Here is a 57,671-nt window from a genome sequence, read left to right as displayed (position 1 = left end):
GCCTGCTTCAGGCCGCCGGGATCCTGCTGCTGACCGGCGTCACGCCGCAAAGCTCAATGGCGTCGCTGGTTTTCGCCTTTATCCTGATGGGCGCCGGCGGCAGCCTGTGCAGCAGCACCGCCCAAAGCTGTGCATTTCTCAACATCGCCAATGGCGACATGCCGGATGCCAGCGCACTGTGGAACATCAACCGTCAGCTCAGCTTTTTGGCCGGAGCCGCATTGCTGTCCGCATTGCTGGCGGTCCTGCAGGTTTATTATCCGGCAACACAGGCCTGGCACGGGGTGTTTATCATCGCCGCGTGCCTGACGCTTATCCCGCTTCTGGGCTGCCTGTACCTTAATAACCAGGCGATAGTCACGCGCCTGCATCAAAAAATGGAGATCCCATGAACCCGTATATTCAGGAAACGATCGACGCCCATGTGGCTATTGAACACTGGCTGAGTCACAAACAAGGTGCGGTAGAGGCCTTAATGGCACGCTTTTCCCCTGATTTTTCAATGGTTGGTATCGGTGGAAACGTCATGGACCACCGGGCACTCAGCGCTTTCTTTACGACCGCGGGCGGCAGTCGTCCAGGCTTGAGCATCATCATTGATAGCACGACCACGCTCGCCGAATGGCACGATGGCGCGGTGATATGCTATCGGGAAAGGCAGCGTGTACCCGAACAGAGCGAGACTTTCCGCTGGTCAACGGTCCTGTTCAGGAAAAGTGGAGGGCGCATTTTGTGGCGTCATTTACATGAGACCCGACAGGCCTAGCATGCAAAGAAAAAGGCCCGATCGGACGATCGGGCCTTTTTGAGAGGAAAATTGCTTATTCGCGGAATAGCGCTTCGATGTTCAGCCCTTGTCCTTGCAGGATTTCCCGCAGGCGGCGCAGGCCTTCGACCTGGATCTGACGTACGCGTTCGCGGGTCAGACCAATTTCACGGCCAACATCTTCAAGCGTAGCGGCTTCGTAGCCCAACAGGCCAAAACGACGCGCCAGGACTTCACGCTGCTTGGCGTTCAGTTCGAACAGCCATTTAACGATGCTTTGTTTCATATCATCGTCCTGCGTGGTGTCTTCCGGACCGTTGTCTTTCTCATCGGCCAGAATATCCAGCAGCGCTTTTTCCGAGTCGCCGCCCAGCGGCGTGTCCACTGAGGTAATGCGCTCATTGAGACGCAGCATACGGCTCACGTCATCAACCGGCTTATCCAGCTGCTCGGCAATCTCTTCCGCACTCGGCTCGTGGTCCAGCTTATGGGACAACTCACGTGCGGTACGCAGATAGACGTTCAGCTCTTTGACAATATGGATAGGTAAACGGATGGTACGGGTTTGGTTCATGATCGCCCGTTCAATCGTTTGACGAATCCACCAGGTGGCATAAGTCGAAAAACGGAACCCACGTTCCGGGTCAAACTTCTCAACCGCGCGGATCAGTCCCAGATTGCCCTCTTCAATCAGATCCAGCAGCGCCAGACCACGATTGCTATAACGACGAGCAATTTTCACCACCAGACGCAGGTTACTTTCAATCATCCGGCGGCGTGAAGCCACATCACCACGCAATGCGCGACGGGCGAAATAGACCTCTTCTTCGGCCGTCAGCAGTGGGGAATAACCAATCTCTCCCAGGTAGAGTTGCGTCGCATCAAGCACACGTTGTGTTGCGCCTTGCGACAGAAGATCTTCCTCGGCCAGATCGCTATCACTGGGTTCCTCTTCTACTAAGGCTTTCTCATCGAAAACCTCGACTCCGTTCTCATCAAATTCCGCGTCTTCATTTAAATCATGAACTTTCAGCGTATTCTGACTCATAAAGATGGCTCCTACCCGTGATCCCTGAGCAAAGCACCTTCGCTATACATCATTCAACGACGCCGGACGGAGACTTTTTGCCCCGGTTAAGGGGCTGTTGCGACCGGCCTGGCGTCTGCTAACTGATGTGACGCTTATCCGTACTTCGCCAAATTATCGCTGCGGTAAATACTGCAGCGGGTTGACGGATTTCCCCTTGTAACGAATTTCAAAATGCAATCTTGTAGAGCTGGTGCCGGTGCTACCCATGGTAGCGATTTTCTGCCCCGCTTTGACTTCCTGTTGCTCCCGGACCAGCATTGTATCGTTATGAGCGTAGGCACTCAGGTAATCATCGTTGTGTTTGATGATAATAAGATTACCGTAACCGCGCAGCGCGTTACCGGCATAGACGACGCGTCCGTCAGCGGTCGCGACAATAGCCTGTCCCTTACTGCCTGCAATATCAATACCTTTATTGCCGCCTTCTGCGCCACTAAAGTTCTCAATAACCTTGCCATCAGTCGGCCAGCGCCATGTGGAGATAGGCGAACTGGTTGACGTACTGCTTGCAGTCGGTTGGTTTGTGCTAACAGCGGGAGCCGTCACTGGCGCGACGGTAGTCGTCGTCGCTGGCTTATTGTTCGGCAACATCTTATTAGCATTCTGTTCACCTGAGGATTCAGAATACGTAATAGTTGGTTGTGACGCAACCACTGCGGTCGATTTTTGTGCAGTATTTGAGGCCGCCGTCGCACCTCCGCTTGCCCGTACGCTTGCCGCAGCAACGGCGTTATCACCGGTGATTGGCTGGCCAGCAGAGTTGCCAACCTGCAGCGTCTGACCAACGTTCAGACCGTATGGCGCAGGGATGTTGTTGCGTTGCGCGAGGTCACGGAAATCGTTACCCGTTACCCATGCAATATAGAACAGCGTATCGCCGCGTTTCACGGTATAGGTGCTGCCACCCGTATAGCTGCCTTTCGGAATATCGCCATATTTACGGTTATAGACTATCTTGCCGTTCACGGTCTGCACCGGCTGCTGAGCCATCGGCTGAATCTGCGTCGCAGGGGTCTGAACCGGCTGTACCTGAGGTGTATGCGGAACAATGGCGGATCCTGTTGTCGACGGCGGAGTGATCAGCATCCCGGAATTCGTACCCGAGGATGAGGCTCCACCCGCCGAGCTAACCGGCGCAGGCGGATTATTGGTATTGGTACAACCTGCCAGCCAGAGTGAAACCAGTGATAACGCCGCAATACGGCTTAAGGTAAATTTTGGGCTTCCCGCGCTCATTTATCCCCCAGGAATATGTTAACTGCCAATATCTTGCTTACCGGACAACACCCGGCCAGGACACTGAAAATGTGTCCACCCTACGCCTAAAGTCAGGCAAAAAAAACCTGGATAAATCCGGGTCTCACGCCAGCTCCCCTTGCACCAGGGGAACAAAGCGCACGGCTTCGACGGTATCCATCACAAACTCATTACCGCGACGACGGATCCGTTTCAGAAACTGATGCTCCTCGCCCACCGGTAATACCAGCACACCTCCCTCATCCAGCTGCGCCAGCAGCGCTGGCGGCACTTCCGGCGGCGCGGCGGTGACGATAATCGCATCAAAGGGAGCGCGTGCCTTCCAACCCTGCCATCCATCGCCATGACGGGTTGAAACATTATGTAAATCAAGTTGTTTCAGGCGACGACGCGCCTGCCACTGTAAACTCTTAATCCGTTCGACCGAACACACATGATGAACGAGGTGCGCCAGTATCGCCGTCTGGTAGCCTGAGCCGGTGCCAATCTCCAGCACCCGCGATTCCGGCGTCAGCGTCAGCAGCTCCGTCATCCGCGCCACCATGTAGGGTTGCGAGATGGTTTGCCCCTGGCCGATAGGGAGTGCGGTGTTCTCCCACGCCTTGTGTTCGAAGGCTTCATCAACGAATTTTTCACGCGGTACCAGGGTTATCGCCTCGAGCACGCGCTCGTCAACAATGCCCTGAGTACGCAGCTGATTCAGCAGGCTTTCAACACGTTTGCTTACCATTGTGTTTCCACTCCGACGCGATCCAGCCAGTCGGCCACCATCCCGTGAGCCTGGTGGGCGGTTAAATCAACGTGCAGCGGCGTCACGGAGACATAGCCTTCATCGACGGCCGCAAAATCGGTATCCGGCCCGGCATCGTGCTTCTCTCCCGGCGGGCCAATCCAGTACAGCGTATTGCCGCGCGGATCTTTTTGCGGAATAACCTGATCGGCGGGATGTCTGCTGCCGCAGCGGGTCACGCGAATGCCTTTAATCTGCTCAAGGGGCAGATCGGGCACATTGATATTGAGGATGCGACCGGTACGCAGCGGCTCGCGGCCTAAAGCACGCAGGATAGAGCAGGTAATTGCCGCCGCGGTGTCGTAGTGCTGATGGCCATTCAAGGAGACGGCCAAGGCCGGAAAGCCGAGATGACGGCCTTCCATTGCGGCAGCGACGGTGCCGGAGTAGATGACGTCATCGCCGAGATTGGGGCCGGCGTTAATGCCGGAAACCACGATATCCGGACGGGGACGCATCAGGGCGTTGACGCCGAGATAGACACAGTCCGTTGGCGTCCCCATCTGGACAGCAATATCGCCGTTATCGAAAGTGAAAGTGCGTAGCGAAGATTCAAGAGTCAGGGAGTTCGATGCGCCGCTGCGGTTACGATCGGGTGCAACTACCTGGACCTCAGCAAACTCCCGTAAGGCCTTCGCCAGGGTCTGAATACCCGGCGCATGAATCCCGTCATCGTTACTCAGCAATATTCGCATAGTCACCCGTTGTATTGATAAGTTCCCTTACCACGCTGGTGGCGAAGCTGCCCGCCGGCAGCCAGAAACGCAGTTCAACGGTTACGTCATCCCACCAGTTCCAGCTCATCTGCTGCGGATAGAGCAGCATCGCCCGGCGCGCCGCTTCCACTTTTTCCCGCACCAGCAGAGCCTGGAGCTGCGTCTCTTCTGCAACGGCCGCCTGCTCGGCGGCCAGCGCCTCGCGTTGGCTGCCCCACTCACCGCTTCCCGGTAACGCCGCCGTAATCATCAGTTCACGGTTATCAACCCGCTCCTGCAGCTGCGCACGTTCCTCAGGCGTGGCGACAAACCAGCTCCCGCGCCCCGCTAATTGTAGCGCATCGCCATCAACAACCTGATTAAATTCCGGTTTTTTTAATCTAATACTGACCTGTTGATTAAACAAGCCGCTACGCGCCGCCGACAGCCAAAAACTGCGTTTATTGCGATCGCGAACCGGTGCGCCGCTCTCCGCCCAGCGCAGCGCGCCCAGCAGATTGCTGCCGCCGATACCAAAGCGCTGGGCGCCGAAATAGTTCGGCACACCCTGCGCGGCAATGGCCTGCAGACGCCGCTCGACATCCTCGCGATCGCTAATCTCCCGCAGGATCAGGGTAAACTGGTTGCCCTTCAGCGCGCCGAGGCGCAGCTTGCGTTTATGCCGCGCGTACTCCAGCACCTGGCAACCTTCCAGCTGAAACTGGCTCAGATCGGGCATCTCTTTGCCCGGAAGCCGGGCACACAGCCACTGCTCGGTCACGGCATGTTTATCTTTCTGCCCGGCAAAACTCACTTCACGCGCATGGATTTTAAGGAACTTAGCCAGCGCATCAGCCACAAACCGCGTATTGCAGTCCGTTTTCAGAATCCGTACCAGCAGATGCTCGCCTTCGCCATCCGGCGCAAAGCCAAGATCTTCGACCACCACGAAATCTTCCGGGTTGGCTTTCAGTATCCCCTGCCCCTGCGGTTTACCGTGCAGCCAGGTGAGGTCATTGAAAGCGATCATGGCTGCACCTTATGCAGCAGCGCTACCGCTTCGCAGGCGATGCCTTCACCGCGGCCGGTGAAACCCAGCTTCTCGGTAGTGGTGGCTTTCACGTTGACGTCATCCATATGGCAGCCGAGGTCTTCGGCGATAAAGACACGCATCTGCGGAATATGCGGCAGCATTTTCGGCGCCTGAGCGATGATGGTGACATCCACGTTTCCGAGGGCATAGCCTTTGGCCTGGATCCGCCGCCAGGCTTCGCGCAGCAGCTCACGGCTGTCGGCTCCCTTGAAGGCCGGGTCGGTATCCGGGAACAGCTTGCCGATATCCCCCAGCGCCGCCGCCCCAAGCAGGGCATCGGTCAGCGCATGCAGCGCCACATCGCCGTCGGAGTGGGCCAGCAGCCCTTTTTCATAGGGAACGCGTACCCCGCCAATGATGATTGGGCCTTCACCGCCAAAAGCGTGTACGTCAAAACCGTGTCCAATTCGCATTAAGCCTTCTCCTGGTGTCGGGAACGGGTAAGGTAAAATTCTGCCAGCGCCAGGTCTTCCGGGCGCGTCACTTTAATATTATCAGCTCGGCCAGCGACCAGTTCGGGATGGAAGCCACAGTACTCCAGCGCCGAGGCTTCATCGGTAATGATCGCGCTTTCATTGAGCGCGCGCGTCAGGCAGTCGAGGAGGAGCTCACGAGGGAAAAATTGCGGCGTCAGCGCATGCCACAGATCGTTACGGTCGACCGTGTGCGCAATGGCTACCTTGCCGGGTTCCGCGCGTTTCATGGTGTCGCGTACCGGCGCGGCGAGAATGCCCCCCACGCGGCTGGTTTCGCGTAGCGCCAACAGGCGCTGAAGGTCGTCCTGGTGCAGGCACGGGCGCGCGGCATCGTGCACCAGCACCCATTCGGCTTCAGGCAGCGCCTGCAGACCAGCCAGTACGGAGTCAGCGCGCTCGGCTCCGCCGTCGACGACGGTAATCTGCGGATGAGTGGCCAGCGGCAGCTGGCTAAAGCGGATATCGCCGGGACTGACGGCAATCACCACGCGCTGCACGCACGCGTTCGCCAACAGCGCGGCGACCGCGTGTTCGAGAATCGTTTTGTTACCGATTGAGAGATATTGTTTCGGGCATTCCGTTTGCATGCGGCGGCCAAAACCGGCTGCCGGTACCACGGCGCAAACACCCGGAAAAGTGGCTGCCATGTCGTAATCCTGGGCTTGTTTATCGATTGTTCTGCGCCGACCCCTGGTTGCGCTTAGACGCATCCGGGACCAGACGATAAAATGTTTCGCCCGGGCGGGTCATGCTTAGTTCATTGCGTGCGCGCTCTTCGATCGCTTCCTGACCGCCGTTAAGGTCATCGATTTCCGCAAAGAGTTGATCGTTGCGCGCCTTTAATTTGCTGTTAGTGGCTTGCTGCGCGGTGACGTCGTCATTCACCCGGCTATAGTCATGCAGACCATTTTTACCGAACCACAGCGAGTACTGTAGCCAGACCAGCAAAGCCAATAGTAGCAGCGTTAATTTACCCATTCTGCCCCCTGAAAAACGGCATCATCATCCCATAACTCGCCCGAGTATTTCACTCCGACGCGCGGACGACGCCGCGTAACGCGGGGACTGTAACACATTTCTGTCGCCGATACCCAGGCTTGATTCATACGCAGAAAGGACTATCCCAACAACCAGAGGAACAGCAGACCAAACATCAGCCCCACGGTCAAAATCGTCGCGCAGACGCTGTACAGGAGCTTACCGTTCAACAGCGAGTGCAGCGCAATCCCAACAACCACGGCAACCGGCATTAAGGCGAGAAAAAAGGGCCAGGTATAGAGGAGGAAAAAAAGCGTATTACTGCCATACATGAGGAAGGGAATACCCAGCGCCAGCAGCCATGAAATAAAGCCCACGGCAGCGCCTGACAAAGACCAGGTGGTCTCGTCATGGGCCACCGGTGGTGGTTCTGAGCGAATAATACTGATGTTCTGGGTATTGCGCATATCGAATCCTGTTGACCGGGCGACCGGCATCTCAATGCCGCCGCCGTTTCAGGATCTGATAATATCGCTCTGTCTGAGGAGGTCTAATAGTTGGTGCACCAAATTTGTTACCAATTGTTCACCATCCAGATGAATTTCCGCCTTTTCCGGCGATTCATACACTGAATCAATCCCGGTAAAATTACGCAATTCACCCGCACGCGCCTTCTTGTATAACCCCTTTGGATCCCGCGCCTCACAGATAGCCAGCGGCGTATCGACAAACACTTCGATAAAGCGCCCTTCGCCTAAGCGCTCGCGCACCATCTGCCGTTCGGCACGGTGCGGAGAGATAAACGCCGTCAATACCACCAGCCCGGCATCCACCATCAGTTTCGCCACTTCCCCGACGCGACGAATATTCTCTTTACGATCGCTATCGCTAAAACCGAGATCGCTACACAGACCGTGCCGCACGTTATCGCCATCCAGCAGATAGGTGCTGACGCCCAGCTGATGCAGCGCCTCTTCCAGCGCGCCAGCAACGGTGGATTTACCGGAGCCGGAGAGCCCGGTAAACCACAGCACCACGCCGCGATGGCCGTGGTGCTGTTCGCGCTGCTGCTGGGTAACCGGATGGGCGTGCCAGACGACGTTTTCGTCATGCAGGGCCATTACTTGCCTCCCAGCAGGTCACGCGCGTCCCAGTGCGGGAAGTGTTTACGGATCAGCTGATTCAGCTCCAGCTCAAACGCGCTGAACGCTGATGCTGACGCCTGGCGCTGTTCCAGCGGTTCGCGCACCATACCGGCGCCTACCGTGACGTTGGTCAACCGGTCGATGAAGATCAACCCGCCGGTTACCGGGTTATGCTGATATTTGTCCAGCACCAGCGGCTCGTCGAAGGTCAAATCGACAAGGCCAATCCCGTTCAGCGGCAGCGACTCGACTTCACGCTGGGTCAAATTGTTGATATCAACCTGATAGCGAATGCCGTCGACGCGAGCGCGGGTTTTCTTGCCGGCAATTTTAATGTCATAGCTCTGGCCCGGGGCTAACGCCTGTTCGGCCATCCAGACCACGTCCACGCTGGCGCTCTGTACCGCAGGCAGCGTCACCTGAGCATCCACCAACAGATCGCCGCGGCTGATATCAATTTCGTCTTTCAGTACGATGGTAATCGCTTCACCGGCGCCAGCTTCCTGCAGGTCGCCGTCAAAGGTCACGATCCGCGCCACGCTGGATTCCACGCCCGACGGCAGCACCTTCAGACGCTGTCCGACCTTGACGCTACCGGAGGCCACGGTCCCGGAGAAACCGCGGAAGTCGAGGTTGGGCCGGTTAACGAACTGGACCGGGAAGCGCAGCGGCTGATTTTCCACCACGCGACGAATTTCAACAGTTTCCAGCACTTCCAGCAGCGTCGGGCCGCTGTACCACGGCATGCTGGCACTCTGGGTCGCGACGTTGTCCCCCTCGAGGGCAGAAAGCGGAACAAAGCGAATATCGACATCGCCCGGCAGCTGCTCAGCAAACGAGAGGTACTCTTCGCGAATGCGATTAAACGTCTCTTCGCTAAAATCCACCAGGTCCATTTTGTTCACCGCCACCACCAGGTTTTTAATCCCCAGCAGCGTCGAGATAAAGCTGTGACGACGGGTCTGATCGAGCACGCCTTTGCGCGCATCCATCAGCAGAATCGCCAGATCGCAGGTGGAAGCGCCGGTGGCCATATTACGGGTGTACTGCTCGTGCCCCGGGGTGTCGGCGATAATAAATTTGCGTTTCTCGGTAGAGAAATAGCGATAGGCGACATCGATGGTGATGCCCTGCTCGCGCTCAGCCTGCAGGCCATCCACCAGCAGCGCCAGATCCAGTTTCTCACCCTGCGTACCGTGACGCTTACTGTCGTTATGCAGCGATGAGAGCTGATCTTCGTAAATCTGCCGGGTATCGTGCAGCAGGCGGCCAATCAGGGTACTTTTCCCGTCATCGACGCTGCCGCAGGTCAGGAAGCGCAGCAGGCTTTTGTGCTGTTGCGCGTGCAGATAAGCTTCTACGCCGCCTTCATTAGCAATTTGTTGGGCAATGGTCGTGTTCATGGCGGCTCCTTAGAAATACCCCTGACGTTTCTTCAGCTCCATGGAGCCGGCCTGGTCGCGGTCAATCATACGACCCTGACGCTCGCTGGTGGTGGAAACCAGCATCTCTTCAATAATCTCCGGCAGCGTTTGCGCATTGGATTCCACCGCGCCGGTCAGCGGCCAGCAGCCTAAAGTACGGAAGCGCACCATCTGCTTTTTGATCATCTCGCCCGGTTGCAGATCGATACGATCGTCATCAATCATCATCAGCATACCGTCGCGCTCAAGCACCGGACGTTCGGCCGCCAGATACAGCGGAACGATTTCGATATTTTCCAGATAGATATACTGCCAGATATCCAGCTCGGTCCAGTTGGAGAGCGGGAAGACGCGGATGCTTTCGCCCTTGTTAATCTGGCCGTTGTAGTTGTGCCACAGCTCCGGACGCTGGTTTTTCGGATCCCAGCGGTGGAAACGGTCGCGGAAAGAGTAGATACGCTCTTTGGCGCGGGATTTTTCTTCGTCGCGACGGGCGCCGCCAAACGCAGCATCAAAGCCGTATTTGTCCAGCGCCTGCTTCAGACCTTCGGTCTTCATGATGTCGGTGTGCTTGGCGCTGCCGTGAACAAACGGGTTAATCCCCATCGCCACCCCTTCCGGGTTTTTGTGCACCAGCAGCTCGCAGCCGTAGGCTTTGGCAGTACGGTCGCGGAATTCATACATCTCGCGGAATTTCCAGCCGGTATCAACGTGCAGCAGCGGAAAAGGCAGGGTTCCCGGATAAAACGCTTTACGCGCCAGATGCAGCATGACGCTGGAATCTTTACCGATGGAGTACATCATCACCGGGTTAGAGAATTCGGCGGCCACCTCGCGAATAATGTGGATGCTTTCAGCCTCCAGTTGCCGCAGGTGAGTGAGTCGTTTTTGGTCCATAACCGTTCCTTAAGCCAGATTCACCACAGAGGCGTTAAACGCATCTGCTTGAGTTGTTTGTTGAAACCAGGCGAGCTGATGGTGTAATTGCACCACTTCGCCCACGACCAGCAGAGCGGGCATCGGGGCATCTTTCGCCAGCTCTTCGAGCTGCTGTAATGTGCCCGTTATCGTTTGCTGATCGGCGCGGGTACCGCGAGAAATCACCGCCACCGGCGTATTACTATCCCGACCGTGGGCGATCAGCTGTGCGCTGATTTCCGCCGCTTTCATCGTGCCCATGTAGATAGCCAGCGTCTGACGGCTTTGCGCCAGTAGCGACCAGTCGTGCGCGGCGCTGTCGGCCTTGTAATGACCGGTGACGAAGGTGACGCTCTGGGCATAATCGCGATGGGTCAGCGGAATGCCGGCATAGGCCGTCGCCCCGGCAGCAGCCGTTACGCCCGGAACCACCTGAAATGGAATTCCTGCGGCCGCCGCCGCCTGTAGCTCTTCGCCGCCGCGTCCGAAAATAAACGGATCGCCGCCTTTCAGGCGCACCACCGTTTTGCCTTCTCGCGCCGCTTCGACCAGCATCTGGTTCGTTTCATGCTGCGGCACCGAGTGTTCGCCCGCGCGCTTACCCACGCAGATCATCTCGGCATCGCGGCGCACCAGCTCGCGGATCTCCGGCGTCACCAGATGGTCATAAAACACCACGTCCGCCTTCTGCACCGCCTGCAGGCCGCGCAGCGTCAGTAGCCCTGCATCGCCCGGCCCGGCGCCGACGAGAATAATTTCACCCAGCCGTTTTTCCGGATGATGCAGTTCTTCTTCCAGCACCTTATCGGCGGCGGCTTTATTTCCGGCAATCATCAGACTGGCAAAGCGGCCATTGAAGACCCGCTCCCAGAAGCGCCGACGTGCTGCCGTCGTCGTCAGATGCGTTTTGATATGATGCCGCCAGTAGCTGGCCGCCTCGGCGACGCGTCCCAGGTTGGTGGGCAGCAGCGCTTCAATTTTTTCGCGAATCAGCCGCGACAATACCGGTGCCGAACCGCCGGAGAATATCGCTATCAGCAGCGGAGAACGGTCCACGATGGAGGGAAACACCACCGAACAGAGCGGCTGATTATCGACAACGTTCACCAACCGGTAACGGGCGTTGGCGGCAGCGGAAACTCGCTGATTGAGCGCGTCATCGTCAGTCGCGGCAATCACTAAAAAGACGTCGTCCAGCTGTGGTTCTTCAAACGCGTGGGCCCGCCACTGAATCTCCTGGCGTTCAACCAGAGCGGCAACCTCTGCAGATAATGCTGCCGCCACGACCTGTACGTTGGCTCCTGCCCGGCGCAAGAACATAATTTTGCGCGCCGCAATATCCCCGCCGCCAATAACCAGCACCGGTTTTTCTTTCAGTTCGGCAAACAGGGGCAAATAGTCCACGTTGCAACAACTCGCTTACAATCAGTCATAGAGCGACTATAGGGTGCTGTTTAGAGCAAATGAAATTACTAAATGGAATGAGTAGTTACCCAAAAGAATAACGACCTGAAAAAGCAAATATCAAAAAGTGCTTAACGCGCGATTTTTCCGCTATTTAAGAGCAAATGAAATTGTTTAACCGCAGTCACAGTTTCATACTATGAGCGTTAAATTTTTCCCTCGAGAAAGGACCCCCGCTATGTTTTCCGCGTTGTGCCGCCGCCTCCTTCCCCTGGCGCTTGGCGCAGGTTTTGTCTTCTCCGCCCCGGCTTTCAGCGCCATGGGCGAAACCGCAAATACCCAGGCTCGTCATATCGCGACTGTTTTTCCCGGAAGAATGACCGGTTCGCCCGCTGAAATGCTATCGGCGGACTATGTGCGTCAGCAGTTTGCCCAAATGGGCTATCAAAGCGATATCCGCAGCTTCCATGCGCGCTATATCTACAGCAATACGGATAAACGGAAAAACTGGCAAAACGTTACCGGCAGCACCGTCATTGCCGCCCACGAAGGTGCGGCACGCCAGCAGATCATCGTGATGGCACATCTCGATACCTATGCGCCGATGAGTGATGCTGATGTAGAACGCAACCTTGGCGGCCTGACCCTGCAGGGCATCGACGATAATGCCGTCGGCGTGGGCGTATTGCTGGAGCTGGCCGAGCGGTTGAAAAATGTGTCCACTCACTATGGCATTCGCTTTATCGCTTCAAGCGGTGAAGAAGAAGGGAATCTCGGCGCGCAAAATATACTGAAGCGAATGAGCGATGCAGAGAAGAAAAATACGCTGCTGGTGATCAATCTCGATAATCTGGTGGTTGGCGATAAGCTCTATTTCAATAGCGGGCGCAGCACGCCCGCCTCGATTCGCAAACTCACCCGAGACCGCGCTCTGGCTATTGCGCGCAGCAAAGGGATTGCCGCCTATACCAATCCTGGCCTCAATCATGATTATCCGCAGGGCACCGGCTGCTGTAATGACGCCAGCATATTTGATGGCGCAGGGATCCCGGTCCTGTCCGTGGAGGCCACGAACTGGTCTCTGGGTAAGAAAGATGGCTCTCAGCAACGCAACAAATCCGCCTCCTTCCCGCGAGGAACCAGCTGGCATGACGTACAGCTGGATAACCAGCAGCATATTGATAAAGCGCTGCCGGGTCGTATCGAACACCGCAGCCGCGATGTCGTCAAGGTGATGCTGCCGCTGATAAAAGAGCTGGCGAAGGCAGAAAAGCAGAGCTAATCCACTGCCCGGCGATATGAAAAGCCCTCGTCGTTCAGACTGAGGGCTTTGTCTTAGCACAACCGTCGTCGGTGATTTAGCCTTCGTGCAGCCCGCACTCGCGCTTCAGGCCGAAGAAACGGGTCTCTTCTTCTGCCATCCCCGGTTCCCATTTGCGGGTGGTGTGGGTATCCCCTACCGAAAGATAGCCCTGTTCCCACAGCGGATGGTATGTGAGGCCGTGCTTTTGCAGGTACTGATAGACGGTACGGTTATCCCAGTCGATGATCGGCAGCACTTTAAAGACCCCGCGCTGAATGGCCAGCACCGGGAGCGTGGCGCGGCTGCCGGACTGTTCCCGGCGGAGCCCCGCAAACCAGGTTTGCGCGTTCAGCTCTTCCAGGGCCCGGTTCATCGGTTCGACTTTGTTGATCTCATTGTATTTCTCAATGCCTTCAACGCCCTGCTCCCACAGCTTACCGTAGCGAGCCTCCTGCCAGGCGGCGCTCTCCTTCGCCCGATAGACCTTCAGGTTCAGCTTGAGCTTATCCGTTAACTCGTCGATAAACCGGTAGGTTTCCGGGAACAGATAGCCGGTATCGGTCAGAATGACCGGAATATCCGGCCGTACCTGATTGACCAGATGCAGGCTCACCGCCGCCTGAATACCAAAGCTCGAAGAGAGCACGTATTCGCCCGGAAGGTTTTCCAACGCCCACGCCACGCGCTCTTCCGCGCTCAGCTTTTCCAGCTGGCTATTGGTTTCCGCCAGTTGCAAAATGCGATCGACCTTCGGTAATTCGTTAAGGACATTTAGATCGAGTACGGACATAAAGACCTCATTTGCCTGTTTTGCCGGGCGTACTGCGTGTGCCCGGCCTACAAAACCAGTACCCGATAAGCTTAGCGCTACCGGGCGATGCCGGGCTATTCCCAGAAATCACGGGCTGGGTCGAGCACCGGGCGAATGATGCCCGCACGCACCGTAAAGTCGCCGAAGCCTTCACCCGCTTCGCGCTCTTTCGCCCAGCGCCCTACCAGTTCGTCGATCGAGTCGAGAATCTCCGACTCGGTAATGTTCTCGCGATACATCCGTGGAATACGCGTCCCGCTGCGGTTACCGCCGAGATGCAGGTTGTAGCGACCCGGCGCTTTGCCCACCAGCCCGACTTCTGCCAGCATCGCACGACCGCAGCCGTTCGGGCAGCCGGTCACGCGCGTCACGATATGCTCATCGCTCACGCCGTGCTTGCCCATGATCCCGTCGACCTTATCAATAAACGACGGCAGGAAGCGTTCTGCTTCGGCCATCGCCAGCGGACAGGTCGGGAAGGAGACGCAGGCCATCGAGTTTTCACGCTGCGGGGTGACCGCATTCATCAGACCGTGGTCGCGCGCCAGTTTTTCGATCCGCGCTTTTTCCGTCTCCGGTACGCCGGCAATAATCAGGTTCTGGTTCGCCGTAATACGGAACTCGCCCTGATGGATCTTCGCGATCTCCAGCAGACCGGTTTTCAGCGGACGGCCGGGATAATCAAGAATACGTCCGTTTTCAATAAACAGCGTCAGATGCCATTTTTTGTCGATCCCTTTGACCCAGCCGATGCGATCGCCGCGACCGGTGAACTCATACGGGCGGATCGGTTCAAACTTGATCCCCGCCCGACGCTCCACTTCGGCCTTGAAGGTCTCGACGCCGACGCGCTCAAGAGTATATTTGGTTTTCGCATTTTTACGGTCGGTACGGTTGCCCCAGTCGCGCTGGGTGGTGACGACCGCTTCCGCGACCGCCAGCGTGTGCTCCAGCGGCAGATAGCCAAACTCGCTCGCCGTACGGGCGTAGGTTTTCTTGTTGCCGTGTTCAATCGACAACCCGCCGCCCACCAGCAGGTTAAAGCCCACCAGCTTGCCGTTTTCGGCAATCGCCACAAAGTTCATGTCGTTGGCGTGCAGATCGATGTCGTTCTGCGGCGGGATCACCACGGTGGTTTTGAACTTACGCGGCAGGTAGGTCTGGCCGAGGATCGGTTCTTCATCGGTGGTGGCGACCTTCTTCTGATCGAGCCAGATCTCCGCATAGGCGCGGGTACGCGGCAGCAGATGTTCGGAGATCTTTTTCGCCCACTCGTAGGCTTCGGTATGGAGCTGAGACTCGTTCGGGTTAGACGTGCACAGCACGTTACGGTTCACGTCGTTGGCGGTCGCCAGCGCGTCCAGCCCCACGTCGTGCAGCATTTCATGGGCCGGTTTCACGTTCTTTTTCAGAATACCGTGAAACTGGAAGGTCTGCCGGTTAGTCAGACGGATGCTGCCGTAAATGGTGTTCTCACCGGCAAATTTATCAATCGCCTGCCACTGTTTAGTGGTGATGACCCCGCCCGGCAGGCGGCAGCGCAGCATCATCGCATGGCGCGGTTCGAGTTTCTGCGCCGCGCGCTCGGCGCGGATATCACGGTCATCCTGTTGATACATGCCGTGGAAGCGGATCAGCAAAAAGTTATCGCCGTTGAAACCGCCAGTCAGGCCATCCTGCAAATCTTCTTTAATGGTGCCGCGCAGGAAATTGCTCTCAAGCTTCAGCCGTTCGGCATCAACCAGTTTGCCTTCGACCACCAGAGGGCCGGGGTGTTTTTCGCTCATTAGTAGACATCTCGCTGATAACGGCGCTCAACGCGCAGCTCACTTAAAAATTCGTCCGCCGCTTCGGCGTCCATCGCGCCGAATTCGGCAATCACGTCCAGTAACGTCTGCTCAACGTCTTTCGCCATACGATTGGCATCGCCGCAGACATAAATATGGGCGCCGTCATTAATCCAGCGCCACAGTTCGGCCCCCTGCTCGCGCAGCTTGTCCTGAACATAGACTTTTTGTTGTTGATCGCGGGACCAGGCCAGGTCGATACGGCTCAGCACGCCTTCTTTGACATAGCGCTGCCACTCCACCTGATAGAGAAAATCTTCCGTAAAGTGCGGGTTGCCGAAGAACAGCCAGTTCTTGCCTTCCGCGCCATCCGCCGCACGCTGCTGCATGAAGGCACGGAACGGCGCGATGCCGGTACCGGGGCCAATCATGATCACCGGCGTCTGCGGATTAGCAGGCAGGCGGAAGTTGTCGTTGTGTTCAATAAAGACGCGAACTTCGCCATCTTCTTCGACGCGGTCAGCAAGGAAGCTGGACGCACCGCCGGCGCGGGCGCGGCCTTCGATGTCGTAGCGAACGGCGCCCACGGTGATATGGACTTCGCTTTCTACTTCCGCCTGCGATGAAGCAATGGAGTAGAGACGCGGGGTCAGCGGACGCAGCAGGCCAATTAACGCGTCGGCATCCAGTTGCGCCGGAGAGAAACGCACCATATCGACAATCGGCGTGGTCGCGGCGTATTGCTGGAGCTGCGCTTTATCGCCAACCAGCGGCAGCAGGGTTTCGCTGCGGGTTAAGGTGGCGTAATTCTCAACGATGTTAGCGGTATTAACCGTTAACTCGAAATGCCATTCCAGCGCTTCCGCCAGCGGCAGGGTTTTGCCGTCAACCGTGACCGGCTCATCACCCTTCAGCCACAGCAGCTCAACCAGCTCTTTCACCAGAGCCGGATCGTTCTGATACCAGACGCCCAGCGCATCGCCCGGCTGATAACGCAGCCCGGAGTCAGCGAGGTCGATTTCAATATGACGCACATCTTTTTCAGAATCGCGGCCGGTAATTTTCTGATTCACCGCCAGTGTCGCCGTCAGCGGCGCTTCTTTGGTATACGGGCTGGAGTGAATGTCATTCACCGCCCCGCTCGTCGCTCCCTGGGCCGGAGCCGCAACGGGGGCACGGGATTTCAATACTTCAACAACCCGCGCGCGCCATTCCGCCGCCGCAGGCTGGTACTCGACGTCTGCATCAACGCGATCCAGCAGACGCTCCCCGCCCAGTTCAGCCAGACGGCTGTCAAAGTCTTTCCCGGACTGGCAGAAGAATTCGTAAGAGGTATCGCCTAAGCCAAATACCGCAAAGGCGGTACCCTCAAGCTTCGGCGCTTTTTTGGAAAACAGGAATTTATGCAGCGCAACGGCCTCTTCCGGCGACTCGCCCTCACCTTGCGTCGACGTCACGATAACCAGCAGCTTTTCGGAGGCAATTTGTTTGAATTTATAGTCGCCTGCGTTCACCAGTTTCACGTTCAGCTGCGCGGCGATCAGATCGTCACGCAGCGCTTCAGCCACGCGGCGTGCGTTGCCGGTTTGCGATGCTGAAATCAGCGTAATGCCCGGCATTTCTGCAGCCTGAGCAGGAACCGCTGTTGCCGCGCCGGAGTGCTGATTCAGCACGCCCCAAAAGTAGCCCGAAACCCAGGCAAGCTGAGTCGGGGTGAAGTCTGTCGTGGCCGCCTGAAGGCGCGCCAGTTGCTCCGGGTTCAGCGGGAGCAAATTGGAAGGTGGGGCCTGTGTCGTCATGCGTCGTTATGTTCCAGTAAGCAAAGCTGTTATTCGCACCCTGTCAGCGCGGCAAAAACAGAAGAGAATGTAAGGTTAACGGCGCTGATAGTAACAATTAAAGAAGGGATGGAAATAACAAATAACCAAATGGACTAACCTGTTTTAGTTATAGTTATTAACAACAAAAACGATTAATCAACTCTATGAAATTAAAAAGGATATTACGTTACCCGTGGGCAAATACGTCGATATTTCGCTCAGGGCCGTTTTAGTTAATGATAAAAAAACCGCTTTCCGGTACCCTACGGCGGTTTTTTTGTCTTATTGAGAGTAAAAGATGTCCACCACCCTGTTTAAAGATTTCACCTTCGAAGCCGCCCATCACCTGCCTCACGTACCGGAAGGTCATAAGTGCGGTCGCCTGCACGGCCACTCTTTTATGGTGCGCCTGGAGATTACCGGTGAAGTCGATCCCCACACGGGCTGGATCATGGATTTTGCCGAGCTCAAGGCCGCGTTTAAACCGACCTACGATCGCCTGGATCACTACTATCTGAACGATATTCCTGGTCTGGAAAACCCAACCAGCGAAGTGCTGGCGAAGTGGATTTGGCAGCAGATGAAACCGCTGGTGCCGCTGCTGAGCGCCGTAATGATCAAAGAGACCTGTACCGCAGGCTGTATCTATCGCGGCGAATGATGCGCTGGCCGGGAGCGGACGTTTCCTGGCCGCAGAACAGAAAGGCCCGGTGCGCAGCCTGCGACCGGGCCTTTTTATCAGGCAATGTTCAGATATTTATGCGTCTGCATCGATAACCGCCAGTTACGGGCAATACAGGTCTCGATACACAGACGCGTGGCGTCGTCTTTCTGACTGATGGGCTGCAGGGCGATGATGCGCGGTTTTTCATCGCTCAGCGTTTCCAGCAGTTCATCCAGCGCTTCGATATCCCGCACGCGCCCTACCGGATGCTTAATTTCATCCGCACGCAGCAGGGCTTGCGACAGCACATCATAGCCACCGCGCATATTGACCTTTGGCGATACCGTCACCCAGGTATTGGGGCTGCAGCGCACTTCATGGGTACCGCTGGTTTCAATCTGGCAGCTGAATCCGTTCTGCTCCAGCAGCGTGGTCAGCGGGGTTAAATCGTGGATGCAGGGTTCGCCGCCGGTGATGACCACGTGACGTGCGGTCCAGTCCTGACGCCCGATAATCGCCAGCAGGTCTTCGCCGCTTGCCGGGCCCCATTTATCACTCTCTTTGGTTTTCGCCAGAATACTAAACAGCGACACTTCCCGATCCGCAAGCTTATCCCAGGTATGTTTGGTATCGCACCAGGCGCAACCAACCGGGCATCCCTGCAGACGAATAAAAATGGCAGGCACGCCGGTGAAGTAACCCTCGCCTTGCAAGGTCTGGAACATCTCGTTAATCGGGTACTGCATAATCATCTCTGTTTAGGTTCGAAACGCGCATTATCGCAGATTTAGCGGCCGAGGTCTTGTCCTCAGCGGCGATTATCAACGCGCTGTTGTTGCTGAAATCAGACTAAGATTATAGCCTGTTGAGCAATACCAAACGATCTCTTCCGCTTTATTTCCCGCTGGCTTTAAAGACCTTCAGCGACGGGAGAAATAAATCGCCTCGACTTATTTCTGCATGTATTACGTTTTTTATACGGCGACTTTTGATGTAACTAAATATGTTTAAAATTACCTTTAAACAACGATGACAACACCATTCAGAATATAACAATAACTATAAAAATCATATATGTACAAATGGAAACATGAAAAACAGAATCTTCTTCACTCCGCAGATGTCCAATACTATTCACGCCCGTTCGTAACCTTAATTCTGGCTTAAGAAAGCCTTCCGGCTCGCCATTTTCCATTGACTCACCGTTTAGTTTCAGCCGCCTAGAATCCAGCCGACCAACCATGATGAGACGGCGTTCATGAATACATTATTAATTACAGGCGTTACCGGTTTTCTGGGGGGAGCGGTTTTAGAGAATATCCTGAACCAAAATAACGGGATGAATCTGCTGCTTTTAGTTCGAGCCGATAATGATGACGCGGCGCTTGCCCGGGTCAAAGAAAACATGCGCAAGTTCAATGTCTCTGAGGAGAAACTGGCGGCGCTGGGCACGCAACATATTCTCGCGGGCGATTTGGCTAACCCCGCAGAATTCCTCTGCGACCCACGTCTGGAGCAGGTGACTCACGTGCTCAACTGCGCGGCTGTCGCCTCCTTTGGCAATAACCCGCTCATCTGGAAGGTGAACGTGGAAGGCACCCTGCAGTTTGCCCAGCGTATGTCCCGGGTTGCCGGACTACAGCGCTTCCTGCATGTGGGTACGGCCATGTCATGTTCCCCTGAGCCCGATTCTCTGGTCGCGGAAAGCGCCGAGTTTCGCGAGCGTGCCGAACACCTTGTCGAATACACCCACTCTAAATCAACAATCGAGCAGCTGATGCAGCAGACCTGCCCGACGCTTCCGTTGACGATTGCCCGTCCCTCGATTGTGGTGGGCCATACTCATCACGGCTGTCAGCCCTCCAGCAGTATCTTCTGGGTATTCAGCATGGGCTTAATGCTGCAAAAATTCCTCTGCTCAATGGAAGACCGGATCGATGTGATTCCGGTCGACTATTGCGCCGATGCGCTGATGATGCTGCTTGATAACCAGCTTGCGCAGGGGGAAGTCGTGCATATTTCGGCAGGTGAAGAAAATAGCGTGAAATTCGCGGAGATCGATCGCGCCATGGCCTCTGCGCTGGAGCAGGTGCCCGTCGGCGACAGGTATGCGCAGGTCAGCTATGAGACGCTGGTCAAGATGCGTCGCGAACTGAAGGATATCTTCGGCCCCTGCAATGAACGTCTGATGCTCAAAGCCATGCGCCTCTATGGCGCCTTCGCTACCCTTAACGTACGCTTCAGCAACGATAAGCTGCTCAGCATGGGCATGCCGAAGCCGCCGCGCTTTACCGATTATATCGATCGCTGCGTGCAGACCACCCGCGGGCTTTCGATTCCGCAGCAGATGGCGGTCGACTTTAAGTAATTATCGGCGCGAAGGTAAAAGCGAAGGTAAAAAAAATGCCAGTCCGAAGACTGGCATTTTCATATCAGAGAAAGACGGGCTTATGCCTGACCTTTGATCTCTTTACGACCGTTGTACGGTGCTTTTTCGCCCAGCGCTTCTTCGATACGAATCAGCTGGTTGTATTTAGCAACGCGGTCAGAACGGCTCATAGAACCGGTTTTGATCTGGCCTGCAGCAGTACCAACAGCCAGGTCAGCAATGGTCGCGTCTTCAGTTTCGCCAGAACGGTGAGAGATAACGGCAGTGTAGCCAGCGTCTTTCGCCATTTTGATCGCAGCCAGAGTTTCGGTCAGAGAACCGATCTGGTTGAATTTGATCAGGATGGAGTTAACGATGCCTTTCTCAATACCTTCTTTCAGGATCTTGGTGTTGGTTACGAACAGATCGTCACCAACCAGCTGGATTTTGTCGCCCAGGACTTTAGTCTGGTATGCGAAGCCATCCCAGTCAGATTCGTCCAGACCGTCTTCGATAGAGACGATCGGGTACTGTTTGGTCAGCTCTTCCAAGAAGTGAGTGAACTCTTCAGAGGTGAACGCTTTGTTGCCTTCGCCAGCCAGAACGTATTTACCGTCTTTGTAGAATTCAGACGCTGCGCAGTCCATCGCCAGAGTGATGTCTTTGCCCAGCTCGTAACCTGCTGCTTTAACCGCTTCAGCGATAACAGCCAGAGCTTCTGCGTTGGAACCCAGGTTCGGCGCGTAGCCGCCTTCGTCACCAACTGCAGTGTTCATACCTTTCGCTTTCAGAACTTTAGCCAGGTTGTGGAACACTTCAGAACCCATACGTACGGCTTCTTTCAGGGATTTAGCGCCAACCGGCTGAATCATAAATTCCTGGATGTCGACGTTGTTGTCAGCGTGCTCACCACCGTTGATGATGTTCATCATCGGAACCGGCATGGAGTATTTGCCCGGAGTGCCGTTCAGCTCAGCGATGTGTTCGTACAGCGGCTGGCCTTTAGAGGCAGCGGCTGCTTTGGCGTTAGCCAGGGACACAGCCAGAATTGCGTTCGCACCGAAGTTAGATTTGTTTTCAGTACCGTCCAGGTCGATCATGATTTTATCGATGCCAGCCTGATCTTTGGCGTCTTTGCCAAGGATAGCCTGAGCGATCGGGCCGTTGACAGCGCCAACAGCTTTCAGTACGCCTTTACCCATGAAACGGGATTTGTCGCCATCGCGCAGTTCCAGCGCTTCGCGGGAACCAGTAGAAGCACCTGACGGAGCTGCTGCCATACCAACGAAACCACCTTCCAGGTGTACTTCGGCTTCAACAGTCGGGTTACCACGGGAGTCGATGATTTCACGACCGATGACTTTAACGATTTTGGACATTAGGTTTTCCTCAGTACAAGTTAAACTAAAACTCCAGACAAACAATGCACCCGAATGGGTGCATTGCCGTTCTAACTCTTTTACTTCGCCTGACGCTTTTGATACTCGCTTGCCGCTTTCACAAAACCTGCAAACAGCGGATGGCCATCACGCGGCGTCGAAGTAAACTCCGGATGGAACTGACAAGCAACGAACCACGGATGATTCGGTACTTCGATGATCTCGACCAACTGATCATCCCCGGAACGGCCCGCAACACGCAGGCCCGCATTTTCAATCGGTTTCAACAACATGTTGTTGACTTCATAGCGGTGACGATGTCGTTCAGTGATGGTCGGCTCGCCGTACAGCTGGCGAACCAGGCTCGCGTCGTCCAGCTGGCACTGCTGCGCGCCCAGGCGCATGGTGCCGCCGAGGTCGCTCTTCTCAGAGCGCACTTCAACGTTGCCTTCTTCATCACGCCATTCAGTAATGAGTGCCACTACCGGGTACTTACAGTCTGGCACAAATTCTGTGGAGTTGGCGTTTTCCATCCCCGCTACGTTGCGCGCGAACTCAATCAGCGCAACCTGCATACCCAGGCAAATACCCAGATACGGAATATTATTTTCACGCGCGTAGCGCGCAGTGGCGATCTTGCCTTCAACACCGCGGTAGCCGAAGCCGCCAGGGATCAGGATAGCGTCCAGATTCTTCAGAATTTCGACGCCGCGCGTTTCCACATCCTGCGAATCGATCAGCTTGATGTTAACGGTCACGCGGTTTTTCAGACCACCATGTTTCAGCGCTTCAATCACGGACTTGTACGCGTCCGGCAGTTCAATGTACTTGCCGACCATACCGATCGTGACTTCACCTGCCGGGTTAGCTTCTTCGTAAATCACCTGCTCCCATTCGGCCAGGTTCGCTTCCGGACAGTTTAAGCTGAATCGTTTACAAATATAATCGTCCAGCCCCTGAGATTTCAACAGGCCTGGAATTTTATAAATGGAATCGACATCTTTCATTGAAATAACGGCTTTTTCTGGCACGTTACAGAACAATGCAATTTTTGCACGTTCGTTAGCCGGGATCGCACGATCGGAACGGCAAACCAGAATGTCAGGCTGAATACCGATAGACAGCAGCTCTTTTACCGAGTGCTGAGTCGGTTTGGTTTTGACTTCACCAGCAGCGGCCAGATAAGGCACCAGGGTCAGGTGCATGAACAGCGCGTGTTCACGACCGATATCCACTGCCAGCTGGCGAATCGCTTCCAGGAACGGCAGGGATTCGATATCACCGACGGTACCACCGATTTCAACCAGCACCACGTCGTGACCTTCGCCACCCGCCAGAACGCGTTCTTTGATCGCGTTAGTGATATGCGGAATAACCTGTACGGTTGCGCCCAGATAGTCACCGCGGCGCTCTTTACGCAGAACGTCGGAGTAAATACGCCCGGTGGTGAAGTTGTTGCGGCGGCTCATTTTGGTACGAATGAAGCGCTCGTAGTGACCCAGGTCCAGATCGGTTTCAGCGCCGTCTTCAGTAACGAACACTTCCCCGTGTTGGATTGGGCTCATGGTGCCCGGATCGACGTTGATGTACGGATCCAGTTTCATCATGGTTACGTTAAGCCCACGGGCTTCGAGAATAGCGGCCAGGGAGGCTGCGGCAATGCCTTTACCCAGAGAGGATACGACCCCGCCGGTCACAAAAATATAGTTCGTTGTCATGCTGAACCTGAGAAGTTAGGGTGAAACGATGGAATAACCAGGACGGGAAAGTAGTATACCCGAACACGACGAGCGCCACAAACTTTCATTCTCCGTCTCCTTTCCAGGTCATGACAAACATAAGGAGTGAGAAAATAGCCCCTTTTGGGTAAATGTTTTTGACGCAAATCAAGCGCTTGTCATTTAAAAAATCACACAAATAGCGCTTGATCGCAAAATTTCGTTAGAGATCAGTTTCCTGGCGTTTTACCTCTTGCCACACGTCTTCCATGATATCGAGGTCTACGCCGGTCATCTCCAGTCCGCGGGCGGCGACAATTCGTTCAACTTCCCGGAAACGACGTTCGAATTTGAGGTTCGCTTTCTGCAAGGCGACTTCAGCTTTTACCCCTAAATGGCGGGATAAATTGACCGTTGCGAACAGCAGATCGCCCATTTCCTCCTCCAGTTTAGCTTCATCTACGACCGCCTGCTGCGCCTCGTGCATGACCTCATCGATCTCTTCATGCACTTTATCCAGCACCGGGCCGAGCGAGGTCCAGTCAAAGCCGACTGCCGAGCAGCGACGCTGAATTTTATGCGCGCGCATCAGCGCCGGCAGGCTGTGCGGAATATCGTCCAGCGCGGAATGCTGCGCCTTTTCCGCACGCTCAGCGCTTTTTATTTGCTCCCAGCGCGCCAGCACTTCGGCGCTATTGCCGGCAGTAGCATCGCCGAAGATATGCGGATGACGGCGCTCGAGCTTGTCGCTGATGGCGGCACAGATGTCGTCAAATGCGAAGCGGCCCTCTTCCTGTGCCATCTGGGCGTAGAACACCACCTGAAACAGCAGGTCACCCAGCTCTCCGCGCAGATCGTCAAAATCTTCACGGGCGATGGCATCCAGCACTTCGTACGTCTCTTCAAGGGTATACGGGGCGATGGTGGCGAAGGTCTGCTCTTTGTCCCACGGACAGCCGTTTTCCGGATCACGCAGGCGTTTCATAATGGCAAGCAGGCGATCGATTTGGGTCATAGTGATTCCTTGCAACATATTGGTTTTATTTATCTTCCCCGGATAAAACACGGGAAAAATCAGCGAGGTTCGCGGAGAAACGACGCGCAAAACCCTCTCTCCGTCGGAGAGAGGGTCAGCATGGGAGGAAAAGCGGTTAGCCGCCGTGCAGGCGGCGGGCATCAATCACATCCGGAACCTGATTCAGTTTCCCGAGCACGCGGCCGAGAACCTGCAGGTTGTAGATTTCAATGTTCATATCGATGGTAGCCAGCTGCTGTTTGGTGTCACTGCGGCTGGCTACGCCAAGCACGTTTACTTTTTCGTTAGCCAGAATGGTGGTGATATCGCGCAGCAGGCCGCTACGATCGTTTGCCACCACGCGGACGACCAGCGAGTAGCCCGCGGAGTAGCTTTCTCCCCAGACCGCGTCAACGATACGCTCCGGGGCGTGCGATTGCAGCTCAGCCAGCTGATCGCAGTCCGCCCGGTGAACGGAAATTCCGCGCCCCTGGGTGATGAAACCGACGATCTCGTCGCCTGGAATCGGCTGACAGCAGCGGGCGATGTGGTGCATCAGGTTGCCCACGCCCTCCACCACAACGCGACCGTTATCTTTGCTGCGATTCTGCGGCGCCCAGGTTTTCTGCTGCAGTTGTTTCAGCGCCGCCGCATCCTGCTCTTCGGCGCTCGGCTTATTGAACTGCGACTGCAGGAAGTTGACCATCTGGTTAAGGCGGATATCTCCGCCGCCAATGGCCGCCAGCAGCTCATCCAGCTCATTGAAGTTGTAGCGCGGCAGCAGATGCTTCTCTGCCTCCTTGAGGCTAATCCCCAGATGCTCAAGCTCATCATCGAGAATCTGCCGCCCGGCGAGAATATTCTTGTCGCGATCCTGCTTACGGAACCAGGCGTGGATTTTGGAACGTCCGCGGCTGGTCGTGACATAGCCGAGGTTGGGGTTCAGCCAGTCGCGGCTAGGGTTTGGCTGTTTCTGGGTAATGATTTCAATCTGATCGCCCATTTGCAGCTGATAGGTAAAGGGGACAATGCGCCCGCTGATTTTGGCGCCGATGCAGCGGTGGCCGACATCGCTATGGATATGGTAGGCAAAGTCGAGCGGCGTGGAGCCGGCAGGTAAATCGACCACATCGCCTTTTGGCGTAAAGACGTACACCCGATCGTCAAAGACCTGGCTGCGCACCTCATCGAGCATTTCGCCGGAGTCGGCCATCTCTTCCTGCCAGGCGATCAGCTTACGCAGCCAGGCGATACGATCTTCATAGCCACGTCCGCCGCCTGCCGCCGCTCCGGCGCCTTCTTTGTACTTCCAGTGCGCGGCGACGCCCAGCTCCGCATCTTCATGCATCTGCCGGGTACGAATCTGGATCTCCACCGTTTTACCGCCCGGCCCCAGCACCACGGTATGAATCGACTGATAGCCATTTGGTTTTGGGTTGGCAACGTAATCATCGAACTCATCCGGCAGATGGCGATAGTGAGTGTGTACTATCCCCAGTGCGGCATAGCAGTCCTGCAGGCGCTCCGCGACAATACGTACCGCGCGCACATCAAACAGCTCATCAAAGGTGAGGTGTTTTTTCTGCATTTTCCGCCAGATACTGTAGATGTGCTTCGGTCGGCCGTAGACTTCAGCCTTCACGCCTTCGGTTTTCATTTCTGAACGCAGATGACCGACGAACTCATCAATGTAGTGTTCACGATCGATGCGACGCTCGTGCAGCAGTTTGGCAATACGCTTATATTCGTCGGGATGCAGGTAACGGAAGCAATAATCTTCCAGCTCCCATTTCAGTTGGCCAATGCCTAAACGGTTGGCCAGCGGGGCGTAGATATTGGTGCACTCTTTAGCCGCCAGCACGCGTTCGTCTTCGGGCTCATCTTTGACTTCCCGCAGGTGGGCGATACGTTCAGCCAGCTTGATGACCACGCAGCGGAAGTCGTCGACCATCGCAAGCAGCATGCGGCGAATATTATCGACCTGCTCGGATGAGACCGAGTCGGTATGGGTGGCTTTAAGCTGGCGAATCGCCGCCATATCGCGCACGCCGTGAATCAATGTCACGACGGACTTACCGACGCTCTCCTGCATCACCTCTTCGGTGACGACATTGCCATCCGCCAGCGGGAACAGCATCGCGGCCCGCAGCGTATCGATATCCATGCTCAGCGTAGAAAGGATTTCCACCATCTCGACGCCGCGCCATAAGAGCAGATCCGCTCGAGGATGTCCCTGCGTTTTCTCGCGACAATAGTCCCAGGTTTCGGCTAAGCGTTCACACGACTGCTGGCTGGAAATTCCCAGACTCGCGATCCATTTCTTCGGGTCAAATTCACCAGCTTTATTTAAATGTGCACTTCTTACCGCAACCATTGTCCTCTCCTTAAGGGACCTGGCCTGCCGAAGTCGGCAAGCCTCAACGTTGACACTTCATCCTTCAGTACGCCGGGGGGTTGGCTGCCTCGGCCTGATCCGAACGATTCTATGTATCTCTGTGCTCAAACAACACCATTGATTCCAGATGTCCGGTATGCGGGAACATGTCCAGCATCGCCAGGCGTTGAATCTGATACCCCGCCTGCAGCAGCAGGTCGCTATCGCGCGCCAGGGTCGCCGGATTACAGGAGACATAGACGACGCGACGCGGGGCAAGTTTTATAATGTGTGACATAACGCCCGGCGCTCCGGCTCGCGCCGGGTCGAGTAATATTTTATCAAAACCATGCTGCGCCCAGGCCTGGCGGGTCACATCTTCTTCCAGATTTTCATGAAAGAATGTCACGTTGTGCAACTGATTGAGCGCGGCATTTTCCCGCCCTTTCTCGACCAGCGCCGGGACGCCTTCAACGCCCACGACATTGGCCGCGCGCGTAGCCAGCGGCAGAGTAAAATTCCCCATGCCGCAGAACAGATCGAGGACCCGATCCTGAGGCTGAATATCCAGCCACGCCAGCGCCGTTTGCACCATCAGCTGATTGACGCCATCGTTCACCTGGATAAAGTCGCGCGGGCTAAACATTAAGCGTAGCCCGTCTGAGGTATACCATGGGGCTTCCCCACTAATATGTTCCAGTATCTCGCTTTGCGGCGCCAGGTACAGCGCGAGACCGTGAGATTGCGAAAATCGTTCCAGTTTTTCTCTATCGCCCGCCGGTAACGCTGCCGTGTGGCGCAGGACCATCAACGGGCCATTGTCCGCCAGCACCAGCTCAACATGCCCGAGCTGACGCGGCGATTTCAGACCGGACAAACACTCGCGCACCGCCGGCAGCAACGCCTCAAGATCGGGCGCCAAAATGGGGCACTGCACCACGTTGATAATGTCGCTGGAGCCCGCCTGACGAAAGCCCATCTGTAATTGTTGGGTCTTTGGCTGATAATTCAAGCTCAGACGTGCGCGCCGACGATATCCCCACGGCGAAGCGGCTATAATGTCATCGACATCCCGTTTCATCAGCCGGGCAAGCGCGGCGCGTTTACTTTGCTGCTGGAGCTCAACGCTGGCATGCTGCTGCTGGCAGCCGCCGCAGGTACCGAAATGCGGGCAGCGCGGCGCCTGGCGCTGTGGGCTGTCATTAAGACGGCGTTTAACCTGCGCCCGGGAGTACTGTTTTTTGTCTTCAACGACGACAACTTCAGCCTGTTCCTGGGGCAATAAGCCATTAACAAATAGCGCTTTACCATGGTGACGAGCAACGCCCTGACCAAAGGGATCGAGGTCATTGACTGTAACGGTTATGATCTGGCGCGTCGTCACACGCCGTTTTGCAGAGTAGAATTGCGCCATCGTAGAGATTTGTCTCAATCAAATAAACTGACTCTATACACGAGTCCATTCAAGGTGCATCTGGGCAGCCAGTAAGCGTTCCGGCGGCGAAGATCGGCCCGTCGCCGAAACCGCCAACGCAGAGGCACTTGATGGATGAAGAGTATATTCTCCCATAACGGAACCGCATGACCAACTACAGCCTACGTGCCCGCATGATGATTCTTATCCTGGCGCCAACCGTACTCATCGGTTTGTTGCTCAGCATTTTCTTCGTCGCGCATCGCTATCACGACCTGCAGCGTCAGCTGGAAGACGCCGGAGCCAGTATTATTGAACCCCTGGCGGTCTCCAGTGAATATGGCATGAATCTGCAAAACCGCGAGTCTATCGGCCAGCTGATTAGCGTGCTGCATCGCCGTCATTCCGATATCGTACGCGCTATTTCCATTTACGATTCGCAAAACAGGCTGTTCGTCACCTCCAATTTTCAACTCAATCCCAGCGAGCTGCGTCTGGAAAATGGGGAAAAATTTCCTCGCCAGCTGAGCGCGGTGCGCAAGGGCGACGTTATGATTTTGCGTACGCCTATCGTCTCGGAAAGTTATTCACCCGATGAATCACCGATGACCGATGCCAAAATGCCCGGCAACATGCTGGGCTATGTCGCCCTCGAACTGGATCTCAAATCGGTGCGGCTGCAGCAGTACAAAGAGATTTTCATCTCCAGCGTCATGATGCTGTTCTGTATCGGCATCGCGCTGATCTTCGGCTGGCGCCTGATGCGCGACGTCACCGGGCCGATCCGCAATATGGTGAATACCGTCGACCGCATTCGTCGCGGCCAGCTCGACAGCCGCGTCGAAGGGTTTATGCTCGGCGAACTGGATATGCTGAAAAACGGCATCAACTCCATGGCCATGTCGCTGGCGGCCTACCACGAAGAGATGCAGCACAATATCGACCAGGCAACCTCCGATCTGCGCGAAACCCTTGAGCAGATGGAGATTCAGAACGTTGAGCTGGATCTGGCGAAGAAGCGCGCCCAGGAAGCGGCCCGCATCAAATCAGAATTCCTCGCCAATATGTCTCATGAGCTACGAACGCCGCTCAATGGCGTCATTGGCTTTACCCGCCTGACCCTGAAGACCGATTTAAATACCACTCAGCGCGACCACCTCACCACGATCGAGCGCTCGGCGAACAACCTGCTCGCTATCATTAACGACGTGCTGGACTTCTCGAAGCTGGAAGCGGGTAAACTGATACTTGAGAGCATCCCGTTCCTGCTGCGTAATGCGCTGGATGAGGTCATGACTCTGCTGGCGCACTCCGCTCACGATAAGGGGCTGGAGCTGACGCTGAACATCAAAAATGATGTTCCGGACAATATTATCGGCGACCCTCTGCGCCTGCAGCAGATCATCACCAACCTGGTGGGCAATGCCATCAAGTTTACCGAACATGGCAATATTGATGTTCTGGTCGAACAGCGCGCGTTGAGCAACACCAGCGTACAAATCGAAATTCAAATCCACGATACCGGGATCGGCATCCCCGAGCGCGATCAGTCCCGCCTGTTCCAGGCATTCCGCCAGGCCGATGCCAGCATTTCCCGCCGCCACGGCGGCACCGGGCTCGGGCTGGTGATAACCCAGCGGCTGGTAAGAGAGATGGGCGGCGATATCTCATTCCACAGCCAGCCGAATCGCGGCTCCACGTTCTGGTTCCATATCAACCTCGACCTCAATCCCAACGCGGTTCAGGAGAGCCCGTTAACCCATGGTCTGGCGGGCAAAACGCTGGCCTACATCGAGGCCAATGCGGCGGCGGCGCAGTGTGCCATGGAGCTGCTGACGACCCTGCCGCTGGAGGTGGTCTACAGCCCGACGTTTTCCGCGCTGCCGGAAGCCCACTACGACATCCTGCTGGCCGGTCTTCCGGTATCGATGCGTGACCTGAGTCAGCAAAAGGATAACCTGGCGAAAGCCTGCGCCATGGCCGACTACTTACTGCTGGCGCTCCCCTGCCATGCGCAGATCAATGCCGAAACCCTGAAGCAAGACGGCGTTGCCGCCTGCCTGCTCAAACCGCTGACCGCCACACGGTTAATCCCGGCGCTCACCGCCTCCTGCCGCGCCAGGACACCGATCGTCCTGCCCCATTCTGACAGCAGTAAGCTACCGATGACGGTGATGGCGGTAGATGATAATCCGGCGAACCTGAAGCTTATCGGCGTGCTGCTGGAAGATCTGGTCCAGCACGTCACGCTGTGTGATAGCGGCCAGCGCGCCGTAGAGCAGGCTAAGGAGATGCAGTTGGATCTGATTCTGATGGATATTCAGATGCCGGATATGGACGGCATTCGCGCCTGCGAGCTGATTCGCCACCTTCCTCATCAGCAACAAACGCCGGTGATCGCCGTCACCGCCCACGCGTTTGACGGGCAAAAAGAGAAGCTGATGAAGGCCGGGATGAACGACTACCTGGCGAAGCCCATCGAAGAGGATAAGCTGCACAGCCTGCTACTGCGCTATCAGCCGGGAAAGCATAGCGCGCCGCTGCGGGCAGCGGAACCTGTCGAACCGCCCATCGACTACAACGTGACCCTCAACTGGCAGCTGGCGCTACGCCAGGCCGCCATGAAACCGGATCTGGCGCGGGAGATGCTGCAAATGCTGATCGCCTTTATGCCAGAAGTGCGTAATAAAGTGGAAGAACAGCTGGTTGGCGAAGAGCCTGAGGGGCTGCTGGATTTGATTCATAAGCTCCACGGCAGCTGCAGCTATAGCGGAGTGCCGCGGCTGAAAAAGCTGTGCCAGACCCTCGAAAGCCAGCTGCGCGGCGGAACCGCCGCCGAAGAGCTGGAGCCGGAGCTGCTGGAACTGCTGGATGAAATGGATAATGTCACGCGGGAAGCGTGCAAAATGCTGGGCATATAAATCCTCTTCCCCGGATAGCCCGGCGCCTGTCCGGGCGTCCATGTAAAGGGTATCGCCCCGGCAGGCATCACGCGACCGGGGAAACCGTCTTACAGCTTGCGTCCCATGTTCAGCACCGCGGCAACATTCCTCGCCGTCATGCGCACGTTTTCTGCCGCGTTCTCCAGCGCCTCCTCCAGAGTACAGACCGAATAGATCACGCTGAATACCGCATCCAGCCCGTGCTGGTGAACAATCCCCACATCAGCGGTCAGGCTGCCGGCAATAGCAATAACCGGTACGTTATAGCGCTGCGCAACCTTTGCCACCCCCACCGGCACCTTGCCATGGATCGTCTGACTGTCAATACGCCCTTCACCAGTAATCACCAGATCTGCGTCCGCCACCAGCTCCGCCAGATGCAGCGCATCGGTCACAATCTCGATCCCTGGACGCAGTCGCGCGCCACAGAAAGCATACAGGGCGGCGCCCATACCGCCTGCCGCACCACCGCCCTCAAGATGAAGTACGTCGACGGCTAAATCGCGTTGAATGATGCGTGCATAGTGCGCCAGCGCGCGGTCGAGACGGACAATCATCTCTGCCGTCGCCCCTTTTTGCGGCCCAAATACCGCCGTAGCGCCTTCCGGACCCGTTAGCGGATTGGTCACGTCGCAGGCCACATCGATGCGGCAATCGGCCAGCCGGCTATCCAGTTCGCTCAAATCGATTCGCGCCAGCTGTTCCAGCGCGCCGCCGCCGGAGGCAATCTGTTGATTATCCGCCGTCAGTAACTTTCCGCCCAGCGCCTGTACCATGCCGGCGCCGCCGTCATTCGTCGCGCTACCGCCGATACCGATAATAATCTGCTGTACGCCGGCATCCAGCGCGTGGCGAATCAGTTCCCCGGTGCCCCAGGTGGTCGTTAACAATGGGTTACGGCACGCCGGCGGGACGCTTTCCAGTCCGCTGGCCGCCGCCATTTCAATAAAAGCGCAGCGTTCATCGCCGGAAAGGCCGTAAAAAGCGTCTACCGGTTGGTTCAACGGACCGGTAACCGTAACCTGCACCAGACGCCCCTGAGTGGCGGCAACCATCGCTTCGACGGTCCCTTCGCCGCCATCGGCAACGGGCAACTTGACATACTCCGCATCAGGATAAATCTCCTGAAACCCCGCTTCTATCGCCGTCGCAACATCCAGGGCACTCAGGCTCTCCTTGTATGAATCCGGTGCAATCACTATTTTCATCCGCTGTCCTTAATATGAACAAACACCCGGTAGCAAAACCATTCCGGTTCCCGCAGGAACCGGATTTTCCTTAGCGCACCATACACGGACGCTTGTTATCAAACGTCCAGTTCGGGATCAGATACTGCATGGCCATCGCATCGTCACGCGCGCCCAGCCCGTGCTTTTTGTATAGCTCATTTGCCTGCATCACGCGGTCCATATCCAGCTCAACGCCGAGGCCCGGTGTGGTGGGCACCTGCACCATACCACCTTTGATCTCAAAAGGTTGTCGGGTCAATCGCTGATTACCTTCCTGCCAGATCCAGTGGGTATCGATGGCGGTAATGTTGCCCGGCGCCGCCGCCGCAACGTGGGTGAACATCGCCAGCGAGATATCGAAATGGTTGTTGGAGTGCGAGCCCCAGGTCAAACCAAACTCATGGCACATCTGCGCCACGCGAACCGATCCCTGCATGGTCCAGAAGTGCGGATCCGCCAGCGGAATGTCCACCGATTGCAGAGACAAAGTATGTCCCATCTGACGCCAGTCGGTGGCAATCATATTGGTCGCCGTCGGCAGGCCGGTGGCACGGCGGAACTCCGCCATCACTTCCCGGCCCGAGAAGCCCTGTTCAGCGCCGCAGGGGTCTTCCGCATAGGCCAGCACGCCTTTCAGCTGTTTGCCAATTTTGATGGCTTCATCCAGGCGCCAGGCGCCGTTCGGGTCAAGCGTCACGCGCGCCTGCGGGAAACGTTTAGCCAGCGCCACGATGGATTCCGCCTCTTCCTCACCCGCCAGCACGCCGCCTTTGAGTTTAAAATCGTTGAAACCATATTTTTCGTAAGCGGCTTCTGCCAGACGCACGACGGCGTCCGGGGTCATGGCCTCTTCATGACGAAGCCGGTACCAGTCGCACTTCTCATCGCCCTGACTTTGATAGGCCAGCGGCGTGGCGTGACGGTTACCCACGAAGAACAGGTAGCCCAGCATTTCAACTTCGCTACGCTGTTGGCCCTCGCCCAGCAGAGAGGCGACGTTGACGCCCAGATGCTGTCCCAACAGATCCAGCAGCGCGGCTTCAATCCCGGTGACAACGTGAATGGTGGTACGCAGATCAAAAGTTTGCAAACCGCGGCCGCCGGCGTCACGGTCGGCAAAGCGGCTGCGTACTGCCCCAAGGACGTTTTTATATTCGCCGAGCGTTTTCCCGACAACCAGTTCAGCGGCCTCTTCCAGCGTCTGGCGGATTTTCTCTCCGCCGGGGATTTCCCCTACGCCGGTATGGCCTGAGTTATCTTTGATAATCACAATATTGCGGGTGAAATACGGGGCATGAGCTCCGCTAAGATTCATCAGCATACTGTCGTGGCCGGCAACCGGAATAACCTGCATAGCGGTGACGACGGGGGTAGAAAACTGCGTGGTCATGATGAAATCCTTTTGTTATTGATTGGCGACAGCGGTGCGGCCGAACACGGGACGCTTGCGGTCAAATTTCCAGCCGGGGATCAGATACTGCATCGGCGCCGCGTCATTACGCGCCCCCCCCGGCAGCGCCTTATAGGCTTGATGGGCTTTTTGCACCTGCTCCCAGTCCAGCTCGATACCCAGGCCAGGCGCATCCGGTACGGCAATCTTGCCGTTCTCAATTTGCAGCGGATTTTTGGTCAGACGACAGTCGCCTTCCTGCCAAATCCAGTGGGTATCGATAGCCGTCGGATTGCCCGGCGCGGCGGCGCCGACGTGAGTAAACATCGCCAGTGAAATATCGAAGTGATTGTTCGAGTGGCAGCCCCATGTCAGCCCCCAGTCATCACACAGCTGGGCGACTCGCACCGCGCCGGAGAGCGTCCAGAAGTGCGGATCGGCTAATGGAATGTCTACCGCGTTGAGCATCACCGCGTGCCCCATTTCCCGCCAGTTGGTGGCAATCATATTGGTGGCGACCGGTAGCCCGGTGGCGCGACGAAATTCCGCCATCACCTCCCGCCCGGAGAAGCCCTGCTCGGCGCCGCACGGATCTTCCGCATAGGTCAACACATCCTGCAGGCCCTTGCACAGTTCAATCGCCTCATCCAGCAGCCAGGCGCCGTTCGGATCGACGGTAATTCGCGCGTCCGGGAAACGTTTCTTCAGCGCGCGAGCGGTGTCAATTTCCTGCTCGCCCGGCAATACGCCGCCCTTAAGTTTGAAGTCTTTAAAGCCGTAGCGATCCTGCGCGGCCTCGGCAAGACGCACCACGGCGTCACTGTTCAGCGCTTCCTGATGGCGCAGGCGATACCACTCATGATGCCCTGGGGTACTGTCCAGATAAGGCAGGTCCGTTTTATTGCGATCGCCGATATAGAAGAGATAGCCCAGCACGGTAACCGCATCACGCTGTTTACCCGGCCCCCAGCAGTTCGCAAACCGGGACATTGAGCGCTTTGCCTAGCAGATCCAGCAGCGCGGCCTCCAGCGCCGCCACCGCGTTGACCCGCAGCTCAAAGGTCCAGGCGCCTTTACCAAAGGTGTCGAAATCCGCCGCCTGATTACCTTTGTGAACCTGTTGAACCACCTTATTCAGGCGCGCAATCTCCTGCCCCAGCACCTGCGGAATGGCATCGACCAGCGTCTGATAAATCACCTCTCCGCCGGGCGCCTCGCCGATGCCGGTATTGCCCGCACTGTCGGTCAGAACCACGATATTGCGGGTAAACCAGGCACTATGCGCCCCGCCGATGTTCAACAGCATGCTGTCGTGGCCGGCCACCGGGATAACTTTCATATCGGTGATAACGGGTGTGGATTGAGTACTCATCATTAACGCTCCGTAACAGGTTTCAGTTCAATGCGTTTGATATCGCCCACCAGCACCAGATAGCTCAGTACCGCTACCAGCGCATGCACCCCGACGTAAATCAGCGCGCCGTTGAATGACCCCGTGGTCCCGACGATGTAACCAATCGCAATCGGCGTGACGATGCCGGAGATATTGCCGAACATATTGAACAGGCCGCCCGACAGGCCGCTGATCTCTTTCGGCGCGGTATCGGCCATCACCGCCCAGCCCAGCGCGCCAATCCCTTTGCCGAAGAAGGCCAGCGCCATGAAGCCGATAATCATCCACTCAACGTTAACGTAGTTACAGAACACCATAACCATCGACATCAGCATGCCTGCCACAATCGGGGTTTTACGGGCAATATTGAGCGAGCCAGTACGGCGCATTAGCCAGTCGGAGATAATCCCACCCAGTACTCCGCCGGCAAAACCGCAGATTGCCGGCACCGAGGCGACAAACCCGGCTTTCAGAATCGACATGCCGCGCGCCTGCACCAGATAGACCGGGAACCAGGTGATAAAGAAGTAGGTCAAGGCGTTGATGCAGTACTGACCAATGTAGATCCCGACCATCATGCGCGAACCGATCAGCTGTTTAATCTGGCCCCATTTTTCACTGAACGGCACCTTCTGCACGCTTTTCTTCTGATCCATGTTGATCAGCGCACCGCCTTCGGCAATGTACTCCAGCTCTTTCTTGTTCACGCCGGGATGCTGATTCGGTTCATGGATGACTTTAAGCCATACAAAACTGATGATAATCCCCAGCCCACCCATAAAGAAGAAGACGTGCGACCAGCCCACTTCATGGGTTAACCAGCCCATGATGGGCGCGAAGATAACGGTGGCAAAGTATTGCGCGGAGTTGAATATCGCCACCGCGGTTCCCCTTTCCTGCGCCGGGAACCAGGCCGCTACGATGCGACTGTTGCCAGGAAACGAAGGCGCTTCCGCCAGCCCGACCAGAAATCGCAGGGTAAACAGCGCGATAATAATACCGAAGCCGCTAAAGATATCGACGAAGCCCTGTAACAGGGTAAACATCGACCAGATGAAGATAGACCAAAAATAGACCCGTTTTGAACCGAAACGGTCAAGCAACCATCCGCCGGGGATCTGACCAATAACGTAGGCCCATGAGAACGCGGAAAAAACGTAGCCCATGCCCACCGCGTCCAGGCCAATATCTTTGGCCATTTCCGAACCGGCTATCGATAGCGTTGCGCGGTCACCGTAGTTGAAAGATGTGACGATAAACAGCATCACCACAATCCAGTAGCGGGCATTGGTGCGTTTTTCCGCGCCGCTCGCCGCCTGACTTAATGTACTCATTGTTGCACTCCTGAATCATAGCCGTTAGCTACGTTCATTCTGAATGGCACAACCTGTAGGGTAGTCAGAATGACGCGTTTGAGTTTTTCATTGTTTTCGTTATATCTGGCGTGCTGCCTTTTTAACTGGCAGGGAAAGTATAAAAAGAGGACCTGACCGGCTCACCGTGCATACACACAGCTTTAGCGGAGATTTAGAAATAGATTTATGGCTTATGCCTGACTGGATGGGGGGTAGTTCACGGAAATGAAAAGCTGGCGCGAGGAACAGCGGAAATGGCGGGACAAACAGCAGGAGTGTGAAACGTCTCTCTTGACCCGGTGGAAAGCACCGGAAAAAACCGTGTAAGATGAAGGGTTGTAGGGCAAATGCCTGAAGCCTGGGCCAGGCAGAGTTGATAAACTCTCTTCGATCGTTTATCTGGCACTGGTATCGATAAGGAACGCCCTCTACGTAGGGAGAGGGCGCAACTTTTAGCTAATGTATTTGTTTATTCGAGCAGAGTCGCCCACTGTTCAACCCATGGGTTCGACACGCTCTCGGGTTCAGGGTCTTCGCTGGCATCGATCATAAGCATGTCGCCGATACGTCTGGCGCCCTGCTCCTGCAGCAAGGCATCGAACGTCTTACCGCCGCCGCAAAAATTCGCGTAGGTGCTATCGCCAAGAGCGATAATCCCGTAGCGCAGGTGCGGCTGATACATGTCTTTCATCCCTTCATACAGCGGGACGATGCTGTCCGGCAGATCGCCCTGACCGGTGGTGGAGGTGACTACCAGCACATATTTGCCGCTATACGGCTCCCAGTCCTGAATCTCCGGGTCTTCGAACACCTTTGCTTTATGCCCCAGACCACTCAGAATGGCTTCAGCCTCTTCGGCTACCAGCAGCGCGTTTCCATACATCGTGCCTACAAAAATACCGATATCTGCCATGATTATCTCCCTGAATTGACCTCAATCTCTTCATCCTGACCGCTGTCGTCAGCAAACTCAACCCTTTCATTTAGCGGCAGAAGACCGCGCCAGCCAAACTGCGACAGCGCCCGCATCCAGACGTCGTCCAGGCCCGCACGGATAGCCAACGGCTCGCCGGTAAAGGGATGCGTTAACGATAGCTGGCTGGCGTGAAGCATCAAGCGGTCAACGGAAAAATGCTCTGCGGCGCTACGGTTTTGTCGCAGATCGCCATGTTTACTGTCGCCGATAATCGGGTGACGTAAATGCGAAAGATGGCGGCGCAGCTGGTGTTTACGTCCGGTTTTGGGCTCCAGCTCAACCAGGCTGTAGCGCGTTGTCGGATAACGTCCGGTCGCCACCGGCATTTCGACTGTCGCCATTCCGCGATAGTGCGTGACCGCCGGCTGAGGCTCTTTATCGTCGCGGGCAAATTTATCAGCGATCTTATCCAGCTCTTCGACCAGCGGATAATCCAGTACCGCTTCGTCGGTCAGCCAACCGCGCACCACCGCGTGGTAGCGCTTTTGCATCTGATGCTGTTCAAACTGCTGAGACAGGCGCCTTCCCGCTTCGCTCGACAGCCCCATCAGCAGGACACCCGATGTCGGGCGGTCAAGGCGATGGGCGGTAAACACGTGCTGACCAATCTGGTCGCGTACGGTTTGCATCACCACCACTTTTTCATCGCGGTCCAGCCAGCTGCGATGAACCAGCCAGCCGGAGGGTTTGTTCACCGCCACCAGCCATTCATCCTGATAGATAATCTCCAGCATCAGGCGTCATCACCGGCAAACAGCGTATCCAGCAGCAGCAGCTCCGCCAGCACCCGCTCGCGCAGCGGATGTGCGGCATCGAGAGCCATTTCATAATAGGGCGCGACGGCGAAATTCTGCGGCAAGGGCTGCTCGCTATCGAGTAAGTGATGCATACGAGGAATCAGGACCCACTGCAGCCACTCCAGCGGTTCAAGCGTGTCCATACAGAAAGGCTGTTGGCTGGCAAACGCGCGACTTTCCGGCGCATTGTCTTGCCAGTGGTCCGTTTCGCGCAGCAGCGCTTCAAGGGCGTGCAAACGCTCGCGCACGCTATGGTGAAGAGTCATGGGAAACCTCGATGAGTTGTAAACCGGACGCAGGATAGCAAATACAGCAGCGAAAACTACTCAAAATCATAGCGCCGTCTCCCCTCCAGTCATGACCATGGGTGTGCAGCCATGCGCCAGAGTGGTATGGGCCAGACACATTGCCCCAGCCTGACCTGAAGCACGACCCAGGCGATTTGGCCTTCGTTCAAATGCCCCAGCCAAAGGTAATGCGATAAAAAGAGGCATAAAAAAAGGGAGCACTGTATAAACAGTGCTCCCGGTTCGTTTCGCAGCAATCCAGCTACATTGGTGCTCCCTGCTCGTCCATGAAAACTTTTCCTGAGGTCTCCTGACCATGTTCATCCGTAAACCTGTGCATCCTGCTTCCACACCACCCCGATGTGAAATCACTTATCCTTAAGTCTGTCCCGATCTTCCTGATCCACCGTTCATCATGAGCGGCTCACGTTCTCCATCCTGGAGGTGTCCTTTACGCGTTCCTGCGTTATCCTGCGCTTCATCCTGAAGCCTGTCCTTGCAACGCCTTCCCGGCGGGTCCTGCATGAAGAGTCATCATCCTGATGTTCACTTCATTTCGCGACTCCCTGTCGACACACATAGGATCACTGATTCCGCTTCGTCTTACAAGCCTTCTTAAGAGAATCTCTTAAGGTTAATCCCTGGTCAAACAGGCAAAAAGAAGAATAACTCACTGAATTATATTGACTTACAAGAAATAAAGCCGCGAAAAATTGGCTTAAATGATGACGATCTCTTACAGGTCTTGTAAGAGATCTCTCACAAACGGGTGGGAAAAATGGATTACAGCACCGGATCAAGCTGCTCAAGGAAGCTTGCCAGAGAAGGCGAAAGGATTGTCCGTTTACGCGTGCCGAGCGTCTCTTTGAGCACTTCGCCGCTCAGGTTGCACACCGAAATGACCTCCAGCTCGCTCTCAAGCGTGGCGATAAAAAGTGTTGGCGACAGCTTCAGCCGTTTTTGCACCACCAGGTGACCGATTAAATTCTCCTGCACGCGCCGGAAGTCATCCGGACTCCAGGTTTGCAGCAGCAGCATCGTCTCACCAGCAAAGCGCGCGGCCATATCGCCGGCGAACTGAGTGGTATAATAACTATGAATCGGCTGTTGTATCACAATATCCAGTGCCCGTTCAACCGCGCTGATATTTTGTTCTGCGCTAAAGGGCTGCGGCTGCCAGAAAACGGCGTCGTCGTCCGTCGCGCTGATACAGGGTGACGGCACGCCATAAAGCTCTTCGCTACGCGGCAGGCTGCCGCGCTGCTGCTGCCAGGCAGCGCAATAACGTTGGGTGAAGGCTTGCAGCGCTTCTGCGGTTTGATAGTCCACCGGTTTCTCTCTTCACGTCAGACAGGATACACTTGGCGTATAGTGTACCCGCTTTACTATGGTGAAACATGTCTTCTTACGATAATCATCAGGCGCTTGCCGGCCTGACGCTCGGTAAATCAACCGATTACCGCGATACTTACGATGCCTCGCTGCTACAGGGCGTACCGCGCAGCCTGAACCGCGATCCGCTGGGCCTGCACGCGGACAATCTGCCTTTTCACGGCGGTGATATCTGGACGCTGTACGAACTCTCCTGGCTCAACGCTAAAGGACTACCGCAGGTCGCCGTAGGCCATGTTGAACTCAATGACACAACCGTGAACCTGGTAGAGTCGAAGAGCTTTAAGCTCTATCTCAATAGCTTTAACCAGACCCGCTTCGCCGACTGGCAGGAGGTCGAGGCGACGCTGGCGCGCGATCTCAGCGCCTGCGCGGAGGGGGAAGTTAAAGTGTCGTTGTATCGTCTTGATGAACTCGAAGGCCAGCCGGTAGCACATCTGCACGGCGCCTGTATCGACGATCAGGATATTGAAATCGATAACTACCAGTTCAGCGCCGACTATCTGCAGGATGCCGCAAGCGGCAAAGTCGTCGAGGAGACGCTGGTCAGCCATCTGCTGAAGTCCAACTGCCTGATCACCCATCAGCCGGACTGGGGTTCGGTGCAAATTCAGTATCGCGGCGCCAAAATCGATCGCGAAAAACTGCTGCGCTACCTGGTGTCGTTCCGCCACCACAACGAATTCCACGAGCAGTGCGTAGAGCGCATCTTCAACGATATTCTGCGTTTCTGCCAGCCGGAAGCCCTTTCCGTTTATGCGCGCTACACGCGACGCGGCGGTCTGGACATCAACCCGTGGCGCAGCAACACCGATTTTGTTCCGGCCATCGGTCGCCTCGCTCGTCAATAGTCAACATTTTCACAATTTGCGTGCGTTAACCCGCGCGCAAGGTTGTGAAAACGCCATCAGCAAGGCTATTGTAATCACAGGAAGACGATAATCGTCCTGTAAGGAGTTCACTTGATTACACATGTTAGCCCGCTTGGTTCAATGGATATGCTGTCACAGCTGGAAGTGGATATGCTTAAACGCACCGCCAGCAGTGACCTCTATCAACTCTTTCGTAACTGCTCGCTTGCTGTACTCAACTCGGGGAGCCTGACCGATAACAGCAAGGAGCTGCTGTCTCGTTTTGAAAACTTCGATATCAACGTGCTGCGTCGTGAACGCGGCGTGAAGCTGGAACTGATCAATCCCCCGGAAGAGGCCTTCGTTGACGGGCGTATTATCCGTTCCCTGCAGGCCAACCTGTTCGCCGTGCTGCGCGATATCCTGTTCGTTTACGGGCAGATTCACAACACCGTGCGCTTCCCGAATCTCGATCTTGAAAGCTCGGTGCATATCACCAACCTGGTGTTCTCTATTCTGCGTAACGCCCGTGCGCTGCACGTCGGCGAAGCGCCGAATATGATTGTCTGCTGGGGCGGCCACTCGATTAACGAAAACGAATATCTGTACGCCCGTCGCGTCGGGACCCAGCTGGGTCTGCGCGAACTGAATATCTGCACCGGCTGCGGTCCGGGTGCGATGGAAGCGCCGATGAAAGGCGCCGCGGTCGGCCACGCCCAGCAGCGTTACAAAGACAGCCGCTTTATCGGCATGACCGAGCCATCAATTATTGCCGCCGAACCGCCTAACCCGCTGGTTAACGAGCTGCTGATCATGCCGGATATCGAAAAACGTCTTGAGGCGTTTGTCCGTATCGCCCACGGCATTATTATCTTCCCGGGCGGCGTCGGCACCGCGGAAGAGCTGCTTTATCTGCTGGGGATTTTAATGCACCCGGCCAACACATCGCAGGTCCTGCCGCTGATCCTCACCGGTCCGAAAGAGAGCGCCGACTATTTCCGCGTGCTGGATGAGTTCATCGTCCATACGCTGGGCGAGTCGGCGCGTCGCCACTATCGCATCATTATCGACGACGCCAGCGAAGTGGCGCGCCAGATGAAGAAAGCGATGCCGCTGGTGAAAGAGAGTCGCCGGGAAACCGACGATGCCTACAGCTTTAACTGGTCGATTCGTATCACCCCGGATCTGCAAATGCCCTTCGACCCGACACATGAAAACATGGCCAACCTCAAGCTTTATCCCGATCAGCCGGTCGAGATGCTGGCGGCAGACCTGCGGCGCGCGTTCTCCGGTATCGTGGCCGGCAACGTCAAAGAGGTGGGTATCCAGGCGATTGAAAAATTCGGTCCTTACAAGCTGCACGGCGATCCGCAGATGATGCGTCGGATGGACGATCTGCTGCAGGGTTTCGTCGCCCAGCACCGCATGAAGCTTCCGGGCGGCACTGCGTATATTCCTTGCTACGAAATCTGTTCCTGATAGCTAATCTGTCATTCCGGGTTACGGCGCGTGCTGCCGTAATCCGCTTTCCCCCTCTTCCCGTATTAACCTCCTTTAACCTCCTTTGACCTCTCTTAACCTCTCTTAACCTCTCTTAACCTCTTTTAAACTTCTCAGGCCCGCTTTCCCAATAATTCATTTATTTTAAGAATGCTTTGTAACATTTTAACAAAAGCCAATCGTTTGCGTTTCCATAAGAAGCAATAAATATCACTGATAAAAAGGCATTTAAGCGCGAAAACATCGTCAGTATCTCATTTTTACAGTAAAAACATCGTTATTAAGCCTGCCTTCTTTTATCTCATATCCTGTAAATGGTAGCCTTCGCGCCACAAATACCTGGCTGATCACCAGAAACAGACTGTTGAACTAAAAATACCCACCTCGAAAGTGGATTATTGCAATTGGGATCGCGATCACTGATGCATTTACCAGATAAATGTATCTTTCCGCCCCACTTGTTGCGGAGAAAATCATTAAAAAACCGTAATCAAACACATTTAATATTACTTAATTGATTTTAATCATTATATTTGGTCGCTTCCTCCAGGAGATACAGATGGAAACCACTCAAACCAGCACTATCGTATCGGGCGAAACCCGTAGCGGATGGCGCAAAACAGATACCATGTGGATGCTGGGACTGTACGGTACGGCAATCGGTGCGGGCGTGTTGTTCCTGCCGATTAATGCCGGCGTCGGCGGGATGATCCCCCTGATCATCATGGCAATTCTTGCTTTCCCGATGACCTTTTTCGCCCACCGCGGAATGACCCGTTTTGTCCTTTCCGGTAAAAATCCGGGTGAAGACATCACGGAAGTGGTAGAAGAGCACTTCGGTGTCGGCGCAGGTAAACTGATTACTCTGCTCTACTTCTTCGCCATCTACCCGATTCTGCTGGTTTATAGCGTGGCTATCACCAATACCGTCGAAAGCTTTATGACCCACCAGCTGCAGATGACCGCGCCGCCGCGTGCGATCCTGTCGCTGATTCTGATTGTGGGCATGATGACCATCGTGCGTTTCGGCGAGCAGATGATTGTTAAAGCGATGAGTATTCTGGTGTTCCCGTTCGTTATCGCTCTGATGATCCTCGCACTGTACCTGATTCCTCAGTGGAACGGCGCGGCGCTGGAAACCCTCTCCCTGAACAGCGCTACCTTTACCGGTAATGGTCTGTGGATGACTCTCTGGCTGGCGATTCCGGTAATGGTGTTCTCCTTTAACCACTCGCCGATCATCTCCTCCTTCGCCGTGGCGAAGCGTGAAGAGTACGGTCAGGGCGCAGAGAAGAAGTGCTCCAGCATCCTGGCTCGCGCTCATATCATGATGGTATTGACCGTGATGTTCTTCGTCTTCAGCTGCGTACTGAGCCTGTCTCCGGCCGATCTGGCAGAAGCAAAAGCGCAGAACATCTCGATTCTGTCTTACCTGGCGAACCACTTTAACGCACCGGTCATTGCCTGGATGGCGCCGATCATCGCGATGATCGCCATCACCAAATCCTTCCTCGGCCACTACCTGGGCGCACGTGAAGGCTTTAACGGCATGGTGATTAAATCCCTGCGTGGTAAAGGCAAATCCATCGAAATCAATAAACTGAACAAAATCACGGCGCTGTTCATGCTGGTGACCACCTGGATTGTGGCCACGCTGAACCCAAGCATTCTCGGGATGATCGAAACCCTCGGCGGCCCGATTATCGCGATGATTCTGTTCCTGATGCCGATGTATGCCATCCAGAAAGTCCCGGCCATGCGCAAATACAGCGGCCACATCAGCAACGTCTTCGTGGTGATTATGGGCCTGATTGCTATCTCCGCGATTTTCTACTCTCTGTTCAGCTAATCTCTCCCCCGCGCCGCCAGCAGGCGGCGCGCTCCCCGACAGTACTGGATGCAACATGATCAGCGTATTCGATATTTTTAAAATCGGCATTGGCCCTTCCAGCTCCCATACCGTTGGACCAATGAAAGCGGGCAAGCAGTTCACGGACGATCTTATCGCGCGCGGGCTGCTTGCCAACGTCACCAAAGTCGTTGTCGACGTTTACGGCTCCCTTTCCCTCACCGGTAAAGGCCACCATACCGACATCGCCATTATTATGGGTCTTGCGGGCAACCTGCCTGACAGCGTTGATATCGACGCCATCCCGGCATTCATTCAGGACGTCAACACCCACGGCCGCCTGATGCTGGCGAACGGCCAGCAGGAAGTTGAATTCCCGGTCGACCAGTGCATGAATTTCCATGCCGACAACCTGTCGCTGCATGAGAACGGTATGCGCATTACCGCCCTGGGCGGCGACAAGGTGCTCTACACCCAGACTTATTACTCCATCGGCGGCGGGTTTATTGTCGATGAAGAACATTTCGGCCTGACCAATGAAGCGCCGCCGGTGGTGCCTTATCCGTACAAAAATGCGGCCGACCTGCAAAGACACTGCCGCGAAAGCGGGCTCTCGCTTTCCGGCCTGATGATGCAAAACGAACTGGCATTGCACAGCAAAGAGCAGCTGGAGCAGCACTTCGCCGCCGTCTGGGAAGTGATGAGCAGCGGTATTGAGCGCGGCATCACCACCGAAGGCGTACTGCCGGGCAAGCTGCGGGTTCCGCGTCGTGCCGCCGCCCTGCGCCGGATGCTGGTTAGCCAGGACAATACCAACAGCGACCCGATGGCGGTGGTTGACTGGATCAACATGTTTGCCCTGGCGGTCAACGAAGAGAACGCCGCCGGTGGACGCGTGGTGACTGCGCCCACCAACGGCGCCTGCGGCATCGTGCCGGCGGTACTGGCCTATTACGACAAGTTTATCCGCAAGGTGAATGCTAATTCGCTGGCGCGTTACCTGCTGGTAACCAGCGCGATCGGCTCGCTGTATAAGATGAACGCCTCGATTTCCGGCGCCGAAGTCGGTTGCCAGGGCGAAGTCGGCGTGGCCTGTTCGATGGCGGCGGCCGGTCTCACCGAGCTGCTGGGCGGTAGCCCGGGTCAGGTGTGCATCGCGGCAGAGATCGGTATGGAACACAACCTCGGTCTGACCTGCGATCCGGTTGCCGGCCAGGTACAGGTTCCCTGCATCGAACGTAACGCCATCGCCGCCGTCAAAGCGGTCAATGCCGCGCGAATGGCGCTGCGCCGCACCAGCGAACCGCGCGTGTGTCTCGATAAGGTCATCGAAACCATGTATGAAACGGGCAAAGATATGAACGCCAAATACCGCGAAACCTCGCGCGGCGGCCTGGCAATGAAAATCGTCGCCTGCGATTAACGATACCTGCCCGGCAGCCGATTCTGCCGGGCAGCTTCCCCGCAATCTCTTCTCCCTCGCCAGACATTTCAGTTATATCAATTACAATTTAGTTATTTATTGGTTATAAGGACAATTTGTTACCTTACGGCAAACCGCCAAAGGAGAACACATTATGTCCAAAAGGTTGCATCTGGCCGCGCTGCCGCTGCTGCTCGGGCTGTCTGCGTCCGCGCTGGCTCAGGCGCCGGAAACCGTCAACATTGGCTATCAGAAGGCCAATATCTTCGCCCTGCTCAAATACCGCGGTTCCCTCGATGAGACCTTCAAAAAACAGGGCATCGCCGTGCGCTGGGTGGAATTCCCGGCCGGCCCGCAGATGCTGGAAGGTCTGAACGTCGGCAGTATCGACCTGGCGGCCACCGGCGATGCGCCGCCGGCCTTTGCCCAGGCCGCTCAGGCGGATCTGGTCTACCTCGCGCACTCACCGGCCAACCCCAAAACTGAAGCGATCGTGGTGCCGGAAAACTCAACGATTCACAACGTGGCCGATCTGAAAGGCAAGCGCGTGGGGCTGAATAAAGGCTCCGACGTCAACTACCTGCTGGTGGCCGCGCTGGCAAAAGCCGGGCTGAGCTATAAAGATATCACCCCGGTCTATCTGCCCCCGGCCGATGCCCGCGCCGCCTTCCAGCGAGGCGCCATTGATGCCTGGGTTATCTGGGATCCGTACCTTGCCGAAGTCGAAACCAACGCGAAGGCGCGGCAGATCAGCAACGCCGAAGGGCTGGTGCCGCATTACACCTTCTACCTCGCCAGCCGCAAATTTGCCGAAAACCACCCGGATACGGCAAAACAGGTGGTGGATGAGTTAAGTCAGCTAAGCGACTGGGCGAACGCCCATCAGGACGATGCCGCCGGGATCCTCGCCACGTCAACCGGGCTGGATAAGGCTATCTGGTTGAAAGCGCTTGCCCGCCTGCCCTATGGCGCCGAACGCATGACGCCTGCGGTCTATAACGAGCAGCAGGCGCTGGCGGATACCTTCACCCGTATCGGCCTGCTGCCGGTGAAGGTGGACGTGCGCAGCGCCACCTGGTCGCAGGATAAATAACCGTTGTCGGCGACGGGCCTCCCCGTCGCCTTCTCTCTTTTTAGCCCTGCGCCTTTTCGCCATCGCCAATCTGCCAGATAAAGGTCGGCGCCTCGCCGTTGACCAGCCAGTTGCCAATATTGCGCGCTTTGTAGATAACCGGGTTATGCGAGGCCACCGTGCGCGCGTTGCGCCAGTGCCTGTCGAGCGCCTTACCCGCCCGGGTGTCCGACGCGCCGAGGGCGTTAAACAGCTCGGTCGCCGCACGCGGCACCCACTCGCTGGCAACCACCTGCGCCTGCGCCGCTTCGACTTCCGCCAGCCGATTGCGCTGTTCAATCAGCGCTTCATCGCCGCTGGCATGAACGACATAGGCCTGCTGTAAAGACTCCGCCGCCTGCAGCACCGCCGCGCGGGTCGCCCACGCCCAGCTGCTGATTTGCCCCACCACCTGCAGGACCTGCGCATCCTCACGCGGGACCGCGGCGTTGCCATGGCTGTACATGCGGGTGCGTTTTTTCACCCCCTCGGCGGCATCGCGTTCCACCGCCAGGCCGATCCCCGCCAGCGTCGCCAGTAAGATATGCTGATAGAAGGCGGTCTGATACCGAAAGCGTTCAGCAAAATCATAGACATGTTCCTGCTCAACCTGTGCCTGCTTAAAGCGGGTGGTACCGCTGCCGGTCAGACGCTGACCAAAGCCATCCCAGTCGTCTTCGCGTTCCACCGCGCTCTGCCGGGTGCTGACCAGCGCAATAACGTCGCCCTGGTTGTCGCTGCGGCGGGCAAAGACATCAATCCAGTCGGCGTACAGCGTCCCGGTGCTGTAAAACTTCTCGCCGTTTAACCGCCAGCCGCGATCGTCCGGCGTCACCTGGGTAATCACCTCCCCAAGCTTGACCCCGCCGGTTTCGGTCCAGCCGCTGCCCACCAGCTCCCCGTCGAGAAAACGTTGCAACCAGCGATCGCGCTGCGCGGAGTCGGGCTGATTCAGGCGATCTTCAACAAAGGCAAAATGGGCGCGCAGCGCCTGCGGCAGGTTGGAGTCGGCCTGGGCCAGCTCAATCAGCAGGGCAATCAGCTGCGGCAGCGACGCGCCCCAGCCGCCCTTTTCCCGCGGAATGCGAACCGTGCCGAACCCCGCTTCCTTCAGCCAGCGAATCTGCTCGTCGGGCAAAATACGGTGCTGTTCGCGGTTCGCGGCTCCCTGCGCAATGCGCGAGAAAATCGGCCGGAAAGCCGCGGCCAGCTGTTCATAATCGGTACCGGTAGAGAGTAATGTCATCATCTGTTCCTTAATGGTGGCTGTCGTCAATATCGTGACGCGTCGGCTCGTGGCGGACCGCAAGCAGGAAGAAAATCGGAATAATGGCGGCCAGCGACACCACCCAGAACATCTGAGTGCCGAGGGAGGCCTGCAGCAGCGGCAGCACGAACAGCGCCAGCGCGCTGCCGATACCGGAGAGCGCCCGGCTGAAGCCGACGCCGGTGGCGCGAATCGCGGTAGGATAGGAAAGCGCCGGATAGATCATCAGCTGCGCGCCGGGGCCGAAGCCCTCGGCAAACAGCCACAGGCCGAGCATCGCGATCGCCAGCACGACCCCGACGGTGGCCTGCGGCTGGCCGACCAGCGCAAGGACGATCAGGGCGATAAACTGCAGCGCGAAGCCGGCAATCGCCACGTGGCGCGACGGGTATTTCCACGCCAGATGCATCCCCAGCAGCCCGCCGGTAAAGGCAAACAGCGCATTCAGCCCCAGCGAGGCGGAGATGGTTTCAAACACCCCGGCCCCGAGAAACCGGGCGAGGATCGACGGCAGGAAAAAGGCGATGGCGGTGTACTCAAAGGAGATACAAATATTCATCACCCCGGCGACGATGGTGCGCTCGCGATACGGCTTTTCAAACAGCACGCGGAAGCTCACTTTCGGCGGCGGCGCGGGACGTTCGGTCGGCGCTTCATGGGCGACAATGCCGTATGAGTCGCGCAGAATGCGCACCGCCGAAGTCAGGTCCCCCTGGTTTGCCGCCCACAGCGGCGATTCATTCATAAATTTACTGCGCACGGCGATAATCAGCAGCGCCGGGACGGCGCCAAACAGCAGCGAGGCGCGCCACAGCCAGTCGAGGTGCGCCTGCGGCAGCAGGAAATAGAGACCGAAGATAATCAGGAAGCAGACCGTCGAGGCGGCGTACCACATCGGGCACCAGGCGGCGAGGCGCGCGGCCTTATTGCCTTTGCCGGTAAAACGGGAAAACTCAGCGAGGTAGGACATGGCGACCGGCAAATCGATACCGACGCCGATCCCCATCAGGAAGCGCGCGCCGATCAGCACCCAGACGTTGGGGGCCAGACCTGCGGCAATGGCCGAGACGACGAAAAACAGCATGTCGGCCATAAACACCGAATAGCGGCCATATTTATCCGTCAGCCAGCCGCCGATTAAGTTGCCGATAATGGTGCCAACCATAATGGATGAGGTGACCAGCCCGGTCAGCAGCGGCGAGAGCTGGAATTCACGCACCACATCGTCGATGCCGTAGGAGAGCGTGGTTAAATCATAGGCGTCGAGAAAGACGCCGCCAAGAGCGAGGAAGACAATCATCCGCGCATATTTAGCCTGATCCTTGCCCGAATTGATCAACCGCGCCACATCCCCGACGCTACTCACCGGTGCGGAGGCCACGCCGGGATTATCAACAGACAGCGTACTCATGTTTTCACCTTATTATGTTGTGCAGGTGATCGCAGTTATAGGCCGCCCGCTGATAAAGTGGAACCAACAAATACGCATATAAAAATCAATATATTCAATAAGTTAATTAAATAAAACGTCAAAATCAGGACGCGCTTTCGCCCGTCCTGCGAGATCGATCATCAGCGCAGATTATTCCGCGGAAACCGGCACCAGTACGTCTTTCACCAGCGGGTCGTCGGTGGTTTTCAACCAGCTCTGAATGCGCGGGTCGGAAAATGCCTGCTGCAATTTAACGATATTCTCCTGTGACAGATAAGGCGTCCCGATAACCAACTGCGACGCAAAAGTCCGCGGCGCCGGCGGGAATAAGATCCCCTTATCGCGCGATACTTTCCCGGCATCAAACTGCGAGACATAGCCGATGGCCGCGTCCACCGAATTGAGCGCCCGCGGCATGGTTAACAAGTCCAGCTCTTTGAAATTAAACTGATGCGGGTTGCCGACGATATTTTTCAGCTTTGCCGTACGCGGCTCCACCTTCGGGTCGAGCGTAATCAGGCCAATGCGCTGCAGCAGCCACAGCGCCTGCCCCTGGTTGGCACCGTCATCTGGCACCACGATCGTCGCGCCGTTCGGCAGATCCTTGACCGATGTATAGCGATCGGAGTAAATCCCAAAGGCCCACTGGAATACCGGTACCGTGGTTGAAAGCGCGAAGCCATTGGCGTCCACCACCTGCTTCAGCCACCATTGATGCTGATAGATGGTTCCGGCGTATTCCCCTTGCGCCACCGCCCGGTCCGCCTGCACCGGATCCTGCACGCCCACCGCCTCCAGCTTCAGGCCATAATCCGGCGCAATATTCTGGCCGATGTACTCGATAATTCGCTGTTCGCCGGCCATCGCCGGTTCATAATGGATTTTCAGGGTGGAGCCAAACACCACCTGCTGCGACCGGGCCTCTCCCCGCCACCACCAAAAGGCGACGGCCAGCGCCACAATCACCACCAGCGCCGCCAGCCACGGCCAGCGGCGGGCCTTACGTAACTCAAATTGTTCTGTTGTCATGAAGCGATCCCCTGCGTGTGGCGAAGTTTGTTGACCAGACGGTCACCGAAAAATTGAATCAGCTGAATCGTGGCGATCAGCGCGATAATGGTGGCGATCATGATGTGGTTGTCGAAGCGCTGGTAGCCGTACACCACCGCCAGATAGCCGATGCCTCCCGCGCCGATGGTGCCGGCAATCGCGGAATATTCGATCATTGAGACCAGATTGAGCGTCACCGCCGCCACTAACGCCGGCAGGGCTTCGCTCAGCTGGGCGCTGCGGATGATCTGCCAGCGCGAGCCGCCGCACACCATCCCCACGGCGGTCACTTCCGCCGGCAGTTCGCGCAGCGCGTTTTCCACCAGCCGGCCAAAAAACGGCACCCCGGCGGCGATCATTGGCACCACCGCGGCAGGAATGCCGATCGTTGTCCCGGTGAGCCAGAAGGTGAAGGGAATAATCGCCGCCATCAGCACCAGAAACGGCAGAGAGCGCCCCATATTCATCACCCAGTTCAACACCCGGTACAGCGCGGCATGCGGGAATAATCCGCGCGCTGAGGCATTGAATAGCACCACCCCGACCACACCGCCCAGCGTCACCACAAACAGCATCACGATGGCCACCATCAGCCAGGTCTCAGCGTAGGCGGGCAGCAGCAGCGTATGGATCTCGCTCCAGGGAGTATCCTGACTGATTACCGTCGGCTTCATACCGCCTCCTTGAGTTCCGGCGCGTCGTCAAGGACCTCCGCCGCGATACCGAGCTGGGCCAGCAGCGCCAGCACCCGCGACGGCGGCAGACGCTCACCCTGGAACCGCACCCCCACCTGTAGCCTTCCCGCCAGCCGGCCGTTGATCACCTCAACGTGGCCGCCGAGCAGATCGATCTGCAGCGCAAACTGCTGGCTCAGGCGGCTGATCCAGTCGGTCGCCACCGGGACATCCCAGCGATAGCTCAGGCGCAGCAGCAGGTCGCTGTGAGCCGCGACCGGAGAGAGCGGCAGCAGCTGCTGGCCCAGCAGTGAATCCGGGCGCGCCAACAGCTCTTTCACCTGACCGAATTGCACAATTGCGCCATCGCGAATTTCTGCCACCGCATCCGCCGCCGCGCGGACCGCATCCATCTCGTGGGTGATCAGCACGATCGCCAGACGGTATTCATCGCGCAGACGTTTGAGCAAATTCAGCACCGTTGCGGTAGCCTGCGGATCCAGCCCCGAAGTCGCTTCATCCGCCAGCAGCACCGACGGGCGTAGCGCCAGCGCACGCGCAATACCAATCCGCTGACGCTGGCCGCCGGAAAGCTGGGCCGGCCAGGCATCCGCCTTATGGCTCAACCCGACGCTTTCCAGCAGTTCGCCGACGCGGGCTTTAATATCGCGCTCGACAACCCCGAGATATTCCAGCGGCAGGGCGATATTTTGCCAGGCCGTTTTACGACTGAGCAGCGCGGAGGACTGAAAAACGGTACCGATCGTGCGCCGCTCGCGACGCAGCGCCTCGCCGCTGAGCAACGACAGGTCGTTGCCGTTCACCCGAATACTGCCGCTGTCGGGGCGCTCCAGCAGGCTGATAAGGCGCGCGAGGGTCGATTTTCCCGCACCGCTCGGCCCCACGACCGCGGTGATGGAGCGGGTCGGTACCCGCAGCGACAGCCCTTTCAGCACCTCGCTGACCCGCCCGTCCGCCGCGCGGTAGCTTTTATGCAGGTTATCTATCTCGATCATGTCACCTTCTCCCCTGCCGCGACGTCGATGCGGGCGCCGCGACGATACCCCGCCCCCGGATGCGGCGCGACCAGACGCGGCCCGGCGCCGAACAGTTTTTCGCGCAGGGTGCCTTCGCGATACTCCTGCTTAAAGACGCCGCGTTTTTGCAGTTCGGGAATGAGCAGATCCACGACATCGCGGAAGGTTTCATGGGTGACGGCATACGCCAGGTTGAAACCGTCAACATCGGTCTCCTCAACCCATGACTGCAGCTCATCGGCGACGGTTTGCGCACTGCCGACAATCAGCGGGCCGAAGCCGCCAATGCCGACCCAGTCGGCCAGCGCCTGTACCGTCCACTGGCGATCGGGATCGGCGGTGGAAAAGGCTTCAACCGCCGACTGAATCGCGTTGGTATGCAGGTATTTCAGCACCTGATCCGGCTGATACTGGCCGAAGTCGATCCCGGTCCAGCCGGAGATCAGCGCCAGCGCCCCTTCATAGCTGACGTACGATTTATACTCCTGCCATTTGGCCTGCGCCTCGCGGTCGGTTTCGCCGACGATGACCGTTTGCAGGTTGAAAATCAGAATGCTGCGCGGGTCGCGTCCGGCTTCGGCGGCGCGGCGGCGAATATCCGCCACCGTCTTTTTGAGCAGCACTTTCGACGGCGCGGCGACAAAAACGCACTCGGCGTGACCGGCGGCAAACTGTTTACCGCGGCTGGAGGCACCGGCCTGATAAAGCACCGGCGTGCGCTGCGGCGACGGTTCGCAGAGGTGGATCCCCGGCACGGTGAAGAAGTTACCCTGATGATTGATCGGATGAATTTTTTGCGGATCGCTGAAGATCCCGCGCTCGCGATCGCGCAGCACCGCGCCATCTTCCCAGCTCCCTTCCAGCAGCTTATAAACCACGTCGAGATACTCATCGGCGTAGTCATAGCGCGCATCGTGATCGGTCTGCGCCTGATGGCCAATGTTGCGCGCCCCGCTTTCCAGATACGAGGTGACGATGTTCCAGCCCACCCGGCCCTTGGTCAGATGATCGAGGGTTGAGAGACGGCGGGCAAACGGGTACGGATGCTCAAACGACAGTGACGCGGTCAGGCCAAAGCCCAGATGCTCCGTCACCAGCGCCATCGGGGTAATCAACGCCAGCGGATCGTTCACCGGCACCTGCGTCGCCTGGCGAATCGCCGCGTCGCCGTTGCCGTTCAGCACGTCGTAGATGCCCAGCACGTCGGCAATAAACAGGCCGTCGAACTTACCGCGCTCCAGCAAACGCGCCAGGTCAACCCAGTAATCCAGGTCCTTATACTGCCAGGAGCGGTCGCGCGGATGGGTCCACAGCCCCGGCGACTGGTGACCGACGCAGTTCATATCAAAAGCATTCAGGCGAATTTCACGTTGTGATGACATAGCGCTCTCCACGGTGCATTCCGTCAACGGAACGCACGCTTAACACATCAAGGAATAAGGGGAATGGGGGGGTTAGATCGTGGGACATCGGGCGGATTGCCCAATCCCCAGCGCCTGTAAAGCTTCAGCGGCGACGGCGGCGGCATGATCGGCCACCTGCGGCAGCCCCATCAGTTCGCCAAAATAGCCGCGAGCCGCCGGGCCAGAGATCAGCAGGTTGGGTATCGCACGCCCGTCGCGGCCAATCGCCCGGGAATGAGCATCCACGTCCAGCCCAAGACCCAGCTTATCGGCGCGAATCAGACCACGACGGGCCAGTTCGCGCAGCAGCGGCTGGCTGTCGATCAGCCCGCCGTGGGCCGGGCCGGTGGTCAGAATCAGGTGGTCGACGGTCAGCGCAATGCGCTCGCCCGCGCGAGGCGCCAGGGTGAGGCTCAGCGTACGGGAATCGCCTTCCAGCGCCGTCAGCCGTGCAGCCAGCACCTGCAGGCTCCCCTCGCGCTGCCGTTGCTCGAGCACCTCGGCAATCTGCGGCGCAATGCGATAACGATGCACATCCCAGTAGCGCCGCAGATGACGCTGGAAACGCTGGCGGTCGGCAAACGTCAGCGCCTGCCAGATGCTCTGACCCTGATGACGCACCGCATCCAGCACCACCTGCCAGGGAAGCCCCTGCTCCGCGGCACGCCTGATATCGCTGCGAACCTGCCGCAGCCGCTGGCGCAGCGTGCCGTGGCGATACTCGCCCGGCCATTGCGCCGCCGCGCTGCTGACGTTCCCGCGGGACAACAGGCCGTGGCGGGAAAAGGCGGTAATCGGCCCACGGTGGCCGAGCCGGGATAAGGTGGCGATGCAATCCGCCATTGTCAGCCCGGTTCCCATCACCGCCACCCGCGCGTCCGGGGCGATCGCCGTAAGGCTGTCCGCACGCCACGGGTTGGCAATCAGCGCCGGATGGTCATGAAAAGGCGCCGCCAGCCGCGGCAGCGCCGGCGGCGGATGGCTCACCGCCAGGATCAGCAGATCGCTTTGCAGCCGACGACCGCTCTCGGTCGTGATACCGCTTTCGTCAAAGGTCAGCGCCTGTTCGCGCAGGTGAACCAGTCGCCCGGCGCTCACCCGTACCGCCTCGGCAAAACGCTGACTGACGTAGCGCCCGAACTGGCCGCGCTGGGGGTACAGCGAGCCATCTTCACGCCACGCCTGCGGATCGTCGGCAAAAGCAGGTTGACTACGGTACCAGCGGTCAAAAGCACCCTCCTCCTCACCGGCCAACTGCATCCGCGAGGCGGGCACGTTGATGCGGTGGCTGGGTTCGGCGGTGGAATAGGCCACGCCGGCCCCGGGCACGGCGCGCGGCTCCAGCAGTGTCACCCGTACTCCTTCCGGCATCAGGTCAAGCAGATGAATAGCCACCGCCGCGCCGCTAAAGCCGCCGCCGACGATCGTGATATGAGGTTCAGCTGGCATAGGCCACCGCCTTATGAAAGAAGAAGCGAAACATTGCGACCTCCGCTCAGCTGGCGCTGACCTGTTTTACCGGGCGCTTATCGCCGCCGATGGTTTCCCCGAACGGCCCGGTATTAACGCCGCGCGCTTTTGGCTGGGCGTTGCTGGCCAGCGGCAGCAGCGGCATCACCAGCTCGGCAAAGCGGTGCGCCTCTTCCAGATGCGGGTAACCGGAGAAGATAAAGTTGGTGATCCCCAGCGCCTGATATTCACGGATGCGCTCCGCCACCTGCTGCGGATTGCCGACCAGCGCCGTCCCCGCCCCGCCGCGTACCAGCCCGACGCCGGCCCACAGGTTTGGCGCAATTCGCAGATTGTCGCGCGAGCCGTTGTGCAGAGCGCTCATCCGCGCCTGGCCTGCGGAATCCATGCGCGAGAAGATCTTCTGCGCCTGAGCAATGGTGTCATCATCCAGGTGGGCAATCAGTCGGTCGGCGGCGGCCCAGGCCTCCTCTTCCGTTTCACGGACGATCACATGCAGGCGAATACCGTATTGCAGGATACGCCCGCGCGCCGCAGCGCGTTCACGAACGATAGCCAGCTTCTCCGCCACCAGCGCCGGCGGCTCTCCCCAGGTCAGGTAGCTGTCGATTTGCTCAGCGGCGACGTCGATGGCCTCCTCCGAAGAGCCGCCAAAGTACAGCGGCGGGCCGTTTTCCTGCACCGGCGGAAACAGCACTTCCGCCCCTTCAACGTGAATATGCTCCCCGTAATAGTCCACCTTTTCGCCTTTCAGCAAACGAGAGTAGACATCGAGAAATTCGCGGGTCACCTGGTAGCGTTCACTGTGGTTGAGGAAGATCCCATCGCCTTTGTTCTCCACCGGATCGCCGCCGGTCACCACGTTGATCAGCAGCCGCCCCTCCGACAGCCGGTCGAGGGTGGCCGCCATCCGCGCCGCCAGCGTCGGCGGCTGTAAACCCGGACGCACCGCCACCAGATAGCGCAGGCGGCGGGTTAACGGCGCCAGCGCCGACGCCACCAGCCAGGAGTCCTCGCAGCTTTTTCCGGTCGGAATCAGCACGCCGTAGTAGCCGAGGCTATCGGCGGCCAGCGCGACCTGCTGGAGATAAGGCAAATCCACCGGGCGACCGCCTTCGGTGGTCCCGAGATAACGGCCGTCACCGTGGGTGGGCAAGAACCAGAACACATTGATCGTATCGCTCGCTTTCTGCGTCATTATCCATTTCCTATATAACCATATTCGATATTCATCGAAGAGATGTTTTAATTTGGTTATATGAGTGTTAGCGATAATCATGCCAAAGGTGAATAAAAAATTAATTCAATAAAATCAGTTAATTACAATTTCACCCTACCCATTTTGCTGTTGCAAATACGCCAGTTCATGTGCGCCCGCTGTTGAGTTTGCAACAGCCTGACGTCGCGACCCTCTGGTTTCTGTCGCTGGCAAAGGATAAGTTCAAGGCGTCATTTACCGGAGGTCCACCATGCTCAATCCTGAATCCCTGTCCGATACGCCCGTGCTGGTCGACCCGGCGTCGAAAGCGTTTCAGAGCCTGCTGGATAAGCTGGCGCCAACGGAAGCCACCGTACTGATCGTCGGCGAAACCGGCACCGGTAAAGAGGTGGTTGCCCGCTATCTTCATCATCACAGCACACGTCGTCACCAGCCGTTTCTCGCCGTTAACTGCGGCGCGTTGACCGAAAGCCTGGCGGAAGCTGAACTCTTCGGCCATGAAAAAGGCGCCTTTACCGGCGCGGTGCAGAGCCACCCCGGCTGGTTTGAAGCCGCCGAGGGCGGGACCCTGCTGCTCGATGAGATCGGCGAACTGAGCCTGCCGCTGCAGGTCAAGCTGCTGCGCGTGCTGCAGGAGCGGGAAATTACCCGCGTCGGTTCGCGCAAGGCCATCAAAGTGAATGTGCGGGTCATCGCCGCCACCCATGTCGATTTAGCTCAGGCGATCCGCGAACGCCGCTTCCGCGAAGACCTCTACTACCGTTTGAATATCGCCATCGTGCCGCTGCCGCCGCTGCGCCAGCGCCGCCAGGATATTCCCCAGCTGGCCAATCACTTTTTAACGCTGTATGCCCGCCGGCTGGGTCGTCCGACCCGCCGCCTGGCGCCGGAAACGCTGGCGAGGCTGATGGACTATCCGTGGCCCGGCAATATCC

Annotated in this window: 49 protein-coding genes and 1 pseudogene (2 of these 50 cut by a window edge); 12 read left to right on the top strand and 38 right to left on the bottom strand. The window is 57.1% G+C overall.

The window, feature by feature from the left end; translation table 11 throughout:
* Together AC007G_RS07270 and AC007G_RS07265 are read left to right on the top strand one after the other, a co-directional pair.
* A protein-coding gene (locus tag AC007G_RS07270; RefSeq protein WP_046853515.1) for an MFS transporter crosses the window boundary here: on the top strand, positions 1-392 show its final stretch. 823 nt of this gene lie to the left of the window's left edge; 392 of the gene's 1,215 nt are visible here — the last part of the coding sequence; the start codon falls outside the window, past its left edge; its stop codon occupies positions 390-392.
* The gene (locus tag AC007G_RS07265; protein ID WP_032690969.1) at positions 389-766 is read left to right on the top strand and encodes a DUF4440 domain-containing protein; all 378 of its coding nucleotides are present in this window, start codon (positions 389-391) and stop codon (positions 764-766) included. Before AC007G_RS07270 ends, AC007G_RS07265 begins: the two co-directional genes overlap by 4 nt.
* A 55-nt stretch (positions 767-821) precedes the next feature.
* Here AC007G_RS07265 and rpoS read toward each other — a convergent pair whose 3' ends face one another.
* The 13 genes from rpoS to cysG form a co-directional block, all read right to left on the bottom strand.
* Positions 822-1,814, bottom strand: a complete 993-nt coding sequence (gene rpoS / locus AC007G_RS07260) for an RNA polymerase sigma factor RpoS (RefSeq protein WP_004866938.1) — start codon at positions 1,812-1,814, stop codon at positions 822-824.
* Between the two features lie 153 nt (positions 1,815-1,967).
* The gene (gene nlpD, locus AC007G_RS07255) at positions 1,968-3,092 is read right to left on the bottom strand and encodes a murein hydrolase activator NlpD (RefSeq protein ID WP_032690968.1); all 1,125 of its coding nucleotides are present in this window, start codon (positions 3,090-3,092) and stop codon (positions 1,968-1,970) included.
* A 124-nt stretch (positions 3,093-3,216) separates the two neighbouring features.
* On the bottom strand, positions 3,217-3,843 hold the full coding sequence (locus tag AC007G_RS07250) for a protein-L-isoaspartate(D-aspartate) O-methyltransferase (protein WP_004866942.1): 627 nt from the start codon (positions 3,841-3,843) through the stop codon (positions 3,217-3,219).
* Complete coding sequence (surE, locus tag AC007G_RS07245; RefSeq protein ID WP_032690967.1) at positions 3,837-4,598, bottom strand: 5'/3'-nucleotidase SurE; 762 nt, start codon at positions 4,596-4,598, stop codon at positions 3,837-3,839. The genes AC007G_RS07250 and surE overlap by 7 nt, the downstream gene beginning before the upstream one ends.
* A complete protein-coding gene (gene truD / locus AC007G_RS07240; protein ID WP_032690966.1) occupies positions 4,579-5,628 on the bottom strand; it encodes a tRNA pseudouridine(13) synthase TruD in 1,050 nt (349 codons plus the stop codon). The genes surE and truD overlap by 20 nt, the downstream gene beginning before the upstream one ends.
* The gene (gene ispF, locus AC007G_RS07235) at positions 5,625-6,104 is read right to left on the bottom strand and encodes a 2-C-methyl-D-erythritol 2,4-cyclodiphosphate synthase (RefSeq protein WP_032698907.1); all 480 of its coding nucleotides are present in this window, start codon (positions 6,102-6,104) and stop codon (positions 5,625-5,627) included. Before ispF ends, truD begins: the two co-directional genes overlap by 4 nt.
* A complete protein-coding gene (gene ispD, locus AC007G_RS07230) occupies positions 6,104-6,814 on the bottom strand; it encodes a 2-C-methyl-D-erythritol 4-phosphate cytidylyltransferase (RefSeq protein ID WP_032690964.1) in 711 nt (236 codons plus the stop codon). The genes ispF and ispD overlap by 1 nt, the downstream gene beginning before the upstream one ends.
* Before the next feature lie 19 nt (positions 6,815-6,833).
* Positions 6,834-7,145 carry a cell division protein FtsB gene (ftsB, locus tag AC007G_RS07225; RefSeq protein WP_032690963.1) on the bottom strand — a complete coding sequence of 104 codons (312 nt, stop codon included), beginning with the start codon at positions 7,143-7,145 and terminating at the stop codon, positions 6,834-6,836.
* A gap of 140 nt (positions 7,146-7,285) precedes the next feature.
* Positions 7,286-7,612 carry a DUF3561 family protein gene (locus tag AC007G_RS07220; RefSeq protein WP_032690962.1) on the bottom strand — a complete coding sequence of 109 codons (327 nt, stop codon included), beginning with the start codon at positions 7,610-7,612 and terminating at the stop codon, positions 7,286-7,288.
* 48 nt (positions 7,613-7,660) lie between these two features.
* Positions 7,661-8,266 carry an adenylyl-sulfate kinase gene (cysC, locus tag AC007G_RS07215; protein WP_032690961.1) on the bottom strand — a complete coding sequence of 202 codons (606 nt, stop codon included), beginning with the start codon at positions 8,264-8,266 and terminating at the stop codon, positions 7,661-7,663.
* A complete protein-coding gene (gene cysN, locus AC007G_RS07210) occupies positions 8,266-9,693 on the bottom strand; it encodes a sulfate adenylyltransferase subunit CysN (protein ID WP_032690960.1) in 1,428 nt (475 codons plus the stop codon). Before cysN ends, cysC begins: the two co-directional genes overlap by 1 nt.
* A 9-nt stretch (positions 9,694-9,702) precedes the next feature.
* Positions 9,703-10,611, bottom strand: a complete 909-nt coding sequence (gene cysD / locus AC007G_RS07205; RefSeq protein ID WP_004866959.1) for a sulfate adenylyltransferase subunit CysD — start codon at positions 10,609-10,611, stop codon at positions 9,703-9,705.
* Positions 10,612-10,620: 9 nt separating this feature from the next.
* Positions 10,621-12,027 (bottom strand): siroheme synthase CysG, encoded by a 1,407-nt coding sequence (gene cysG, locus AC007G_RS07200; protein WP_167394814.1) that lies wholly within the window; start codon positions 12,025-12,027, stop codon positions 10,621-10,623.
* Positions 12,028-12,274: 247 nt separating this feature from the next.
* Between cysG and AC007G_RS07195 the strand changes: the two genes are divergently transcribed.
* On the top strand, positions 12,275-13,318 hold the full coding sequence (locus AC007G_RS07195) for an aminopeptidase (RefSeq protein ID WP_032696759.1): 1,044 nt from the start codon (positions 12,275-12,277) through the stop codon (positions 13,316-13,318).
* A gap of 76 nt (positions 13,319-13,394) precedes the next feature.
* Here the strand turns inward: AC007G_RS07195 and cysH are convergent, their stop codons facing one another.
* The 3 genes from cysH to cysJ all read right to left on the bottom strand — a co-directional run bounded on the left by cysH (position 13,395) and on the right by cysJ (position 17,736).
* Positions 13,395-14,129, bottom strand: coding sequence for a phosphoadenosine phosphosulfate reductase (gene cysH, locus AC007G_RS07190; protein ID WP_032690957.1), 735 nt, complete (start codon positions 14,127-14,129; stop codon positions 13,395-13,397).
* 95 nt (positions 14,130-14,224) lie between these two features.
* The gene (gene cysI, locus AC007G_RS07185) at positions 14,225-15,937 is read right to left on the bottom strand and encodes an assimilatory sulfite reductase (NADPH) hemoprotein subunit (protein WP_032690956.1); all 1,713 of its coding nucleotides are present in this window, start codon (positions 15,935-15,937) and stop codon (positions 14,225-14,227) included.
* A complete protein-coding gene (gene cysJ / locus AC007G_RS07180) occupies positions 15,937-17,736 on the bottom strand; it encodes an NADPH-dependent assimilatory sulfite reductase flavoprotein subunit (RefSeq protein ID WP_032696757.1) in 1,800 nt (599 codons plus the stop codon). The genes cysI and cysJ overlap by 1 nt, the downstream gene beginning before the upstream one ends.
* Positions 17,737-18,055: 319 nt before the next feature.
* Between cysJ and queD the strand changes: the two genes are divergently transcribed.
* Entirely contained in the window at positions 18,056-18,418 is a 363-nt protein-coding gene (queD, locus tag AC007G_RS07175) for a 6-carboxytetrahydropterin synthase QueD (protein WP_004866969.1), read from the top strand.
* A 77-nt stretch (positions 18,419-18,495) separates the two neighbouring features.
* On the opposite strand, the gene queE is transcribed toward queD, so the two are convergent.
* Entirely contained in the window at positions 18,496-19,167 is a 672-nt protein-coding gene (queE, locus tag AC007G_RS07170; protein WP_032690954.1) for a 7-carboxy-7-deazaguanine synthase QueE, read from the bottom strand.
* A gap of 512 nt (positions 19,168-19,679) precedes the next feature.
* Between queE and AC007G_RS07165 the strand changes: the two genes are divergently transcribed.
* Positions 19,680-20,789, top strand: coding sequence for an SDR family oxidoreductase (locus AC007G_RS07165; protein ID WP_032696756.1), 1,110 nt, complete (start codon positions 19,680-19,682; stop codon positions 20,787-20,789).
* A gap of 80 nt (positions 20,790-20,869) precedes the next feature.
* On the opposite strand, the gene eno is transcribed toward AC007G_RS07165, so the two are convergent.
* From eno to rlmD, 5 genes are all read right to left on the bottom strand, one after another.
* Entirely contained in the window at positions 20,870-22,168 is a 1,299-nt protein-coding gene (eno, locus tag AC007G_RS07160; protein ID WP_004124327.1) for a phosphopyruvate hydratase, read from the bottom strand.
* Between the two features lie 80 nt (positions 22,169-22,248).
* Positions 22,249-23,886, bottom strand: a complete 1,638-nt coding sequence (gene pyrG / locus AC007G_RS07155) for a glutamine hydrolyzing CTP synthase (RefSeq protein WP_032690952.1) — start codon at positions 23,884-23,886, stop codon at positions 22,249-22,251.
* 223 nt (positions 23,887-24,109) lie between these two features.
* Positions 24,110-24,901: a nucleoside triphosphate pyrophosphohydrolase gene (gene mazG / locus AC007G_RS07150; protein ID WP_142629825.1), complete on the bottom strand. Its 792-nt coding sequence runs from the start codon at positions 24,899-24,901 to the stop codon at positions 24,110-24,112.
* A gap of 136 nt (positions 24,902-25,037) precedes the next feature.
* Positions 25,038-27,275 (bottom strand): GTP diphosphokinase, encoded by a 2,238-nt coding sequence (relA, locus tag AC007G_RS07145; RefSeq protein WP_032690950.1) that lies wholly within the window; start codon positions 27,273-27,275, stop codon positions 25,038-25,040.
* A 109-nt stretch (positions 27,276-27,384) separates the two neighbouring features.
* Positions 27,385-28,689 (bottom strand): 23S rRNA (uracil(1939)-C(5))-methyltransferase RlmD, encoded by a 1,305-nt coding sequence (gene rlmD / locus AC007G_RS07140; protein WP_032690949.1) that lies wholly within the window; start codon positions 28,687-28,689, stop codon positions 27,385-27,387.
* Between the two features lie 167 nt (positions 28,690-28,856).
* Here rlmD and barA point away from each other — a divergent pair, with 167 nt between their 5' ends.
* Positions 28,857-31,610, top strand: coding sequence for a two-component sensor histidine kinase BarA (gene barA / locus AC007G_RS07135; protein WP_032690948.1), 2,754 nt, complete (start codon positions 28,857-28,859; stop codon positions 31,608-31,610).
* Positions 31,611-31,699: 89 nt separating this feature from the next.
* On the opposite strand, the gene AC007G_RS07130 is transcribed toward barA, so the two are convergent.
* From AC007G_RS07130 to syd, 8 genes and pseudogenes are all read right to left on the bottom strand, one after another.
* Positions 31,700-32,839: a glycerate kinase gene (locus tag AC007G_RS07130; RefSeq protein WP_032690947.1), complete on the bottom strand. Its 1,140-nt coding sequence runs from the start codon at positions 32,837-32,839 to the stop codon at positions 31,700-31,702.
* Positions 32,840-32,909: 70 nt separating this feature from the next.
* Complete coding sequence (gene gudD, locus AC007G_RS07125; protein ID WP_032696753.1) at positions 32,910-34,250, bottom strand: glucarate dehydratase; 1,341 nt, start codon at positions 34,248-34,250, stop codon at positions 32,910-32,912.
* 15 nt (positions 34,251-34,265) lie between these two features.
* Positions 34,266-35,622, bottom strand: a pseudogene (locus AC007G_RS07120) (enolase C-terminal domain-like protein).
* Between the two features lie 2 nt (positions 35,623-35,624).
* Positions 35,625-36,977 (bottom strand): galactarate/glucarate/glycerate transporter GudP, encoded by a 1,353-nt coding sequence (gudP, locus tag AC007G_RS07115; RefSeq protein ID WP_032690945.1) that lies wholly within the window; start codon positions 36,975-36,977, stop codon positions 35,625-35,627.
* 490 nt (positions 36,978-37,467) lie between these two features.
* Positions 37,468-37,911, bottom strand: coding sequence for a flavodoxin (locus tag AC007G_RS07110; RefSeq protein WP_032690944.1), 444 nt, complete (start codon positions 37,909-37,911; stop codon positions 37,468-37,470).
* A 2-nt stretch (positions 37,912-37,913) separates the two neighbouring features.
* Positions 37,914-38,708, bottom strand: a complete 795-nt coding sequence (gene truC / locus AC007G_RS07105; RefSeq protein WP_032690943.1) for a tRNA pseudouridine(65) synthase TruC — start codon at positions 38,706-38,708, stop codon at positions 37,914-37,916.
* Positions 38,708-39,037 carry a YqcC family protein gene (locus AC007G_RS07100; protein WP_032690942.1) on the bottom strand — a complete coding sequence of 110 codons (330 nt, stop codon included), beginning with the start codon at positions 39,035-39,037 and terminating at the stop codon, positions 38,708-38,710. The genes truC and AC007G_RS07100 overlap by 1 nt, the downstream gene beginning before the upstream one ends.
* Positions 39,038-39,841: 804 nt before the next feature.
* Positions 39,842-40,387 (bottom strand): SecY-interacting protein, encoded by a 546-nt coding sequence (syd, locus tag AC007G_RS07095; protein ID WP_032696751.1) that lies wholly within the window; start codon positions 40,385-40,387, stop codon positions 39,842-39,844.
* A 68-nt stretch (positions 40,388-40,455) separates the two neighbouring features.
* Here syd and queF point away from each other — a divergent pair, with 68 nt between their 5' ends.
* The 5 genes from queF (at position 40,456) to AC007G_RS07070 (ending at position 47,166) form a co-directional block, all read left to right on the top strand.
* Positions 40,456-41,301, top strand: a complete 846-nt coding sequence (gene queF, locus AC007G_RS07090; protein WP_032690940.1) for an NADPH-dependent 7-cyano-7-deazaguanine reductase QueF — start codon at positions 40,456-40,458, stop codon at positions 41,299-41,301.
* 111 nt (positions 41,302-41,412) lie between these two features.
* Entirely contained in the window at positions 41,413-42,780 is a 1,368-nt protein-coding gene (gene ppnN / locus AC007G_RS07085; protein WP_004867006.1) for a nucleotide 5'-monophosphate nucleosidase PpnN, read from the top strand.
* Between the two features lie 580 nt (positions 42,781-43,360).
* The gene (locus AC007G_RS07080; protein ID WP_032690939.1) at positions 43,361-44,650 is read left to right on the top strand and encodes an HAAAP family serine/threonine permease; all 1,290 of its coding nucleotides are present in this window, start codon (positions 43,361-43,363) and stop codon (positions 44,648-44,650) included.
* 55 nt (positions 44,651-44,705) lie between these two features.
* A complete protein-coding gene (locus AC007G_RS07075) occupies positions 44,706-46,073 on the top strand; it encodes an L-serine ammonia-lyase (protein WP_032690938.1) in 1,368 nt (455 codons plus the stop codon).
* 154 nt (positions 46,074-46,227) lie between these two features.
* Entirely contained in the window at positions 46,228-47,166 is a 939-nt protein-coding gene (locus AC007G_RS07070; protein WP_142629827.1) for an aliphatic sulfonate ABC transporter substrate-binding protein, read from the top strand.
* A 40-nt stretch (positions 47,167-47,206) separates the two neighbouring features.
* On the opposite strand, the gene AC007G_RS07065 is transcribed toward AC007G_RS07070, so the two are convergent.
* From AC007G_RS07065 to ssuD, 8 genes are all read right to left on the bottom strand, one after another.
* Positions 47,207-48,430, bottom strand: coding sequence for an acyl-CoA dehydrogenase family protein (locus tag AC007G_RS07065; RefSeq protein ID WP_032696749.1), 1,224 nt, complete (start codon positions 48,428-48,430; stop codon positions 47,207-47,209).
* A gap of 10 nt (positions 48,431-48,440) precedes the next feature.
* Positions 48,441-49,862: an MFS transporter gene (locus AC007G_RS07060; RefSeq protein WP_046853509.1), complete on the bottom strand. Its 1,422-nt coding sequence runs from the start codon at positions 49,860-49,862 to the stop codon at positions 48,441-48,443.
* A gap of 171 nt (positions 49,863-50,033) precedes the next feature.
* Positions 50,034-50,912: a MetQ/NlpA family ABC transporter substrate-binding protein gene (locus tag AC007G_RS07055; RefSeq protein WP_142629830.1), complete on the bottom strand. Its 879-nt coding sequence runs from the start codon at positions 50,910-50,912 to the stop codon at positions 50,034-50,036.
* Positions 50,909-51,607 (bottom strand): methionine ABC transporter permease, encoded by a 699-nt coding sequence (locus tag AC007G_RS07050; RefSeq protein WP_142629832.1) that lies wholly within the window; start codon positions 51,605-51,607, stop codon positions 50,909-50,911. The genes AC007G_RS07055 and AC007G_RS07050 overlap by 4 nt, the downstream gene beginning before the upstream one ends.
* The gene (locus tag AC007G_RS07045) at positions 51,604-52,623 is read right to left on the bottom strand and encodes a methionine ABC transporter ATP-binding protein (protein ID WP_032696746.1); all 1,020 of its coding nucleotides are present in this window, start codon (positions 52,621-52,623) and stop codon (positions 51,604-51,606) included. The genes AC007G_RS07050 and AC007G_RS07045 overlap by 4 nt, the downstream gene beginning before the upstream one ends.
* Positions 52,620-54,026 (bottom strand): LLM class flavin-dependent oxidoreductase, encoded by a 1,407-nt coding sequence (locus tag AC007G_RS07040; protein WP_032690931.1) that lies wholly within the window; start codon positions 54,024-54,026, stop codon positions 52,620-52,622. Before AC007G_RS07040 ends, AC007G_RS07045 begins: the two co-directional genes overlap by 4 nt.
* Before the next feature lie 72 nt (positions 54,027-54,098).
* On the bottom strand, positions 54,099-55,496 hold the full coding sequence (locus tag AC007G_RS07035) for an FAD/NAD(P)-binding protein (RefSeq protein WP_136894199.1): 1,398 nt from the start codon (positions 55,494-55,496) through the stop codon (positions 54,099-54,101).
* Positions 55,497-55,542: 46 nt separating this feature from the next.
* Positions 55,543-56,715, bottom strand: coding sequence for an FMNH2-dependent alkanesulfonate monooxygenase (ssuD, locus tag AC007G_RS07030; protein ID WP_479466576.1), 1,173 nt, complete (start codon positions 56,713-56,715; stop codon positions 55,543-55,545).
* A 271-nt stretch (positions 56,716-56,986) separates the two neighbouring features.
* On the opposite strand from ssuD, the gene AC007G_RS07025 reads away from it, so the two are divergent.
* Positions 56,987-57,671, top strand: the 5' portion of a protein-coding gene (locus AC007G_RS07025; protein WP_032690928.1) for a sigma-54-dependent Fis family transcriptional regulator. It continues 1,259 nt past the right edge of the window; 685 of the gene's 1,944 nt are visible here — the first part of the coding sequence; its start codon is at positions 56,987-56,989; the stop codon falls past the right edge of the window.

This window comes from Klebsiella sp. CSG-1, from assembly GCF_056521145.1.
This window is presented reverse-complemented; position numbering and strand designations above follow the sequence as displayed.

Bases quoted from the DNA above. Each gene is read 5' to 3' on its own strand.
- AC007G_RS07265 (WP_032690969.1), top strand. From the start codon at position 389: ATGAACCCGTATATTCAGGAAACGATCGACGCCCATGTGGCTATTGAA.
- gudP (WP_032690945.1), bottom strand. From the start codon at position 36,977: ATGAGTACATTAAGTCAGGCGGCGAGCGGCGCGGAAAAACGCACCAAT.
- AC007G_RS07040 (WP_032690931.1), bottom strand. From the start codon at position 54,026: ATGTCATCACAACGTGAAATTCGCCTGAATGCTTTTGATATGAACTGC.
- AC007G_RS07075 (WP_032690938.1), top strand. From the start codon at position 44,706: ATGATCAGCGTATTCGATATTTTTAAAATCGGCATTGGCCCTTCCAGC.
- mazG (WP_142629825.1), bottom strand. From the start codon at position 24,901: ATGACCCAAATCGATCGCCTGCTTGCCATTATGAAACGCCTGCGTGAT.
- AC007G_RS07045 (WP_032696746.1), bottom strand. From the start codon at position 52,623: ATGATCGAGATAGATAACCTGCATAAAAGCTACCGCGCGGCGGACGGG.
- nlpD (WP_032690968.1), bottom strand. From the start codon at position 3,092: ATGAGCGCGGGAAGCCCAAAATTTACCTTAAGCCGTATTGCGGCGTTA.
- AC007G_RS07070 (WP_142629827.1), top strand. From the start codon at position 46,228: ATGTCCAAAAGGTTGCATCTGGCCGCGCTGCCGCTGCTGCTCGGGCTG.
- AC007G_RS07065 (WP_032696749.1), bottom strand. From the start codon at position 48,430: ATGACATTACTCTCTACCGGTACCGATTATGAACAGCTGGCCGCGGCT.
- relA (WP_032690950.1), bottom strand. From the start codon at position 27,275: ATGGTTGCGGTAAGAAGTGCACATTTAAATAAAGCTGGTGAATTTGAC.
- cysC (WP_032690961.1), bottom strand. From the start codon at position 8,266: ATGGCCCTGCATGACGAAAACGTCGTCTGGCACGCCCATCCGGTTACC.
- AC007G_RS07080 (WP_032690939.1), top strand. From the start codon at position 43,361: ATGGAAACCACTCAAACCAGCACTATCGTATCGGGCGAAACCCGTAGC.
- truD (WP_032690966.1), bottom strand. From the start codon at position 5,628: ATGATCGCTTTCAATGACCTCACCTGGCTGCACGGTAAACCGCAGGGG.
- queD (WP_004866969.1), top strand. From the start codon at position 18,056: ATGTCCACCACCCTGTTTAAAGATTTCACCTTCGAAGCCGCCCATCAC.
- cysI (WP_032690956.1), bottom strand. From the start codon at position 15,937: ATGAGCGAAAAACACCCCGGCCCTCTGGTGGTCGAAGGCAAACTGGTT.
- AC007G_RS07130 (WP_032690947.1), bottom strand. From the start codon at position 32,839: ATGAAAATAGTGATTGCACCGGATTCATACAAGGAGAGCCTGAGTGCC.
- queE (WP_032690954.1), bottom strand. From the start codon at position 19,167: ATGCAGTACCCGATTAACGAGATGTTCCAGACCTTGCAAGGCGAGGGT.
- cysH (WP_032690957.1), bottom strand. From the start codon at position 14,129: ATGTCCGTACTCGATCTAAATGTCCTTAACGAATTACCGAAGGTCGAT.
- ssuD (WP_479466576.1), bottom strand. From the start codon at position 56,715: ATGACGCAGAAAGCGAGCGATACGATCAATGTGTTCTGGTTCTTGCCC.
- AC007G_RS07060 (WP_046853509.1), bottom strand. From the start codon at position 49,862: ATGAGTACGCTGTCTGTTGATAATCCCGGCGTGGCCTCCGCACCGGTG.
- cysD (WP_004866959.1), bottom strand. From the start codon at position 10,611: ATGGACCAAAAACGACTCACTCACCTGCGGCAACTGGAGGCTGAAAGC.
- ispF (WP_032698907.1), bottom strand. From the start codon at position 6,104: ATGCGAATTGGACACGGTTTTGACGTACACGCTTTTGGCGGTGAAGGC.
- rpoS (WP_004866938.1), bottom strand. From the start codon at position 1,814: ATGAGTCAGAATACGCTGAAAGTTCATGATTTAAATGAAGACGCGGAA.
- ispD (WP_032690964.1), bottom strand. From the start codon at position 6,814: ATGGCAGCCACTTTTCCGGGTGTTTGCGCCGTGGTACCGGCAGCCGGT.
- AC007G_RS07110 (WP_032690944.1), bottom strand. From the start codon at position 37,911: ATGGCAGATATCGGTATTTTTGTAGGCACGATGTATGGAAACGCGCTG.
- queF (WP_032690940.1), top strand. From the start codon at position 40,456: ATGTCTTCTTACGATAATCATCAGGCGCTTGCCGGCCTGACGCTCGGT.
- ftsB (WP_032690963.1), bottom strand. From the start codon at position 7,145: ATGGGTAAATTAACGCTGCTACTATTGGCTTTGCTGGTCTGGCTACAG.
- AC007G_RS07055 (WP_142629830.1), bottom strand. From the start codon at position 50,912: ATGACAACAGAACAATTTGAGTTACGTAAGGCCCGCCGCTGGCCGTGG.
- eno (WP_004124327.1), bottom strand. From the start codon at position 22,168: ATGTCCAAAATCGTTAAAGTCATCGGTCGTGAAATCATCGACTCCCGT.
- AC007G_RS07195 (WP_032696759.1), top strand. From the start codon at position 12,275: ATGTTTTCCGCGTTGTGCCGCCGCCTCCTTCCCCTGGCGCTTGGCGCA.
- AC007G_RS07250 (WP_004866942.1), bottom strand. From the start codon at position 3,843: ATGGTAAGCAAACGTGTTGAAAGCCTGCTGAATCAGCTGCGTACTCAG.
- surE (WP_032690967.1), bottom strand. From the start codon at position 4,598: ATGCGAATATTGCTGAGTAACGATGACGGGATTCATGCGCCGGGTATT.
- cysN (WP_032690960.1), bottom strand. From the start codon at position 9,693: ATGAACACGACCATTGCCCAACAAATTGCTAATGAAGGCGGCGTAGAA.
- AC007G_RS07050 (WP_142629832.1), bottom strand. From the start codon at position 51,607: ATGAAGCCGACGGTAATCAGTCAGGATACTCCCTGGAGCGAGATCCAT.
- rlmD (WP_032690949.1), bottom strand. From the start codon at position 28,689: ATGGCGCAATTCTACTCTGCAAAACGGCGTGTGACGACGCGCCAGATC.
- pyrG (WP_032690952.1), bottom strand. From the start codon at position 23,886: ATGACAACGAACTATATTTTTGTGACCGGCGGGGTCGTATCCTCTCTG.
- AC007G_RS07165 (WP_032696756.1), top strand. From the start codon at position 19,680: ATGAATACATTATTAATTACAGGCGTTACCGGTTTTCTGGGGGGAGCG.
- truC (WP_032690943.1), bottom strand. From the start codon at position 38,708: ATGCTGGAGATTATCTATCAGGATGAATGGCTGGTGGCGGTGAACAAA.
- barA (WP_032690948.1), top strand. From the start codon at position 28,857: ATGACCAACTACAGCCTACGTGCCCGCATGATGATTCTTATCCTGGCG.
- AC007G_RS07100 (WP_032690942.1), bottom strand. From the start codon at position 39,037: ATGACTCTTCACCATAGCGTGCGCGAGCGTTTGCACGCCCTTGAAGCG.
- cysJ (WP_032696757.1), bottom strand. From the start codon at position 17,736: ATGACGACACAGGCCCCACCTTCCAATTTGCTCCCGCTGAACCCGGAG.
- gudD (WP_032696753.1), bottom strand. From the start codon at position 34,250: ATGACCACGCAGTTTTCTACCCCCGTCGTCACCGCTATGCAGGTTATT.
- AC007G_RS07220 (WP_032690962.1), bottom strand. From the start codon at position 7,612: ATGCGCAATACCCAGAACATCAGTATTATTCGCTCAGAACCACCACCG.
- AC007G_RS07035 (WP_136894199.1), bottom strand. From the start codon at position 55,496: ATGCCAGCTGAACCTCATATCACGATCGTCGGCGGCGGCTTTAGCGGC.